The 49,310-nt window shown below is 66.6% G+C and carries 39 protein-coding genes and 1 pseudogene; 23 read left to right on the forward strand and 17 right to left on the reverse strand.

Annotated features, from left to right (window positions below):
• Window positions 1-140: 140 nt before the first annotated feature.
• The 3 genes from recD to recC are packed head-to-tail and all read right to left on the reverse strand — an operon-like array spanning window position 141 to window position 9,045.
• Entirely contained in the window at window positions 141-2,024 is a 1,884-nt protein-coding gene (recD, locus tag ARC63_RS09475) for an exodeoxyribonuclease V subunit alpha (RefSeq protein ID WP_057503103.1), read from the reverse strand.
• Window positions 2,021-5,701 carry an exodeoxyribonuclease V subunit beta gene (recB, locus tag ARC63_RS09480; RefSeq protein ID WP_057503104.1) on the reverse strand — a complete coding sequence of 1,227 codons (3,681 nt, stop codon included), beginning with the start codon at window positions 5,699-5,701 and terminating at the stop codon, window positions 2,021-2,023. Before recB ends, recD begins: the two co-directional genes overlap by 4 nt.
• Window positions 5,698-9,045 (reverse strand): exodeoxyribonuclease V subunit gamma, encoded by a 3,348-nt coding sequence (gene recC / locus ARC63_RS09485; protein ID WP_057503105.1) that lies wholly within the window; start codon window positions 9,043-9,045, stop codon window positions 5,698-5,700. The genes recB and recC overlap by 4 nt, the downstream gene beginning before the upstream one ends.
• Before the next feature lie 189 nt (window positions 9,046-9,234).
• On the opposite strand from recC, the gene ARC63_RS09490 reads away from it, so the two are divergent.
• The 6 genes from ARC63_RS09490 to ARC63_RS09515 are packed head-to-tail and all read left to right on the forward strand — an operon-like array spanning window position 9,235 to window position 13,331.
• Window positions 9,235-10,023: an ABC transporter ATP-binding protein gene (locus tag ARC63_RS09490; protein ID WP_057503106.1), complete on the forward strand. Its 789-nt coding sequence runs from the start codon at window positions 9,235-9,237 to the stop codon at window positions 10,021-10,023.
• Window positions 10,023-10,772, forward strand: coding sequence for an MlaE family lipid ABC transporter permease subunit (locus ARC63_RS09495; RefSeq protein WP_005414955.1), 750 nt, complete (start codon window positions 10,023-10,025; stop codon window positions 10,770-10,772). The genes ARC63_RS09490 and ARC63_RS09495 overlap by 1 nt, the downstream gene beginning before the upstream one ends.
• A gap of 59 nt (window positions 10,773-10,831) precedes the next feature.
• The gene (mlaD, locus tag ARC63_RS09500) at window positions 10,832-11,356 is read left to right on the forward strand and encodes an outer membrane lipid asymmetry maintenance protein MlaD (protein ID WP_010487482.1); all 525 of its coding nucleotides are present in this window, start codon (window positions 10,832-10,834) and stop codon (window positions 11,354-11,356) included.
• Entirely contained in the window at window positions 11,353-12,015 is a 663-nt protein-coding gene (locus ARC63_RS09505) for an MlaC/ttg2D family ABC transporter substrate-binding protein (protein ID WP_010487479.1), read from the forward strand. Before mlaD ends, ARC63_RS09505 begins: the two co-directional genes overlap by 4 nt.
• A complete protein-coding gene (locus tag ARC63_RS09510; RefSeq protein WP_032128488.1) occupies window positions 12,005-12,316 on the forward strand; it encodes an STAS domain-containing protein in 312 nt (103 codons plus the stop codon). The genes ARC63_RS09505 and ARC63_RS09510 overlap by 11 nt, the downstream gene beginning before the upstream one ends.
• A 1-nt stretch (window position 12,317) precedes the next feature.
• Entirely contained in the window at window positions 12,318-13,331 is a 1,014-nt protein-coding gene (locus tag ARC63_RS09515; protein WP_010487475.1) for an MlaA family lipoprotein, read from the forward strand.
• Window positions 13,332-13,416: 85 nt separating this feature from the next.
• On the opposite strand, the gene ARC63_RS09520 is transcribed toward ARC63_RS09515, so the two are convergent.
• The 3 genes from ARC63_RS09520 to ARC63_RS09530 form a co-directional block, all read right to left on the reverse strand.
• Window positions 13,417-13,962, reverse strand: a complete 546-nt coding sequence (locus ARC63_RS09520; protein ID WP_010487473.1) for a glutathione peroxidase — start codon at window positions 13,960-13,962, stop codon at window positions 13,417-13,419.
• A 126-nt stretch (window positions 13,963-14,088) separates the two neighbouring features.
• The gene (locus ARC63_RS09525; RefSeq protein ID WP_057503107.1) at window positions 14,089-14,487 is read right to left on the reverse strand and encodes a hypothetical protein; all 399 of its coding nucleotides are present in this window, start codon (window positions 14,485-14,487) and stop codon (window positions 14,089-14,091) included.
• Between the two features lie 71 nt (window positions 14,488-14,558).
• On the reverse strand, window positions 14,559-16,115 hold the full coding sequence (locus ARC63_RS09530) for a DNA recombination protein RmuC (protein ID WP_029380156.1): 1,557 nt from the start codon (window positions 16,113-16,115) through the stop codon (window positions 14,559-14,561).
• Between the two features lie 45 nt (window positions 16,116-16,160).
• Between ARC63_RS09530 and ARC63_RS09535 the strand changes: the two genes are divergently transcribed.
• Window positions 16,161-16,766, forward strand: coding sequence for a glutathione S-transferase family protein (locus ARC63_RS09535; protein WP_057503108.1), 606 nt, complete (start codon window positions 16,161-16,163; stop codon window positions 16,764-16,766).
• Between the two features lie 161 nt (window positions 16,767-16,927).
• Here ARC63_RS09535 and ARC63_RS09540 read toward each other — a convergent pair whose 3' ends face one another.
• Window positions 16,928-17,935: a zinc-binding alcohol dehydrogenase family protein gene (locus ARC63_RS09540; RefSeq protein ID WP_057503109.1), complete on the reverse strand. Its 1,008-nt coding sequence runs from the start codon at window positions 17,933-17,935 to the stop codon at window positions 16,928-16,930.
• A gap of 91 nt (window positions 17,936-18,026) precedes the next feature.
• Here ARC63_RS09540 and ARC63_RS09545 point away from each other — a divergent pair, with 91 nt between their 5' ends.
• The 3 genes from ARC63_RS09545 to ARC63_RS09555 are packed head-to-tail and all read left to right on the forward strand — an operon-like array spanning window position 18,027 to window position 20,073.
• A complete protein-coding gene (locus tag ARC63_RS09545; protein ID WP_057503110.1) occupies window positions 18,027-18,998 on the forward strand; it encodes a LysR family transcriptional regulator in 972 nt (323 codons plus the stop codon).
• 14 nt (window positions 18,999-19,012) lie between these two features.
• On the forward strand, window positions 19,013-19,642 hold the full coding sequence (gene leuE, locus ARC63_RS09550; RefSeq protein ID WP_010487461.1) for a leucine efflux protein LeuE: 630 nt from the start codon (window positions 19,013-19,015) through the stop codon (window positions 19,640-19,642).
• Complete coding sequence (locus ARC63_RS09555) at window positions 19,639-20,073, forward strand: hypothetical protein (RefSeq protein WP_010487459.1); 435 nt, start codon at window positions 19,639-19,641, stop codon at window positions 20,071-20,073. Before leuE ends, ARC63_RS09555 begins: the two co-directional genes overlap by 4 nt.
• 23 nt (window positions 20,074-20,096) lie before the next feature.
• On the opposite strand, the gene ARC63_RS09560 is transcribed toward ARC63_RS09555, so the two are convergent.
• Window positions 20,097-20,999, reverse strand: coding sequence for a LysR family transcriptional regulator (locus ARC63_RS09560; RefSeq protein WP_057503111.1), 903 nt, complete (start codon window positions 20,997-20,999; stop codon window positions 20,097-20,099).
• A gap of 121 nt (window positions 21,000-21,120) precedes the next feature.
• Between ARC63_RS09560 and ARC63_RS09565 the strand changes: the two genes are divergently transcribed.
• Together ARC63_RS09565 and ARC63_RS09570 are read left to right on the forward strand one after the other, a co-directional pair.
• Window positions 21,121-22,116: an aldo/keto reductase gene (locus ARC63_RS09565; protein WP_010487455.1), complete on the forward strand. Its 996-nt coding sequence runs from the start codon at window positions 21,121-21,123 to the stop codon at window positions 22,114-22,116.
• Between the two features lie 175 nt (window positions 22,117-22,291).
• Window positions 22,292-23,719: an amino acid permease gene (locus ARC63_RS09570; RefSeq protein WP_043397683.1), complete on the forward strand. Its 1,428-nt coding sequence runs from the start codon at window positions 22,292-22,294 to the stop codon at window positions 23,717-23,719.
• Between the two features lie 93 nt (window positions 23,720-23,812).
• Here the strand turns inward: ARC63_RS09570 and ARC63_RS09575 are convergent, their stop codons facing one another.
• Window positions 23,813-25,054: a dipeptidase gene (locus ARC63_RS09575; RefSeq protein ID WP_057503112.1), complete on the reverse strand. Its 1,242-nt coding sequence runs from the start codon at window positions 25,052-25,054 to the stop codon at window positions 23,813-23,815.
• A gap of 138 nt (window positions 25,055-25,192) precedes the next feature.
• Entirely contained in the window at window positions 25,193-26,362 is a 1,170-nt protein-coding gene (locus ARC63_RS09580; RefSeq protein WP_057503113.1) for a class I SAM-dependent rRNA methyltransferase, read from the reverse strand.
• 373 nt (window positions 26,363-26,735) lie between these two features.
• On the opposite strand from ARC63_RS09580, the gene ARC63_RS09585 reads away from it, so the two are divergent.
• Complete coding sequence (locus tag ARC63_RS09585) at window positions 26,736-27,698, forward strand: TerC family protein (RefSeq protein ID WP_010487446.1); 963 nt, start codon at window positions 26,736-26,738, stop codon at window positions 27,696-27,698.
• A gap of 106 nt (window positions 27,699-27,804) precedes the next feature.
• Window positions 27,805-28,575: a rhomboid family intramembrane serine protease gene (locus ARC63_RS09590; RefSeq protein WP_010487444.1), complete on the forward strand. Its 771-nt coding sequence runs from the start codon at window positions 27,805-27,807 to the stop codon at window positions 28,573-28,575.
• Window positions 28,576-28,729: 154 nt separating this feature from the next.
• On the opposite strand, the gene ARC63_RS09595 is transcribed toward ARC63_RS09590, so the two are convergent.
• A complete protein-coding gene (locus ARC63_RS09595) occupies window positions 28,730-29,836 on the reverse strand; it encodes a glycerophosphodiester phosphodiesterase (protein WP_057503114.1) in 1,107 nt (368 codons plus the stop codon).
• 194 nt (window positions 29,837-30,030) lie between these two features.
• Between ARC63_RS09595 and ARC63_RS09600 the strand changes: the two genes are divergently transcribed.
• Window positions 30,031-31,125, forward strand: a complete 1,095-nt coding sequence (locus ARC63_RS09600; protein ID WP_228354965.1) for a beta family protein — start codon at window positions 30,031-30,033, stop codon at window positions 31,123-31,125.
• Here the strand turns inward: ARC63_RS09600 and ARC63_RS22780 are convergent.
• From ARC63_RS22780 to rpmH, 6 genes are all read right to left on the reverse strand, one after another.
• The gene (locus tag ARC63_RS22780; RefSeq protein ID WP_080264262.1) at window positions 31,073-31,660 is read right to left on the reverse strand and encodes a sce7726 family protein; all 588 of its coding nucleotides are present in this window, start codon (window positions 31,658-31,660) and stop codon (window positions 31,073-31,075) included. The genes ARC63_RS09600 and ARC63_RS22780 overlap by 53 nt on opposite strands.
• Before the next feature lie 106 nt (window positions 31,661-31,766).
• On the reverse strand, window positions 31,767-33,116 hold the full coding sequence (gene mnmE, locus ARC63_RS09610; RefSeq protein WP_057503115.1) for a tRNA uridine-5-carboxymethylaminomethyl(34) synthesis GTPase MnmE: 1,350 nt from the start codon (window positions 33,114-33,116) through the stop codon (window positions 31,767-31,769).
• A gap of 3 nt (window positions 33,117-33,119) precedes the next feature.
• Window positions 33,120-35,792 (reverse strand): polysaccharide deacetylase family protein, encoded by a 2,673-nt coding sequence (locus tag ARC63_RS09615; RefSeq protein ID WP_057503116.1) that lies wholly within the window; start codon window positions 35,790-35,792, stop codon window positions 33,120-33,122.
• 115 nt (window positions 35,793-35,907) lie between these two features.
• Window positions 35,908-37,623 (reverse strand): membrane protein insertase YidC, encoded by a 1,716-nt coding sequence (gene yidC, locus ARC63_RS09620; protein WP_057503117.1) that lies wholly within the window; start codon window positions 37,621-37,623, stop codon window positions 35,908-35,910.
• Window positions 37,623-38,117 carry a ribonuclease P protein component gene (gene rnpA / locus ARC63_RS09625; RefSeq protein ID WP_021203275.1) on the reverse strand — a complete coding sequence of 165 codons (495 nt, stop codon included), beginning with the start codon at window positions 38,115-38,117 and terminating at the stop codon, window positions 37,623-37,625. The genes yidC and rnpA overlap by 1 nt, the downstream gene beginning before the upstream one ends.
• Before the next feature lie 5 nt (window positions 38,118-38,122).
• Entirely contained in the window at window positions 38,123-38,263 is a 141-nt protein-coding gene (gene rpmH, locus ARC63_RS09630; RefSeq protein WP_005411729.1) for a 50S ribosomal protein L34, read from the reverse strand.
• Window positions 38,264-38,518: 255 nt separating this feature from the next.
• Between rpmH and dnaA the strand changes: the two genes are divergently transcribed.
• From dnaA to ARC63_RS09670, 8 genes and pseudogenes are all read left to right on the forward strand, one after another.
• A complete protein-coding gene (gene dnaA, locus ARC63_RS09635; protein WP_057503118.1) occupies window positions 38,519-39,850 on the forward strand; it encodes a chromosomal replication initiator protein DnaA in 1,332 nt (443 codons plus the stop codon).
• A gap of 275 nt (window positions 39,851-40,125) precedes the next feature.
• The gene (gene dnaN, locus ARC63_RS09640; protein WP_005411731.1) at window positions 40,126-41,226 is read left to right on the forward strand and encodes a DNA polymerase III subunit beta; all 1,101 of its coding nucleotides are present in this window, start codon (window positions 40,126-40,128) and stop codon (window positions 41,224-41,226) included.
• Window positions 41,227-42,202: 976 nt separating this feature from the next.
• Complete coding sequence (recF, locus tag ARC63_RS09645; protein WP_057503119.1) at window positions 42,203-43,297, forward strand: DNA replication/repair protein RecF; 1,095 nt, start codon at window positions 42,203-42,205, stop codon at window positions 43,295-43,297.
• A gap of 112 nt (window positions 43,298-43,409) precedes the next feature.
• Complete coding sequence (gene gyrB, locus ARC63_RS09650; RefSeq protein WP_057503120.1) at window positions 43,410-45,869, forward strand: DNA topoisomerase (ATP-hydrolyzing) subunit B; 2,460 nt, start codon at window positions 43,410-43,412, stop codon at window positions 45,867-45,869.
• Between the two features lie 67 nt (window positions 45,870-45,936).
• Entirely contained in the window at window positions 45,937-46,782 is an 846-nt protein-coding gene (locus tag ARC63_RS09655; RefSeq protein WP_010487423.1) for a CPBP family intramembrane glutamic endopeptidase, read from the forward strand.
• A gap of 71 nt (window positions 46,783-46,853) precedes the next feature.
• Window positions 46,854-47,660: a M48 family metallopeptidase gene (locus ARC63_RS09660; protein WP_010487422.1), complete on the forward strand. Its 807-nt coding sequence runs from the start codon at window positions 46,854-46,856 to the stop codon at window positions 47,658-47,660.
• Between the two features lie 132 nt (window positions 47,661-47,792).
• Window positions 47,793-48,980 carry a tetratricopeptide repeat protein gene (locus tag ARC63_RS09665; RefSeq protein WP_010487420.1) on the forward strand — a complete coding sequence of 396 codons (1,188 nt, stop codon included), beginning with the start codon at window positions 47,793-47,795 and terminating at the stop codon, window positions 48,978-48,980.
• Window positions 48,981-49,123: 143 nt separating this feature from the next.
• A pseudogene (locus ARC63_RS09670) lies at window positions 49,124-49,310 on the forward strand (energy transducer TonB); the annotation flags it as partial.

Raw genomic sequence — 49,310 nt, forward strand, 5'->3', positions numbered from 1 at the left:
CCGCCTTCGACAGTTTCCCGCGATCTGTCGGAATGGCATGGCTTGCTTCTGGTGGGTGTCGACCTTGGTCGACACGGTAGATCCACGCCATGCGTGGATGAAGGTGCGCGTTGTGATTGGAGGAATTGGAAGGACTGAGGTCAGAACAGCTGGCCCTGCACCGTCGGTTCTTCGATCAGTGTCGATGGTGCTTCGATCACGTCTTCCGCACCCAAGCGCCAGGCCAGGCCACCCAATCGACTGGCGTGGCGTTTCAATGCGGCCTGCAGCACCTCTGCGCTGCCTGCTACGTGCAGGCGTTGGCGGGCACGGGTCAGGCCGGTGTAGACCAGCTCGCGCGACAGCACGCGGCTATCCTGGCGTGGCAGCTGCAACCACACTTCGTCGAACTCCGAGCCCTGTGCCTTGTGTACGGTCATCGCGAACGCGCTTTCGTGCGTGGGCAACGCGGCCGGGTGGAAGGCGCGTGGCTGCTCGACGGTATCGCCGGGGAACCAGGCCACCATCGCGCCACTGTCATCGCGCAGGCAGATGCCGATATCGCCATTGAACAGGCGGTGCCGGTAGCTGTTCTCGGTGACCAGCAGCAGGCGGCCCTGGAAGTAGCCCGGGGTGTTGCCGGCCAGCAGCTGTTCGATGCGGCTGTTGAGCCCGCGCGCGCCCTGCGGGCCTTCGCGCAATGCGGTCAGCACGCGCAAGCGCCCGGCCTGCTGCAGGGCACTTATCGGATCAGCGGCCTCGGCCAGCGCACGCCAGTGCCCCAGCAAATGCTCGCGCTGGCCACGCAATGGATCGGCTTCGCCTTCATGGAAATGCACGCCAGCCAGTGAACCGCCACGCAGCAGCTGCAATGCGGTGCTGCTGTCGCCTTCGCGCACGGCATGCGCCAGCGGCGCCAGGTCCAGTGCATCACTCTGACGGTAACCGCGCTGCAGCTGCACGCGGCGGCCAGCAAAGGCGCGTGGTGCCGCCTGCGGCTGCAAGGTGGCCGGCGCCAGCAGTCCATGCAGTGCCTGCGCGTCGTCGGCGCGGGTGCCGATGCCATCGCCGCTGGCGCGCAGGATCGCGCTGAGTACGTCGCCGGCTTCCACCGACGGCAGCTGGTCCGGGTCGCCGAGCAGGATCAGCCGGGTGCCACTGGCGATCGCATCGACCAGCTTGGCCATCATCGGCAGATCGATCATCGACGCTTCGTCGACCACCACCACATCCACCGGCAGTGGATTATCAGCGTGGTGGCGGAAGCGCGGTGAATCGGGAATCACGCCGAGCAGGCGATGCAGGGTGGTGCCGGTACTGGGCAATGCCGCGCACAACGTCGCATCCACTCCTTGTTCCTGCAGACGTTGCACGGCTACGCGAAGGCTCTCGGCCATGCGCTCGGCAGCGCGACCGGTCGGCGCGGCCAACGCCACCTCGGGCAGCGGCTGGCCGGCATGCCGGGCCTGCGCCGCCAGCAGCAGCAACAGGCGCGCGATGGTGGTGGTCTTGCCGGTGCCGGGGCCGCCGGTGACCAGTGCCAGCGGATGGCGCAGGGTCACGCCGGCTGCGCGTGCCTGGTGATCTTCACTGTTCAATGCCTGCGGGAACAGCTGCGCGAACAGCGGCGCCAACGCCGTCATGTCCGGCGCCGGCAGCGGATGCCGGCCGATGCGCTGCAGCCCGGCCGCCAACTGACGCTCGTACTCGCGATAACGGCGCAGGTAGAGCAGGCCGTTCTCCAGCACCAGTGGCGCATCCTCGGCGATGGCGTCGGACTGCTCGGGTGTCGCCACCCACGGCGACGCACGCAGCTGTGCCAGCCAGTCCTGCGCGGCAGGCCACTCGGGCACGCCTTCCAGCAACCGCTGCGGTTGTGCCGGATCGAACGCGGCGTGGCCCTGCGATACCGCCAGCGAGGCCAGCGCCGCCGCCAGCGCCACACTCTCGGGCGTGTCGTCGCGCAGCCGCTGCAGGCTGGTCGCCAACGCGTGATCAAGGGTGCGCAGCTGGCCCTTCTGGTGCAGTTCCTTCAGCAGGCTCATGCGCTGGCTCCACGTGCACGTGCGGCCAGTTCGGCCTGGGCCTGCTCGCCACCGGCGAACAACGCATCCAGGGCATCCACCAACGCCAGCGGGAAACGGTCCACATGCACGCCATTGCCGGTGCCATCCAGGCCGCGGCAGAACAGGTAGCGGATGCCGCCCATGTCACGTTCGTAGTCGTAGGCCGCGCCCAGGCGGAAGCGCAACCAGCGATGCAGGGCCACGGTGTAGATCAGCGCCTGCAGGTCGTACTCGCTGTGCCGCATGGCAATGGCCAGCAGGTCCGGGCTGTAGCCGGGCAGGCGGTTGGACTTGTAGTCGAGCACGTACCAGCGCCCGTCGCGCACGTAGGTCAGGTCGATCATGCCGGTCATCAGCCCTTCCAGGCGGCGACGCTGGCCGAAGCCTCGACGACCACTGGAAACGCCGTGCGCATGAAGGACCTGCAGCAGCGCCGGCACCGTGGTCGGTTCGATGGCGAAATGGAAGTCGATTTCTGCGCGGCGCTCGCCTTCACCCAGGCTGTGCAGCGCACCGCCTTCGGGTAGCGGCACGGTCAGCGTGTGGCCAACCAGCGGCACCAGCACGGCCACGCCGTCGTCCAGATCGACATCGGCATAGCCTTCGTCGTGCAGCGCCTTGCGCAGCACCTCGGCCTGCCCCTCAGGGGCTTCCAGGCCCGGCTGCCAGTCAGCCCATGCAGCAAAGTCGACGTTCTCCATCGCCTCATGCAGCACGTTGCCGAAGCGACTGCCCATGAAGCGCGGATCGAGCGGGGCGTTGTCCTCGGCGGCCGCGGTGGGTTCAGGCAGCGCCGGTTCCAATGGCAGTTCCGGGCCGGCCGGTTCGTCGGCGGCCGGTGCCGGCAGCTCGGTGGCGGCCGCTTCGATATCGCTGCCAACGCCTGCATCTGCGTGGGCCAGCTGGGTAAAGCTGTACACCCACCAGTCGTGCGGCACGCGCCGGGTCAGTGCACGCACGGCTGGAAGCTCACCTTCCACTTCGGCCGCCAGCTGCGGCAGCGTGGCCGGCGCCTCGCTGTCATCGATGTGCACATCGGCGAGCGCGCGCAGCGCCTGCAGGTCACCCAGCAGCGGCGCCAGCCGCGTCTTGCCGAACCCGGCCAGATCACCCACGGCGATCCACAGCGCATGCTCGGCACGGGTCAGTCCCACATACAGAAGGCGCGCATCCTCGGCGCGCTGCTCGCGTTCGCGCTGCGTGGTGGCCGCTTCCCAGGCCTCGTCCTTGTCCAGCTTCCAGTGCAACTGGCGCTGGCCGCCGACGTGCACGGTGCAGTGCGAGGCCGTGTTCGGTGCGCCGCCGTCGATGCCGACGAAGGGCAGGAACACCAGCGGATACTCCAGGCCCTTGCTCTTGTGCAGGGTGATGATCTGCACGCGGCGCGCATCCGATTCCAGGCGCAGCAGCTGCTGCTCGTCATCCTGGTCGGCGCTGGCCATCTGCCCCTGCAACCAGTCCAGCAGCCCGTGCATGCCCAGCGCCTGCGCGGAGGCTTCCTGCAGCAGTTCACCCAGCTGCAGGTAATTGGTGAGGCGGCGCTCGCCATCGATCAGCGCCAGCAGACGCTCGCCCTGCGCGGCACAGACATCGGCGATCACCGCGAACGGCCCGCCGCGCTGCCAGCGCTCTCGCCAGTGCAGCAGCTGCGCCTGGAACCCACGTTGCAGGTCGCCGTCGCGTTCCATCGCCGCAATCGCACTTGCGCGCTGGCCGAGCAGTACCGTGGCCAGCGCTGCGCGCAGGCGGCCCTCGTCGGCCGGTTGCAGCAGTGCCAGCAGCAGCGCACGCAGATCACGCGCTTCAGGCGTGGAAAACAGGCTCTGCTTGCCGGCTGCCACTGCCGGAATGCCGACCGCGGCCAGTGCGCGCTGCACCAGGGTGGCCTCGCGATGCGAGCGCACCAGCACCGCGATGTCACCGGGCTGCACCGGGCGCCCACGCAACACGGCATTGCCCGCACGCGCCTCGACCAGGATCTGGTGAATCGCGGCCACGCAGGCCTGGGTCGCCGCATCGCGCGAGGCATCGGCGCTCATCGCCTTGTCACCGCCACTGCGCAGCACGCGCAGGGTGAGCGCCGCGGCGGCATGGCCGTCGCGCTGGTAGTCCGCATCGCTGCGCACGCCACCGGGCCGCACCGGCTCGAACTGGATGCCGCGTTCGAGGAAGACGTCTTCGCCGGCGTTGTCGTACAGCGCCTGCAGCGCGCGCAGCACAGCGGGTCGCGAGCGGAAGTTCTGGTCCAGCACCGGCGCCTGCTGCGCCACCTGCTTGGCCTTCAGGTAAGTGTGGATATCACCGCCGCGGAAACCGTAGATCGCCTGCTTGGGGTCGCCGATCAGGAACAACGCCGGTGCCAGGCCCAGCTCGCGCACCTCCGGCGAATCACCGAACACGGTGTGGAAGATGCCCCACTGGCGATCGTCGGTATCCTGGAACTCATCAACCAGCGCGATGCGGTACTGCGCGCGCAGCTGCCTGACCAGCGTCAGTCGCTGCGGGCCTTCCAGGGCGAGCGCTACGCCATCGATCAGATCGTCGTAGGTCTGCACCCGGCGGATGCGCTTCAGTGCCTGCAGCCGCTGCGTGGCGTCGGCGCGAAGCGCGTGCAGGAAATTCAATGCGGTGGCACGCAACCAGGCATCGCGTTCGGCCAGCAGCACGACATAGCGCGCCAACGGTGCCTGCAATGGCGACGACGGCGTGCGCTCGGCGAATTTCTTGTTGGTCTTGGCGGCCAACGCCTCCGGCAGCAGCGCCGGCAGGCGTTCGCTGATCAGCAGCTCGCGCGGGTCGGCGCGCTCGGCCCAGGCCAGCAGCTGCCGGCCCAGCGGATGCAGCCAGCCCAGCTTGTAGGACACGCCGTTGAGCCACTTGTTGTCGACCGCATCGCAGAGGTCGATGAAGAACTGCTCGCCGTGTTCGCGCACGCGTGCAGACAGCTCTTCCGCCGCGCCCTGCAGGGCCATATGCGGATCGGGCAACGCCACCGGCTGCGGCAACGGATGCAGTGGCGGCGCGGCCAGCAGCGCGCGCAGATCGGCGGCCAGCGCGTCCGGGTTGGACCACAGCCAGGTCAGCGGCTCCAGCGTGGCCGGGTCATTGGCATGCACGCGCCATAGATCCGCTGCCAGTTCCTCCAGCAGCTCGCGGTCACTGGCCAGCAGTTCCGGCGGGTCGAAGGTATGGCCGCTTTCCAGCGCATGCTCGCGCAGCACGCGGGTGCAGAAGCCGTGGATGGTGAAGATGGACGCCAGATCGATCTCGTCTGCGGCCACCTGCAGGCGGCGTTTCAATGCGGCGGCGCTTTCGCTGCCCTCGTGCAGATGACGCTGCAGCACCGCGCGGGTGAGGCGCACGTCCGGCGCTTCGCCCTCGTCCCGTTCCAGATCGACCAGGCGTGCGGCCAGCGCCAGGCGCTCGCGTATGCGCTTGCGTAGTTCCTGGGTGGCGGCGTCGGTGAAGGTCACTGCCAGTATCTGGCCGATGCGCAGGCCCTGCTCCACCACCAGGCGGGTGAACAGCGTGGCCAGGGTGAAGGTCTTACCGGTGCCGGCGCTGGCTTCGATGAGGCGGATGCCGTCCAGCGGCAGGGCCAGGTAGGGATCACGGCTGAGGGATTCGATGCCGTCTTCGGCGATGGCGGTGCTCATGCGCTGTCCTCCTGGCGTGCTTCGGCGCCGAGAGTGCGGCCTTCGCGCACCGCGCTGAAGACCACCTGGCTGTTGCGCAGCAGGTCGGCATAACTGGCATCGGTGGCGAACGGGTCTGCGCCGCGCAGCAGCAGCTGCCAGGCGTCGCTGCTGGATTCACCCCAGGTGCGGTCGCTGCCGTGCCATTGCTTCCAGCCTTCGCTGCGCTGTTTTTCTGTCGGCGCGTTGTACAGCACCCAGCCGGTATACGGGGCAAAGCGCAGCGGCTCGCGCAGGCCACGCTGGCGCAGCTGCAGCAGCGCACGCAGCGCCGCGCGCGCCGCCGGAACGCTCAATGCCGGCAGCACATGCGGGCCGGGGCCGGCATCGCCGCCATCGTGGAACTGCACGAGGGGCAGCGCGTCGCCAGCGGCGTTGGCCAGCAGCCAGTCCAGGCCCTGGCGGATCACTGCATTGCCATTGAGCGTGCCGGCACGCAGGCGCACCAGCCCTTCGGGATGCCGATCGGCCACGCGGCCATGCAGGCGCACGCCATCGATGTCCACTTCGTAGCGGCGGCTTTCCAGTGGATCGCCCTGCATCCAGCCCAGCAGCGCACTGGCATACGGGCGTGTCTTCAACTGCTCCACCTCGAACTGGCGCTGGCCCAATGGACCCGACGGCAGCAGGCCACGCGCGCGCAGCCGCGGGTACAAGGGCTCGGTATCGCCGCTGAGCGTGGCGCGTACCACCGCCGCCTGCACGCTGCGCTTTTCCGGCCCGCGCGACGACAGCACCAGCGGTTCCAGGTCATCGACCTCCTCGACATCGTCGGCCAGGCGCAGGCCCAGCGACTGTGCGAGGAACTGCCCGGCCGGGTCGCACAGGAAGCGGCGCAGGGTATCGAGCGCGACCTCCTCTTCCACCGCATCGTCGAGCGGCGGCGGCAACGGTGCATCGAACCATGGCTGCAGGCCACCGCGCTGGCCGGTCAGGCGACCGGCGGCCGGATGCCACTGGCGGCGATAGCTGAAGCGGCGTGGATCGCCATCACCGAACGCGGCTGGCGAGAACGGCTGCAAGGCGTGACGCACGGTGAAGTCGCGGACCGCTGCGGTCGGATCGAGGTGATATGCGGCGGCGGCATCGATCAGTTCGCTGACCAGTACCGACGGCTCACGCACGCTGCCATCGCGCGGATCGGCGCCGAGATAGCTGAGATAGAACACCTCCTGCGCGGCCGCGAACAGCTGCAGGAACAGGAAGCGGTCATCCTCGCGGGTGGAGCGGTCGCCCGGACGGCGGCGCGGCGTATCCAGCTCGGCGGTGAGCTGGTTGAGACCGGCGGCAGGGTCACGGCGGGGGAAATCGCCATCATTGAGACCGAGCACGCAGATCACCCGGAACGGCAGCAGCCGCATCGGCACCATGCGGCCGAAACTGATGCCACCGGTCAGCAGCGGTGCGCGCGTATCGGCCTCCCCCAGTACGCCGGCGAAGTGCGAACGCACCACCTCCGGCGGCACGCCGTCTTCGAAACCGGCCTTGGCGGCATCGTCGGCGAACTGGTTGAGCAGCTTGCGCAGGCGCTCCAGCGCGCGCTGGCTGTTGGGCGAGCTGGGCGCGATGGGCAGCAGTGCATCCAGCAGCGACAGCAGGCGCTGCCGCCACTGCGCCGGGGTCAGCAGCTCGCCGAGGCGACGCTGATAGATCGCCAGCACGCGCAACAGGCGCAGCAGCCGGTCCAGCGCGTCCAGCGCGCCGCCTTCCAGTTCGATCCACGGCGCCACACCGGCCAGGTCAGCCTCACTGCCGGTGGCATGGCCGAGTACCAGGCGATCCAGCGCGAACTGCCAAGTGTAGGCGTCGTCGGCCGGTGCCTGGTGCTGGTTGCGGTGCTTCGCATCCAGGCCCCAGCGTGTACCGGCCTGCTTCAGCCAGCCATGCAGGCGATCGAAGTCCACCGCTTCCAGCCCGGCCGCTTCGGCCAGCGGCGCGCTGGCCAGCAGGTCCAGCACTTCGTTCAAGCCAAAGCGCGAGACCGGCAGGCCCAGCAGATGCACGAACACATCGGCCAGCGGCTCGCCCGCCAGTGGACTGCTGTCGGCCAGCGCATACGGAATGTGCTCCTCCTCGCCGCCGCGACCGCCGAACACGGCTTCCAGGTACGGCACATAGGGATCGATGTCCGGCGCCAGCACCGCGATCTCGCGCGCCTGCAGCGGCGGGTCGAAGCGCGGATCCTGCAGCAGGCTGCGCAGCTGGTCGTGCAGCACCTGCAGCTCGCGCAGCCGGGTATGGCAGGCGTGCACCTGCAGGCTGGGGTCGTCACTGCGCAGGCCTTCGCGCAGCTCGCCCGAGGGCAGTGCGCGGCGGTGGAACAGATCGCGCTGCAGGCGATGCAGCAGGCTGTCGGACAGGCCGCCTTCGTCCAGGGTCGGCCGGGTGTCCTCCTCCGGATCGGAATAGGCGGCGATCTCGCCGGCCGGATGCACCACCTCGTAACTGCCCAGCACCGCCATGAAGTCGCGGCCGGCCGCACCCCAGGCTTCCAGCAGGCGGTTCTCGCCGGCCGCTTCACCGAAGGGATCGGGCGCGCCGCTGCGCAGGCGCTCGGCCAGCGTCTGCAGGTCGCCCCAGTACGACTGAACCGGGGTGGGCATGTAGAAGTGCAGCTCGCCCACCCGGGCCTGGGTGGCCATCACCCGCAGCACGTCGGGCGAGATGTTGAGCGTCGCGAACGCAGACATGCGCGGCGGCAAGCCTTGCGGCAGCGGCTGGCCGGCGCCTTCGAAGCGGTCCAGGTACTCCTGGATGCGGCGGGCGCGATAGTCGTGGCCCCGGGTGATGGTGCGCCACAGGATTGCCTGCGGATCGGCCGGATCGGCCCCCGCCGCCCAGCGCAGCAGCCAGTCACGCCGCCAGGCCTGGTACCTCTCGAACACCGAGGCCAGCTCGCCGGCCAGCGCCCACGGCTTCAGAGCATCATCGCCGGCAAGATACGACTGCAGCGCGCGCATCGGTGGCTGCGCCAGCAGCGACGGATCGCGCAGCGCCTGGTACAGCTTCCAGTGCAGGCCGGCGGCGTCCAGATCGTCCTGCTCACCGCTGACGTTGGCCTTCAGCGCGCGCGCCACGAACTCGCCCGGGGTCAGGAACTCGAGGTTGGCAGCCACGCCGAACTCGGCCGCCAGTGTCGCCTGCAGCCAACGCCGCATCGCCACCTGCGGGATCAGCACCACTTCCGGCGCCAGCAGCGGCTGGCCCGGTACCGGCGCACGCACGTTGCGCGCCAGCAGCGCGGCCAGCACGTCCAGGGAGTTGGAATGGTAGAGGCGGAAATCGCTGCCTGGGTCACTCATCATGCACAGTGTGCAGGACGGCAGGCAGTATTCAATGGTCAGCCCATCGCCGGTACGGATTGTTCCGGGCTGCCGGGCGATTGTCCCGGCCTGCGCGAGGCCTTGCCGTGCAACAATACTGGACCGTCCAGTCTGCTTATGTTCAGCCGACGGGCCAGATCCTTCGATGTCTAAAAAACGTTAATGGTGCCCATGTCGGCTTCCACCTCCAGTCTGGTGCAGTTATCCAACGTCCGCATCGACCGGAGCGGACGCACGATCCTGCGCGACGTGTCGCTGCAGGTGCCCAAGGGCAGCATCACTGCGGTGCTCGGTCCGTCCGGCAGCGGCAAGTCGACCCTGCTGGCGGCGCTGACCGGCGAACTGCGCCCGGTCGCCGGCGAGGCCACCCTGTTCGGCAAGCCGATCCCGCATGACAGCGGCGCGCTGCTGGAAATGCGCAAGAGCGTGGGCGTGCTGTTGCAGGGCAACGGCCTGCTGACCGACCTCACCGTGGCCGAGAACGTCGCCCTGCCGCTGCGTACGCACACCCGCCTGCCGACCGCCGTGCTGCGCCGGCTGGTGCAGATGAAGCTGCATGCGGTGGGCCTGCTGGCCGCCGCCGATGCCTGGCCGCGCGAGCTGTCCGGTGGCATGGCGCGCCGTGTGGCGCTGGCCCGTGCACTGGCGCTGGACCCGCCGCTGATGATCTACGACGAGCCGCTGACCGGGCTGGACCCGATCGCCTCGGGGGTGATCATGAGCCTGATCCAGCGCCTCAACCACAGCCTGGGCCTGACCAGCATCATCGTCAGCCACCACGTGCACGAGACCCTGCCGATCTGCGACCAGGTGATCGCGATCGCCAATGGCGGCATCGTGTTCCAGGGCACGCCCGAGGCACTGCAGTCCAGCCAGGACCCGCTGCTGCGGCAGTTCCTGCACGGCCAGCCCGATGGCCCGATTCCGTTCGATGCCGCGCCACGCGCGAGGGTTGCCTGATGCCGTTCGTCCAAGCCACCCGCTCGCTTGGCCGCGCCGGCCTGTTCTCGCTGACCGTGCTGCGCGGTTCGCTGCCCACGCGTGATTTCCTGGCCGAGCTGACCCGCGAGATCTACAAGATCGGCGCGCGCTCGCTGCCGATCATCGCCGTCGGCGGTGCCTTCGTCGGCCTGGTGCTGACCCTGCAGGGCTACCGCACGCTGACCACCTTCGGCGCGGCCGACGCGCTGTCGACCCTGCTCGGCCTGTCGCTGTACCGCGAGCTGGCGCCGGTGCTGACCGCGCTGCTGTTCATCGGCCGCGCCGGCAGCTCGATCGCCGCCGAACTGGGCCTGATGCGTGCCACCGACCAGATCAAGGCGCTGGAGCTGATGGCGATCGATCCGGTAGCCAAGGCGGTGGCGCCGCGCTTCTGGGCGGCGGTGCTGACTGTGCCGTTGCTGACCGGCATCTTCTGTTCGCTGGCGATCAGCGCCAGCTACTTCGAAGCCGTGCACGTGCTGGGCCTGGACAACGGCGTGTTCTGGTCGGCGCTGCGCAACAGCGTGGACTTCTGGGACGACTTCGGCGTGGCAATGCTGAAGTCGGCGATCTTTGGCGGCACTGCCGCGCTGGTCGCCGCCTACGTTGGTTTCCATGCCGAGCCGACCATTGAAGGCACTTCGGTGGCGACCACCCGTGCGGTGGTCAACGCCTCGCTGCTGGTACTGATGTTCAACTTCGTGCTGTCGGCAATGTTGTTCACCTAACCCCTCCACCGGCGGTGCGCAGGCGCGCGCGGCCACCACGACTCGATCAGGTAATCCACATGGCCATCCGCGGTCCCAGACTCGAATTCTCCGTCGGCGCTTTCCTGCTGCTGGCCCTGGCCTCGCTGATGGTGCTGGCCGTGGCCTCGACCAACCAGCGCTGGAGCTGGGGCAGTGAAGGCTATGACCTGAAGGCGCGCTTCTCCCAGGTCGGCCAGCTGCGCAAGCAGGCGCCAGTGAAGATCGGCGGCGTCACCGTCGGCCAGGTCGCGTCGATCGACCTGGACCCGGTGAAGTTCGAATCGATCGTGACCCTGCGCATGGACAGCAAGGTCAAGGACCTGCCGGCGGACACCTCGGCCGGCATCTTCACCAGTGGTTTGCTCGGCGAGAGCTATATCGGTCTGCAGCCGGGCGGTGATCCGGACGTGCTGAAGGCCGGCGACGAGATCGTCTTCACCCAGCCGGCAGTGGACCTGATCCAGCTGGTCGGCAAGTACATGTTCAGTGGCGGCGCCGGTGGCGGCGCTGCTCAGAAGCCCAACGATGGCGCGCAGGCGCCTGCAACGGAACCGCAACCATGAAGATGAAACTGATTCCGGCCCTGCTCGCCTCGGCGCTGCTGGCGGCCACCCCGTTCCTGGCCCAGGCCCAGGCCGCCGCGCCTGCCGCTGCCGCAACGCAGAGCCAGGCCGGCAAGGTGGTGATCGATGCCAGCAGCCGCATCCTGTCCACGCTGCAGCAGCGCAAGAGCGAGTTCACCAGCAACCCGGCCAGCCTGCGCAGCTACATTGACAGCGAGCTGACCCGCACCTTCGACCGCGACTACGCCGCGCGCCTGGTGCTGGGCCCGCACGCCCGCGGCGCCTCCGACGCCGACATCAAGCTGTTTGCCGATGCCATGGCCGACAGCCTGATGCAGCGCTACGGCTCGACCCTGCTCAACATCCAGGGCAAGCCGAGCTTCCGCCTGAAGGGTGAAAGCCCGCTGCCGGGCAATCGTGGCGTGCGCGTGAGCACCGAACTGGTGCGTGCCGGCAACGAGCCGACCCCGGTCGAGTACTGGATGCGCAACGTGAATGGCCAGTGGAAGATCTTCGACGTCAACATCGAAGGCATTTCCTACGTGCAGACCTTCCGCAACCAGTTCGATACCCCGCTGCGCCAGAAGGGCATCAAGCAGGTGGCCAACGAACTGCACAGCGGCAGCATGCAGGCCGGGCCCGCGGGCAATGGCAAGTAACGCACTGGCGCTGCTGGAAGGCGACACCCTGCGCCTGCGCGGGGTGCTCGACCGTGCCGCGGTGATCGCGCTGTGGCCGCAGCTGCAGGCCCTGCCGGCGAAGCTGTCACGGCTGGAGCTGGGTGAGGTCGAACGCGTGGACAGCGCCGGCCTGGCGCTGCTGGCCGAGCTGGCCGCACGCGCGCGCAAGAGCGGTCACCCGCTGGCCGTCTCCGGCGCGCCGGCCGGCTACAACGAGCTGAGCGCAGCCTACCGGCTGTCGCCCGACCTGGATTTCAACGCTACTTCTGCTGCGAGCTGACATGAACGTCGTACGCACTTTCCCCCTGATCGTCCTGGCCACCGCCCTGACCGCCTGCGCCGGCAAGCCCGCACGCAGCGATGCACCGGCAGCCAGTACCGTGGTCCCGGCCAGCACCATCGCCGAGGCCTCCGCCCCCACCGCCGATGCCGCTACGGTCGATGCCGCGCCGGCCGCAGCCGTGGTTGCCGCACCTGCACCGGCCACGCCACCATCCGCACCGGCCCGCAGCGCCGACACCGATGCGGCCAGGGCCGCAGCGGCGACCGCCCCCGGTGGTGATGACGACTTCGATGCCCTCTATGGTGGTGCCGGCAACACCGGCAGCGCGGCGGCCTACGATCCGTGGGAACCGTTCAACCGCAAGGTGCACACCTTCAACAACGCGGTTGACCGCGGCATCGCGCGCCCGCTGGCCACGGCCTACACCCACGTGGTGCCACGCTTCGCCCGCACCGGCGTCAGCAACTTCTTCAGCAACCTGCGCGCACCGGTGACCATCACCAACCAGCTGCTGCAGGGCCGCGGCGCCGATGCGTGGGACAGCCTCGGCCGCTTCCTGATGAACAGCACGCTGGGTATCGGCGGCCTGTTCGATCCGGCCAGCAAGGCGATGGTACCGCGTCGCAATGAGGACTTCGGCCAGACCCTGGGTGCCTGGGGCTGGCGTCGTTCGCGCTACGTGGAACTGCCGTTCTTCGGCCCGCGTACCGTGCGTGATGTGTTCGGCCTGGCCGGTGACATTCCGCTGTCGCCGATCCGCCGTATCGAAGAGGACAAGATCCGCATCGGCCTGCAGGGCCTGCAGCTGGTCGATACCCGCGCGCAGCTGCTGGCGATCGACAACCTGCGTGACACCGCCGTGGACGAGTACTCGCTGGTACGCGATGCGTGGATGCAGCGCCGCAACTACCAGATCGAGAACGATCTGCGCAGCAAGCGCGACCGTGGCCACGACGATGCCAATTCGCCGATCCCGGTCGATGCCATGCCGATGCCGAACTGGAGCAACTGATCGCTGCAGCCCGTGCATGAAAAAACCCCGCCTCGGCGGGGTTTTTCTTTTCCGGTAGGTGCCAACCCTGGTTGGAACGCTTCCCTCAGGCCGCCAGCGCGGCCTCGATGGCTTCGCGCAGGCGCGCGTCATCGGCAGCCACGTCCGGGGCGAAGCGCGCGATGACCTTGCCGTCGCGGCCAACCAGGAACTTCTCGAAGTTCCACAGCACCGCCGGTGCTGCGTGGATCGGAATCTCCTTGCTCGCCAGGCGCTCACGCAGCGGGCCTTCGCCGATCGACTGCGGCTGGGCGGCGGTCAGCTGCTGGTACAGCGGGTGGGTGTCATCACCGGCCACGCTGATCTTGGAGAACATCGGGAAACTGACGTCGTAGGTGAGCTGGCAGAACTGCTGGATCTCCGCCTCGCTGCCCGGCTCCTGGCCGAGGAAGTTGTTGGCGGGGAAGCCCAGCACTTCCAGGCCCTGCGCGTGCTTTTCCGCATACAGCGCCTGCAGGCCTTCGTACTGCGGAGTGAGGCCGCACTTGGAGGCGACGTTGACCAGCAGCAGCACCTTGCCCTGGTAGTCGGCAAGCGAGGACGGCTGGCCGTCGATGGTGGTGAGGGAAATGTCCTGGATCGGGGTGCTCACGCGGGGGCTCCGGCAACAGCGGGGAATGGCCCACCAGCATAGCGCCGCGCGCGCTCTTGTAGAGCCGAACCCACGCTCGGCTGATGCCACAGCAGCCGAGCGTGGGCTCGGCGCTACAGGCAGGATTCAATCCACGCAGATCGTGCCCTGCGCCTTGCCCTCATCAATGCGCTGGCGGCATCCGAAGTTCTGGCGCACATCACGCTGGCAGGTCCCGGTGGCGACGCTGCCGACAGTCACCTCGCCGCCGGCCAGGCACTGGTCCATGCAGTCGCTCTTGCGGCTGCAGGCCTTGCCGGCGTCGGCGTAAGGAATCACGCACTGTTCGCGCTGCAGCCGGCCCAGCCGCTGCAGGGTGCCGCCAGCGGCCTGGCAGTCGACGTCGCGCGCTTCGCGGTACGCCTCGGCCGCTTCGGGGCTGGTGGCTGCGGCGGATGCCGCCGCCGTATCGGCAGCCGGTGGTGTGCTGCTGCAGGCGGCAAGCAGCGCGGTCAGGACTAGGCTGGTGAAGCGGCGCAGGCGCATGACGATACCTGATCGAAGCGGACAGGCCGCCAGCATACGCATCGGCGATGCAGGCGGCGTGTCAGCGTGGCTCAGGCCTCGTCGCCGTCGCCTTCACTGCCCTCGTCCTCGGCGGCCGCATCACCCTCGGCCAGATCGCCGAGCAACGACTGTGCCTGTTCGGACGCCAGCGACTCCACGCCACGCAGGCGCCGTTCGATGGTGCGGGTCTTGCGGCTGGCCTCGCCGATGCTGCGACCCACCGTGGTGATCTGCTTCTCGGCCTTTTCGAGGATGCCGGCGAACTTGCCGAACTCGCTCTTCACCGCACCCAGCAGGCTCCACACCTCGCTGGAACGCTGCTCGATGGCCAGCGTGCGGAAGCCCATCTGCAGGCTGTTGAGCAGCGCGGTGACCGTGGTCGGGCCGGCCACCACCACGCGGTGCTCGCGCTGCAGCAGGTCGACCAGGCCCGGGCGCCGGATCACTTCGGCATACAGGCCCTCGGTGGGCAGGAACATCACCGCGAAGTCGGTGGTGTGCGGCGGCGCGATGTACTTGTCGCAGATCGACTTGGCCTGCACGCGCACCGCGCGTTCAAGCTGGATGCCCTGCAGGCGCACACCCTCGGCGTCTCCCTGTTCCTGCGCGTCCAGCAGGCGCTCGTAGTCCTCGCGCGGGAACTTGGAGTCGATCGGCAGCCACACCGGCGTGTCGTCGCTGCTGCGGCCCGGCAGGCGCACCGCGATATCGACCATCTCGCCACTATCCGGGCGCACCTTCACCGCACGCGCGTACTGCTCCTGGGTGAGCGTCTGCTCGAGGATGTTCTCCAGCTGTACTTCACCCCAGCTGCCACGGTTCTTGACGTTGGTCAGCACGCGCTTGAGGTCGCCGACGCCGGTGGCCAGCTGCTGCATTTCGCCGAGGCCACGCTGCACCTGTTCCAGGCGCTCGGAGACCAGCTTGAAGGAATTGCCCAGCCGCGTTTCCAGCGTGGACTGCAGCTTCTCGTCCACGGTGTGGCGCATCTGCTCCAGCTTCTGCGCGTTGTCGTTCTGCAGCGCGCGCAGCTGTTCTTCCAGCGTCGTGCGCATCTCGGCGATGCGCTGCTCGTTGCGCTGGGTCAGTTCCTGCAGGCGCAGGCCAAGGCTTTCGGTCAGGCGCTGCTGCGACTGCGCGCCCTCCTCGCGGCCCTTGCGTGCATCGTCCACCAGGGTCTGGCGCAGCGCGCCGAGCTGGGTATCGGTACGCCCGGTGAGCTCCTGCAGCTGCTGGCCAAACGCATGGATGCGCGCTTCCTGCTGCTGGCCGAAGGTCTCCAGCTGGCCCCGCAGTTCCTGCAGCCGCTGTCCCATCAACGCCGCGCCCCTCTGCTGGCTCTCGGCCGCTTCGGCGCGCGCCTTGCGGGCATCTTCGCCCAGCGCTTCGCGCAGCAGGTCCAGGCGCTGGTCGGTGCGGGTGGACAGATCGGTCAGCGCGCGGGCGAAGCCATCGAGCTGTTCGCGCAGTTCGCTGCGCCCGGCGCGCGCCTCCTCCCGCACCGCCTGCTCCAGGCGGTCGTGCGGCGGGCGGCGCAGCAGGGCGACCAGCTGCAGGATGAGCACGGCCAATAGAAGACCGCCAATGAGCAGATATTCGGTTTGCATGGGACAAGTGTAGGCTGGCCGAGTCTCAGCTGCTGCGTCAGGACCATGCTCGCTCTGTACGGAAAGCCCACCTCCATCAATGTGCGCAAGGTGCTGTGGCTGTGCGCCGGTCTGGACTTGCCCCTGCACCACGAACCGGCCCCCCCGCCGGACCTGCTGGCCGCGCTGAACCCCAACCGGCAGGTGCCGGTGCTGCGCGATGGCAACTTCGTGCTGTGGGAATCCAACAGCATCTGCCGCTACCTGGCCGCACGCGCCGGTCGCGAGGATCTGCTGCCACCTGCAGCGAAGAACCGGGCCCGGGTGGAGCAGTGGATGGACTGGCAGGCCAGCGACCTCAACAGCGCCTGGCGCCACGTGTTCATGGCGCGCGTACGCCAGCATCCGGACTACCCGGACGATGCCCGCGCCGAGGCCAGCCTGGCGCAGTGGAACCGGCTGATGGGTGTGCTTGAAGCCCAGCTGGCCGCCACCGATGCCTACGTGGCGGGCAGCACCTTCACCCTTGCAGATATCGTGCTGGGGCTGTCGACCCAACGCTGGCGCAGCACGCCGGGCAGCAAGCCCGCGCTGCCCCACCTCGTCGCATGGTTCGAGCGCCTGCGAGAGCAGCCCGGTTTCGCCAAACACGTCGACAACGGCGTGGCGTGAGCCGTGGTTCCCGCAGCTGTTGGTAGGTGTCGACCCTGGTCGACACGGCTGATCCACGCCATGCGTGGATGAAGCTCCGTAGAGCCGAGCCTATGCTCGGCTGACGCCCACGCGCGAACGGCAGCCGAGCGTGGGCCCGGCTCTACAGACAGCGTCTGCTCCTACCAGCCTTCCAGCACGATCTTGCCCTTGGCGCGATGGCTCTCCAGCAGCGCATGGGCACGGCGCAGGTTGGCTGCGTCGATGCGTCCGAAATGCTCGCCCAGGGTGGTCCGCAGCACGCCCGTGTCGATCAGCTCGGCCACCCGGTTCAACAGATCGTGCTGGCGCTGCATGTCGGCGGTGCGGTACAGCGGCCGGGTGAACATCGATTCCCAGTGCAGTGACAGCGCCTTGCGCTTGAGCGCCATTACATCCACCTGGCCCGGGTCATCGATCAGGCCGAGCTGGCCCTGCGGCGCCAGCAGCTCCACGATCTGCGCGTAGTGCTGGTCGGAGTGGGTCAGGCTGGCCACGTGCTGCACCTCGCTGATGCCGAGCCGTGCCAGGCCCTCGGCCAGCGGCAGGCTGTGGTCGATCACGTGGTGCGCGCCCATCGCGTAGACCCAGTCCTGGGTATCCGGACGCGAAGCGGTGCCGATCACGGTCAGCTTGGTCAGCTTCCGCGCCAGCTGCACCAGGATCGAACCGACACCACCGGCAGCACCGATCACCAGCAGGGCCTGGCCCTCGCCACCGCCCTCGGGAATACGCAGACGGTCGAACAGCAGCTCCCAGGCGGTGATCGCGGTCAGCGGCAACGCTGCGGCGGCCGCATCGTCGAGACTGGCCGGCTTGCGGCCGACGCTGCGCTCGTCCACCAGCTGGTATTCGGCATTGCTGCCCGGGCGGTCGATCACGCCGGCGTAGTAGACCGCATCGCCAGGCTGGAACAGGGTCACCTCGCTGCCTACCGCATCGACGATGCCGACCGCATCCCAGCCCAGCACGCGCGGGCCGTCGGTGGCCACGCCGCGGCGGACCTTGGTGTCGACCGGGTTCACCGCCACGGCACGCACCGCCACCCGCAGGTCGCGCGGGCCGGGCTGCGGCAGTTCCAGTTCGATGTCGATCAGGGCCCGGGCGTCGTCGATCGGCAGGCCGGCGTGGGTGTAGGCAATGGCGCGCATGGCAGCGGTCCAGTGGGGAAGGAGTGGACAGGGTGCGCCGCACACGGTCCCTCGGAAAGGCGCAGAATCGGTTAGCACTTTCACTCCGGCGATGAAGATGATCCGCTTCGACGATCTGCAGTTGTTCGTCCGCACGGCCGCGCTGGGCAGCTTCTCGCAGGCCGCCCGCGAGGCTGATCTGTTACCCGGCCAGGTCGCTGCTGCCGTGGCGCGGCTGGAACGCGAGCTGGATCTGCGCCTGTTCGTGCGCACCACCCGCAGCCTGCGCCTGACCGGCGAGGGCGCGCTGTACCTGCCGTACGCGCAGGAGGTGCTGGCCACCCTGCGCGAGGGCCAGGCGCGCGTGCAGGGCGAGGACACCGAGCTGCACGGCACCCTGCAGCTGTCGGCGCCCTCGGACCTCGGCCGCAACCTGCTGCTGCCCTGGCTGAGCGCCTTCCGCGCCGCGCACCCGCGGCTGCGCCTGCACCTGCGCCTGTCCGACGAAGTGGCTGATGTGTTCCGCGACCCGGTCGACGTGGCCATCCGCATCGGCCACTTCGACGACGCCAACTACGTCGCCCTGCCCCTGCTGGAAGGCAACCGGCGCGTACTCGCGGCCTCGCCCGGCTACCTGCAGCGGCGCGGTACGCCCACCCGCCTGGACGAGCTGCGTGAGCACGATTGCCTGGTCTACCAGCTCAGTGGCCGCGCCTACGATCGCTGGTCGTTCGAGGTCGACGGGCGCCGCAGCGTGATTCCGGTGCGCGGTCCGCTGGTCTGCGACGACGCCGATGTAGTGCGACGCTGGGCGGTGGCCGGCGAAGGCATCACCTACAAGTCCTGGCTGGACCTGCGCGAGGACGTGCTGGCCGGGCGCCTGCAGCTGCTGCTGGACGGTGTTGGCAGCAGCATCCCGCTGCAGCTGGTATGCCCGCACCGCAAGCAGTTCTCGCCAGCGGTACGGCAACTGCATGCGCAGCTGCGCCAGCACCTGCAACCGCTGCTGTCTGGCATGCCCGATGGCCTCGCCAGCCCCCTGTCGCCAAGTGCAGCACTGGCCGACAATGGCGGCCCCCCGTAAGAGAGAACGCCGCCATGCCGTGGATGGGCATCCAGGACCTGTGGACGTTTCTGGTCGCTGTGCTGGTGTTTCTCGCCCTGCCCGGCCCCGGCACCTTCACCCTGCTGACCGCCACCGGCCGGGGCGGCGTGCGTGGCGGCTACACCGCGCTGGCCGGCCTGCTGGTCGGCGACCAGATCCTGATGTGGCTGGCGCTGGCCGGTGTGGCCGCACTGCTGAAGGCCAACCCACTGGTGTTCCACGCCGTGCAGTACCTGGGTGCGGCCTACCTGGTGTGGGTGGGCATCAGCCTGCTGCGCACGCCGAAACACGAGGGGGGTGACGCCGGGCCGATCCGCATGCAGCCGGGCCGCTACTTCCAGCAGGCGATCCTGGTCAGCCTGCTCAACCCGAAGGCGATCCTGTTCTACATGGCCTTCCTGCCGTTGTTCATCGATCCGAAGGCACACCAGGGCATCGCCACCTTCGCGGCACTGGCCGGCATCATCCTGGTGGTCAGCATCGGCTACTGCTCGATGCTGATCGGTGTGGGCAACCTGGCCCGTCGCCGGTTGATCCAGCACCCGCGGATCAGCGATGCGCTGCGCCGCGTGGCCGGCCTGTTCCTGGTTGGGTTCGGCATCCGGTTGGGGCTGAACGGATGATCCGGCGGCTGCTGGTGCTGGTGTTCATCGGGCTTCTGGCCGACACCGCAGCGGCCAGCGTGCAGGACCATCGCTGCCTCACCGGGGGCCGCAACGACGGCATCCACCTGCTGTGGCGCTGGCTGGACGATGGCAGCGCCGACGTGCAGTACGCCGGGCAGCGAGGCCGCCTGCAACTGCAACAGGTGTCGCAGGAAACGACGGTGCTGGCCGAAGACCGCCCGTACCAGTTCGACAGCGTCTGGGAAGAACGCATCGGTGGCCGCCTCAATGGGCGCTACTACCTGAGCACCCAGGGCGCGCACGTCTACGGTTTCAGCTACGAGCGCGCCCGCGACGGGCGACGTATCGAGTTCAACGAGGACGTCGAGGCGTGGCACGAGGATGGCTGCCATTGGCCGGGAGGCGTAGCGGCGCGCGTGGTCGATTGAAGCATGCCAACCAAGGTTGGCATCTACCGGTCGTGCATCTCCGCGCGCAGGTGGTCGATGAACACCCGCAGCTTGGGCGCCATCTGCTCACGCGCGGGGTAGTACAGGTGGAAGCCGGGGAACGGCGGCTGCCAGTCCTGCAGCACGCTCTGCAGTCGCCCAGCGGCGATGTCGTCGGCCATCAGCGAAGCGAACCCCTGGGCCATGCCCAGCCCCGCCAGCACAGCGTGATGGGCGACGCCGGCATCGTTGAACACCAGCCGCCCGCTCACTTCCACGTCCAGGTCGTGGCCTTCGCGGCTGAACTCCCAGGGCATCAGCCGGCCATTGGCCAGGCGGTGCACGATGCAGGCGTGGCGCTGCAGGTCATGCGGGGTCTGCGGCACGCCATGGCGTTCGAAATAGGCCGGCGTGGCCACCACCACCTGGCGCTCAGGTGGCCCGACCGGCACCGCGATCATGCCCTGTGCGAGTGATTCGCCGAGGCGGATGCCGGCGTCGAAGCCCTCGGCCACCAGATCGGTCAGCGCCGGGTCGACGCACAGTTCCACCTGCACCTGCGGGTAGCGCGCAAGGAAATCGGGCAGCCGCGGCAGGACCATGCGATCGGCGACGATGCGCGGCAGGGTCACACGCAGCCGCCCGGCAGGCACCGAGCGCGCGCTGTCCAGTTCGGCAAAGGCTTGGTCGATCTGGTCCAGGCCGCCGCGCACGCGCTGCAGGAAGCGCGCGCCGTGTTCGGTCAGGCTGACCCGCCGTGTGGTCCGCTGCAGCAGGCGCACGCCCATCCGCGCTTCCAGCGCGCGCACGCTCTGCGACAGCGCCGAGGTCGACACGCCCAGGGCATCGGCGGCGCGGGTAAAGCTGGCGTGCTCGGCCACGTGGACGAAGGCGACCACAGCGGTGAGGGGGACGGAGGCATCCATTGTGAAGCCAGTCTTCAAGGTAAGTCCGGTGGCACGCAGTTTATCCACATGATGACGTGGAGGATGCTGTGCCCCTCGCCGCTGCCCCTCCAGGCGTGGCGCCTTCCCCAAGGAGATCCGCATGAAGACCCGTACTCTCGGCCGCGCCGGCCCCACCGTGTCCACCCTCGGCCTGGGCTGCATGGGCATGAGCGCCTACTACGGCGGCCGCGGCAGTGACGATGACGGCATTGCCGTCATCCGGCACGCGCTGGACCGGGGCGTGACCCTGCTCGACACCGCCGATGTGTATGGCCCGCACACCAACGAGGTGCTGGTCGGCCGCGCGATTGCCGGCCGCCGCAACCAGGTGTTCCTGGCCAGCAAGTTCGGTATCGGCCTGGACCCGACCGACCCGAAGGGGCGGCCGGTCAACGGCCACCCGGACTATGTGCAGGCCGCCTGCGAGGCCAGCCTGCGCCGCCTGGGCGTGGACCACATCGACCTGTACTATCAGCACCGCGTCGACCCGACCGTGCCGATCGAGGACACCGTAGGTGCGATGGCACGCCTGGTGGAACAGGGCAAGGTGCGCTGGCTGGGCCTGTCCGAGGCCTCGGCGGCCACCCTCCGCCGTGCCCATGCGGTCCACCCGATCACGGCGGTGCAGAGCGAGTACTCGCTGTGGTCGCGCGATCCGGAGCAGAACGGAGTGCTGGCCACCACGGCGGAACTGGGCATCGGCTTCGTGCCGTATTCGCCGCTGGGCCGTGGCTTCCTGACCGGCGCCATCCGCAGCCCGGACGACTTCGACGCCGACGATTACCGGCGCACCTCGCCCCGCTTCGAAGGCGAAAACTTCCAGCGCAACCTTGCACTGGTGGACACCGTACAGACGCTGGCCGCCGAGCGCGGCATCGCCGCCTCGCAGCTGGCGCTGGCCTGGGTGCTGTCGCGCGGCGAGCACATCGTGCCGATTCCGGGCACGACGCGGCGGGTACGGCTGGACGAGAACCTCGGTGCGCTGCAGGTGGAACTGGATGCGGCCACGCTGGACGCACTGGATGCGGCCTTCCCGCCGCATGCCGCGGCCGGTGAGCGCTATTCGGTCAGCGGCATGGCCAACATACAGTCGTAGCAGCGGCCGGGACCAATGCACACCGGTGGCTGCCGCCGGATTGTGCCGATTCCGGCAGCCTGGCCGGGGCGCAGCGCGCGCCCCGCCCTGCATGACCCCCGTCAGTGGTAATGCTGCGCTGCGTTCGGTCACACTCGGGAACTTGTCGTTCTTAGTCACCCCTTCCGAGGCCTGCATGTCCCTGTTCCGGCGCAAGTCCCTAGATTCCGTCACCGTCCACGAAGCCGGCAGGCGCCTGATCCCGACGCTCAGCTGGCCGCACCTGATCGCGTTGGGCATCGGCGCCATCGTCGGTACCGGCATCTATACGCTGATCGGCGTGGGTGCCAACCTGGCCGGCCCGGCCGTGCTGATCTCCTTCGCCATCGCCGGTGCGGTCTGCGCCTGTGCGGCGCTGTCCTACGCCGAGCTGTCGACGATGATGCCGGCCGCCGGCAGTGCCTACACCTACAGCTACAGCGCGCTGGGCGAAGTGTTCGCCTGGGTGGTGGGCTGGAGCCTGATCCTGGAGTACTCGCTGGTGGTGAGTACGGTGGCGGTGGGCTGGTCCGGCTACTTCGTCGGCTTCCTCGAATGGGTCCATACCCAGTTCGGCTGGAACGTGCACCTGCCGGCCTGGCTGGCGGCCGGCCCGCATGTGGAAGGCGGCATGATCAATCTGCCGGCGATCATCATCACCTGGCTGGTGGCCGGCATGCTGATGGCCGGCACCAAGGAGAGCGCGACGCTCAACGCCATCCTGGTGGTGTTCAAGCTGATCGCGCTGGCCATCTTCGTGGCCGTGGCCCTGCCTGCGTTCGACGGCGCCAACCTGCAGCCGTTCATGCCCTACGGTTTCGCCAAGTCGATGGGCCCTGATGGCGTCGAGCACGGCGTGATGGCGGCAGCGGCCATCATCTTCTTCGCCTTCTACGGCTTCGATGCGATCTCCACCGCCGCCGAGGAAACCAAGAACCCGGGCCGCGACCTGTCGATCGGCATCATCGGTTCGATGATCGGCTGCACCATCGTCTACGTGCTGGTGGCGCTGGCCGCCGTGGGTGCGATGAGCTACGCGGTGTTCGGCCACAGCGCCGAGCCGCTGGCCCTGATCATGCGCCAGCTGGGCCATCCGACCGCGGCGATGGTGATCGGCGTGATTGCGATCATCGCCCTGCCGACCGTGCTGTTGGCCTTCCTGTACGGCCAGAGCCGCATCTTCTTCGTGATGAGCCGCGATGGCCTGCTGCCGCGTCGCCTGTCCAAGGTGAATGCACGTACCGGCACGCCGGTGGCGACCACGCTGTTCACTGCGGTGGTGGTGTCGGCGCTGGCCGGTGTCGCCCGCCTGGACGAGATCGCCGCACTGGCCAACGCCGGTACCCTGGCCGCGTTCACTGCGGTAGGCATCTGCCTGGTGGTGCTGCGCCTGCGCGAGCCCAACCGCGAACGCACGTTCCGTACGCCGCTGGCCTTCGTGGTCGGCCCGCTGGCCGCGCTGGGCTGCATCTACCTGTTCATCAGCCTGCCGCATACCACCCAGCTGTACTTCCTGCTGTGGAACGTGGCCGGCCTGGTGCTGTACTTCCTGTACAGCCGTCGCCACGCGCTGATCGCGAAATAGACGGATCACCGGTAGTACCGGCCGCTGGCCGGCAACCCGCATCCTGTTGATAGGGGCAATGCCGGCCAGCGGCCGGCACTACCGCAGGGCGTTTCAACCGCCCTGCTTTGCGGCGTACTCCTGCGCCTGGCGCATCACCCGCAGCAGGTTGCCGCCCCAGATGCCGGCGATCTGCTTCTCGGTATAGCCCTTGCGCAGCAGCCACGCGGTGATCTTCGGCAGCTGGCTGACATCGGGCAGGTCACTCAGGCCACCGCCGCCATCCCAGTCCAGGCCAATGCCCACGTGCTCGGGGCCGACCACCTTGAGGATGTGCTCGAAGTGGGCGAAGAAATCGTCCAGGCTGGCATGGCGCACTGGATGCTCGTGGTCCAGCACCTGCTCGGCCTTCAGCAGGGCAACGCCCTGTTCGATGCCCATGCCTTCCCAGCCACCCAGCTGTTTGCTCAGCGCTTCCTCGGCCTGCTTGCGCTCGGGCGTCTTTGCGGTGTCGATCAGGTAACCGCCATAGGCATTCACCTGGATCACGCCGCCGGCCTTGGCCAGCTTGCGCAGGCGCGCGTCGTCGAGATTGCGCGGGTGGTCGTAGACCGCCTTGGCCGAGCTGTGCGACAGCACGAACGGTACCGGCATCATTGCCAGCAGATCGTCGAACACCGCATCCGATGCATGTGACTGGTCGATTACGATGCCCAGCTTCACCGCCTGCCGCACCAGCTCCTTGCCGGCCGGGCTCAGGCCTTTCCATTCCGCGCCCTTGGGATCGGTGGCCGAATCGGCGAACTCGTTGTTGGCGAAGTGCACGGTACTGAGCAGGCGCAGGCCGGCGCGGTGATAGAACGAGAGCAGGCTAGGGTCTTCCACCAGCGGGCTGGCGTTTTCCATGCTGATGTAGACCACGCGCTTGCCGGCAGCCTTGATCCGCGCCGCGTCATCGGCGGTCAATGCCAGCGCGAAACGCTCGGGATTGGCGGCCAGCATTTCGCGGATCTCCAGCAGCCGCTGCAGGCCGTGGTCACGCTCGGCCAGATGGGCGGCGGCGGTGCGGTCGCCCTGGTCGGTGTAGATCGCCCAGAAACCGCCGTCCAGCGCGCCTTCGACCATGCGCGGGTAGTCCACCTGCGAGAGCGCGTTGCGGTCGTGGCGCTGCTCGATGTCGAAGCCGCTGCGGCCGAAATTGGCCGGCGTATCCAGATGGCTGTCGAGGGTGACCAGGCGCTGCTGCAGGGCCTTGGCGTGGGCCAGTTCCTGTGCGCTGAACTCGATGGCATGAGCCGACAGCGGCGCGCACAGCGCCAGGGCAAGCACGACGGACAGGTGGCGCAACGATGGCATGGGCTCTCACCGGCAATGGGAAGAGCCCGACCATAGCGCTGCGGCCGCGCATTGGGTAGCGCCGGGCCACGCCCGGCGGATCTTGAGGCTGTCAGGCAGATCAGCCGAGCATGGGCTCGGCTCTACAGCGTCCCGCGGTCAATCCACTACGCGGCAGAACACGGCCTTGAGGTAACGCGATTCCTGCACGTGCGCCATGAACGGATGGTCCGGACCGGCGCCGGCCACCTTCAGGATCTGGATCGTGCGGCCGGAGAAGTACGCCGCGCGGCGCAGCATGTCGAGGAACTGATCCTCGGCCACCAGGCCGGTGCACGAGAAGGTGGCGAACAGACCGCCCGGCTTGACCACGCCCAGCGCCAGCTTGTTCATGTCCAGGTACTTCTTCAGCGCGGTGATGACCTGGTCGCGGTCGCGGGTCATCTTCGCCGGGTCCAGGATCACCACGTCGTACTGCTCACCGCGGTTGGCGGCGTCGCGCAGCCACGGGAAGATGTCGGACTGGACGAACTTCGGGCGCACGTTGTTCAGGCGCGAATTGCCCTTGGCGATCTGGATCACATCCTCGTCGATGTCGATGCCGATCACTTCCGAAGCACCACGCGCCGCCGCGTACACGGCAAAACCGCCGGTGTTGCAGCACAGGTCGAGTACGCTCTTGCCTTCCACCTGCTGGCTCAGCCATTCGCGGTTCTCGCGCTGGTCGGCAAAGAAACCGGTCTTGTGCGCACCGGCCGGGTCGGCGCGGAACTTGATGCCGTACTCGGTGATCACCGACGCTTCGGTGGTGGTGTTGCCGTGGAAGTCGAAACTTTCCTGCTTCTGCACGTGCTCGTCGGCGAAGCTGTGGAAGCGACAGCCCGGGAACTGCTCGCGCAGGGCGTCGTAGATCCACTCGCGATGGCGGAACATGCCGGCGGCGAAGAACTCGACCACCACCAGATCACCGTAGCGGTCGACCACCAGGCCGGACAGGCCGTCGCCTTCGCTGTGCACCACGCGCCAGGCATCGGAGACCGCATCGAGCTTGAGCACCTCACGGCGCAGCGACACCGCCTGGGCGATCTTGCGCGAGAACCAGCCGGCATCCACCGGCACGTTCTGATCGGTTTCGAGGATGCGCACGGCGATGCGCGAGTGCCCGTTGTAGAACCCGCGGCCAATGAACTCACCATCGATGCCGACGACGTCGACGATGGAACCGGGCTTGGGCCGGACGGTCGGCTTCTCGACCAGTTTCTGGAAGATCCACGGGTGGCTGGAACGCCACGCATTCTTGAGGCGGACAATCGGAAGGGGGGTATTCATCCACCTATTGTAAACCGGGCGCCGGGGTCGGATTCCCGCAGCGGCTCTGACCCGGGCCGGCATCCCAACAAAGGTGGGCATCTACCAGAGCGGGGGCGCGGAGCCCGCTTGGGGATCCGACCCCAGTGCAGGGGCATTTGACGGCGGCCCGGCCAGGCCGCAGAATCGGCGTCAGAAGGGGAGTAGCTCCCAGACGTTGTCGCCGTCATTTCGAGCCCGCAGGCTCCGGTGCAACGGCAGTTCCAGCCGACTGGGACTGCGAGCGAGACCTTCGCCGTACTGGCGAAGCTCTGTCCCTGGATCCCCCTCCCGATCCTCCGTTGCAGATCCTCGCCGTCCGGCCTGGCATTCATCTTTCCAACGGACATTCCCAATGCAGACGATCGGTAACGTGTGGTTGTGGGGCGGCTTCGCAGCGGTGGTGGTCATCGCCCTGCTGGTCGACCTCGTGTTGATGCGCCATGGTGGACCGCACAAGGTCACCTTCAAGGAGGCCCTGTGGTGGTCCATCGGCTGGGTCGCGCTGGCCCTGCTGTTCAATGCGGGCCTCTGGTACTACCTGAATGAGACCGCCGGCCAGGTGGTGGCCAACAAGGTCGGCCTCGAGTTCCTGACCGGCTACCTGGTCGAAAAGGCGCTGGCGGTCGACAACATCTTTGTCTTCCTGATGATCATGAGCTACTTCGCGGTGCCGGAGGAACAGCGCCAGAAGGTGCTGATCATCGGCATCCTGGGTGCGATCGTGCTGCGTACGATCATGATCTTCGCCGGCAGCGTGCTGATCAGCCAGTTCCATTGGCTGCTCTACGTGTTCGGTGCCTTCCTGCTGTTCACCGGCTGGAAGATGTGGTTCGCCGCCGGCCAGGAGCCGGACCTGGAGACCAACCCGGCCCTGCGCTGGATGCGCAAGCACCTGCGCCTGCTGCCGGACTACGCGGGCAACGCGCTGAGCGTGAAGCGCGATGGCGTGCGCTGGTTCACCCCGCTGTTCGCGGTGCTGATCCTGATCGCAGTCACCGACGTGATCTTCGCGGTGGACAGCATCCCGGCGATCTTCGCGATCACCACCGACCCGTTCATCGTGCTCACCTCCAACGTGTTCGCGGTGCTGGGCCTGCGTGCGATGTTCTTCCTGCTGGCCGGCATGGCCGACCGCTTCCACCTGCTGCCGTATGGCCTGGCACTGGTGCTGGGCTTCATCGGCATCAAGATGATGATCATCGACCTGTTCAAGATCCCGACCCCGGTGTCGCTGGGCGTGGTGGCGGTGATCATCGCCGCCACCGTGGTGCTGAGCCTGAAGTACCCGCCGAAGGAAGGCGAAGGCCAGGCCTGAGCCCGACCCGCTGGATGGCGCGGCCGGTGGGATTGTCCCGCCGGCCGTTTCCACTCTCCCGCCGCGGTGGCCTTGGTTTCACGCCAACCACCGCCATTGCTGAGGTATGAACAACAACGCGCCCCTGCCCGCTGGCGACGTGCCGGCCCCCCGCAATGACCGCTCGCGCATCCTGCGGGCGTTCAATGCCAGCCTGGCTGCCGTGCTGGTGCTGGTGGCCGTGTTCGCGCTGCAGGGCACGTTCGACTGGCGACCGTGGGCGGTCGCGCCGCTGGAAGCCAAGGGCCTGCTTGGCCTGATCGGCGGCCCGATGCTGCATGCCTCGGTCGAGCACATCGTCGCCAACAGCATTGCGATCCTGATCCTCGGCACGCTGGCCGGCAGCGTCTACCCGAAAGCCACCGTTCGCGCGCTGCCCCTGCTGTGGCTGGGCTCGGGCATCGGCGCGTGGATGCTTGGCAATCCGGGCAGCGTGCACCTGGGCGCCAGTGGCGTGACCCATGGCCTGATGTTCCTGCTGGCCAGCCTGGGCCTGCTGCGCCGCGATCGCGCGGCGATTGCCACCGGCCTGATCGGCATGCTGTTCTACGGCGGCATGCTGATGACCATCCTGCCGCACGCCGACGGCGTGTCCTGGCAGTCGCACATGGGCGGCGCCTTCGCCGGCATCATCGCCGCGCTGCTGTTCCGCAACGCCGACCCGCTGCCGCCGCGTCCGCGCTACAGCTGGGAAGACGAGGAAGAAGACATCGAACCGCTGCCCGACGACGAGCTGGAGCCGCCGTCACCGCAGCGCGTGCCGGTGCTGTGGCAACCGCGCGAAGGACAGGATTACGTGGTGATCCCGTTCCGCCGGCCGGACGAGCCGCGCAGCTAGGTGACGGTAGTGCCGGCCGCTGGCCGGCAACCTCATGACCCAGTAGTGGCCGACCTTGGTCGGCGCGGTTGTTGTGTGCCAACCAAGGTTGGCATCTACCAGAGCACACCGGCACCCCGGGTAGCGCCGGCCCATGTCCGGCCGCGTTGATCGCTCAGTTCCCTGCCGCGCCCGTGCCATCCACCGCCTGCCTGCCCAGTGCCGGGTCGTCGGTGAAGAAGGCATCGATGCCGGTGGCCAGGTAGGCACGCATTTCGGCGATCGATCCCTCTGCATTGCGCGCGTTGTCGGCCCCCTTGCGCAGGTTGCTGGCCTGGAAGTGGTTCTCCGGGCGGAAGGTGTACGGAATCACCATCAGGCCCACCGCATGCGCATCGCGCACCAGCGTGGTCGGCGTGCCCAGTGCGCCCTTGTCATCCAGCGGAATGATCGAGCGCAGCTCCGGGCCGATGCTGTCGGCGTAGCTGGCGATATCCTTCAATCCGGCCGGCGTCATCATCTGCGCGTAGGTCAGCGTGCCACCGGCCTTGGCGATGTCGGCCGGCTGGGTGTCGCCCTTCCACAGCAGCTGCAGCAGGCGGATGTTGCTGCCACGCGGGATCTTGCCGCGCAGGTAACGCAGGTTGGCGGTCTCGAACGACTGGATGGTGACCGGGCCGACGTTGGTATAGGCGTTGCCGCGCAGCGCGGCCAGCAGCTTGTCTTCCATCGGCAGGCCGATCGACTGGAAGTAGGTCGGGTGCTTGATCTCCGGCACCAGGCCGATGCCGCGGTTGGCGCGGCCGGCCTGCTGGACCAGGAAGGCCAGAATCTCGTCCAGGCTGGCGATGCGGAACTGGCCGTCGTAGGCGGTGCTGCGCAGCTCCGGCAGGCGCTCGCGCGCGTACAGGGTCTTCAGCTCGGCCAGGGTGAAGTCCTCGGTGAACCAGCCGTCGACCTTCTGCCCGTCGATGACCTTGCTGGTGCGGCGGCTGGCGAACTCCGGATGCGAGGCGACGTCAGTGGTGCCACCGATCTCGTTCTCGTGGCGGGCCACCATCACCCCGTCCTTCGTCATCACCAGGTCCGGTTCGATGTAGTCGGCGCCATCGGCGATCGCCTGGGCGTAGGCCGCCAGGGTGTGCTCCGGCAACAGCGCGCTTGCGCCGCGATGGCCGTAGACCGACACCTTGTGCGCGGCCGGGGTGGAGGATTCAGCACTCATGGCCACCGATGGTGCCACGGCCAGCGACAACAGCAACGCACAACCCCACGACTTCACTGCGACTTCCCCAAGCGGTATGTGATGGGCGTCAGTATGCGGCGGCAATGTGACAGGTGGGGGACCTGGGATCGGATCCCCGCAGGGGCTCCGACCTGAGCGCTCCCCCCATTCTTCAAACAATTCTGATTGAAGCGCCGCACGACCCGCGACTAGCCTCGGATGACCAACAGCGAAGTTGTCAGGGGCAGATCATGAAACAACCGATGTACATGCCGATTCTCAAATGGCGACAGGGAGAGTATCTCGCGGTGGGTCGTACCAGCGAAGGAGTCAAGGATGGGATCTATCCCCTGTTCGAGATCCCGATCGAGCAGTGGGACTTCGAGAACGATGCACCGGCCAAGTCACTCGATGACCACCTGAAGAACGTAGGCAGGCGTCTGAGCAGTAACTGGAAGGCGCGGCGCTGCCTGTTCGATTCGCCCTATCTTGCCGGTGACGACACCATGGCGGACGGCCAGCACCATCTGGAGCGGATTTTCGACCTCACTCGCACCGCAGGATGCCAGGCCATTCCCGTGACCGGCATTGACCGGCATGTCGACTACCAGCAGGCGGTGGCACGCATTGTCGCCCGCGATGATCGTGGCTGCGGATTACGGCTGGTGCCGGATGATCTTGAAGGAGGGCGCCTGGCCCGGATCTCAGGGTTGCTGAAACTGTTGGGCGTGGTATCAGGTCAGGTGGACCTGATCCTCGACAGCTCGACCGATGTCGCCGACTCGCCCACGCTGCAGGCATCGACCTGGCAGGCATGGATTGCGGCCGTTCCGGATCTGGCCGACTGGAGATCGATCACCCTCGTGGGGGGTAGTTTCCCTGCCAGCCTGAGCCCCTCTTCAAGCTATCGCCCACATGGCGATGTGAACCGCCGGGAATGGCGCGCGTACACGCGGCTAGCCCGCATGCACTCTGAACGAATGCCGTGGTTTGGTGACTATGGCTGCGCTTCTCCACAGACGGAATTGATGGATCCTCGCCTGTTCGACCCCAACGCCAAGATCAAGTACACGATCGATGATCAGTGGCGGATCGTTGTAGGTACCCAGATCAAGCGCAACGGCCGCGACCAGTACCGTGATCTGTGCCGGCACCTGGTCTCCGATCTGCCGGTGGTCTTCATGGGGCGCGGCTACAGCTGGGGCGATGCGTACATCGAAGACTGCGCAAACAGTGTCACCAGTACCGGGGGAAGCTCGACCTGGCCAACGGTGGCGACCAACCACCATATGACTAAGGTTGTTCGCGACCTCGCCAGTCTGACCGGCGCTTCAACTGTTCCCTGACCAGCGCACGGATTTCCGCAAGACTGTAGAGCTCCGACAGACGTTCACATAGCGCTGCGCGGTTGCCGCGCAGCGCTGATTTTTCAGGCGTCCGCCTGCCGATCAGAGCAGAAATTTCATCGCGCCAGAGCAGTGCTGCGACGGCCGTCGCGCTCACTGATGGATTGAGTTTTGCAGGCCTCACTAGTTCCAGCCTCACTGCGTTGCGCGCTCCACGTGATGCCAGCCTGACCCCCCACCAAGCAGGCAACGTATCCAGGGCATGGTCCAAATGGCGCTTGCCCACCACGATCGTCGCCTTGTCGAGGACATCGGAGTAGAACTGCTGCTGCAATGGAAGTCTCCGCAGGGTGTCTACATCACTCTTGATCTCGTAGCCGTGCAGATGGCCATTGATGACACAGACATCGACCCGGCAGGCGCCGCGCGCAAGCCCCATTTCCTCCACCACAAGCGTGTTCGGATTTGCGACATGCTCAGCAATGACCTTGCCCAGCAGAGCTGATCGCACGTCACTGTCGGTTATCGGGTTCATGGCGGGAATGATATCAAGGAGGTGTCGCGTACAGGATTGAAACCCCCAGCCGTCAGTCATGAGTAAGCGAGGCGGTCAGAGCCCCTTCGGGAATCTGACCTCGGCCCTACTTCCCGATGCAGAAACTGGAGAAGATCCTTCCAAGCAGGTCATCGGCACTCATCTGCCCGGTGATCTCGCCCAGCGCGTCATGCGCCAGCCGTAGTTCCTCAGCAGCCAGTTCCAGGTGCTCATGCGCCAGCTCGCCATCGGCGCGCTGCACGTGTTCCTGCGCACGCTCGATTGCATCCACATGCCGCGTGCGCGCCGAGAACTCGCCATCCACCTGCTCCCCTGCCCCGGCCGATGCGATCGAACGCAGGCGCGCGTGCAGATCCTCCAGGCCGGCACCGGTCGCAGCGGAGACGAACACGCGGTCCGGATCGTCCAGCGCCGGCAGCACATCGAGCAGATCCGATTTGTTGTGGATGTAGACCTTGTGCGGCACCGCTGCCACGGCCTCGCCCAGCGCGGCTTCACCCGCCGCCGGATCGCGCGCATCCAGCACGATCAGGGCCAGGTCGGTGCGCGCGATCTCCACATGGGCGCGGCGCATGCCTTCGCGTTCGATGGCGTCACCGCCGTCGCGCAGGCCGGCGGTGTCGACCAGGGTCAGCTCCAGGCCATCCAGGCGGATGGTCTCGCGCAGGGTGTCGCGGGTGGTGCCGGCGATGTCGGTAACGATGGCGCGCTCGCTGCCGGCCAGCGCATTGAGCAGTGAACTCTTGCCGGCATTCGGCGGACCGATCAGCACGGCATGCAGGCCATCGCGCAGGCGACGGCCACGTTCGGCGTCGCGGCGCAGCAGGGCCAGGTCGCTGCGCGCCTGTTCCAGGCCACGCCGCACCTGCGCGCCACCGAGGGTATCCAGCGGTTCGTCGGCGAAGTCGATGGCCGCTTCCACATGGATGCGCAGCAACACCAGCTGTTCGACCACGGCGTCGATGCGGCGCGAGAACACGCCGTCCAGCGAGCGACGTGCCGCGCGCGCCGCGCGGTTGTCGCCGGCCGCGATCAGGTCGGCGATGGCTTCGGCCTGGGCCAGGTCGAGCTTGCCGTTGAGGAACGCGCGTTCGCTGAACTCGCCCGGCCGCGCCTGGCGCGCACCGAGCGCGATGCAGCGCGCGACCAGTTGCTGCAGCAGGACCGGACTGCCGTGGCCCTGCAGTTCCACCACCTCTTCGCCGGTGAAGCTGTTCGGTGCCGGGAACCACAGCACGATGCCATCGTCGATGACCTCGCCATCGGCGTCGCGCAGGCGTGCGTAGTGCGCATGGCGCGGGCGCAGTGCAGGCGCACCCAACGCGTTGGCGATGGCCGCTGCGCGCGGACCGGACAGGCGCAGCAGGCCGACACCGCCCGCGCCGGGGGCACTGGCGATGGCCACGATGGTATCGGCGCGGATTGCATCATTCATGGCTCAGAGTTTCTCCAGCTGCGCCCGTGCCTGCGCGGCACCACTGCCCTGCGGCTGCAGCGCCAGGTAGGTGGTGTAGGCCTGCTTCGCCTTCGCCTTGTCGCCTGCGTTGAAGTAGGCATCGCCCAGGTTGAGATAGGCCACGGCGCGCGAGGGGTCGATCTTCAGTGTGTTCTCCAGCCAGCGCGCCGCTTCGGCATAGCGCTGCTGGCGGTAGTACACGAAGCCGAAGTTGTTGGCCGCCTGGGCGAAGTCCGGGCGCAGCTTCAGTGCCTCGGTGAACTGGGCTACCGCTTCGTCGTACTGCTTCTCGCGGTACAGCTGCAGGCCGCGGTCATTGGCCTGCTGCGCGCGCTGGCGGTCGGAGGCCGGGCCGGCGGTGGGCACCACCAGCTTGGCCTTGCCGCCCTGCAGGTCGGCCACCGTCACCGGCGCCTGGCTGCCCTTGGCTTCGCTGGCGGCTTCAACCTTGTTGTTCAGTGCGATTGCATCGGCGGTCAGCTGGCGCGTATCGGCGTTGAGGAATTCCTGGCTGTCGGGCACCTGGAACACGAACTCGCCGCCCTGCGAACCCGGCAGGCTGCCGAAGGCCGGGGTCTGGTGCGAAACGGCTGAGACGGCCGGCGCCACGTAGGCGGCCAGTTCGGTACCGGTGATCAGGCCATCGCCGTTGAGATCGCCCTTGCCAGCCAGCGCCTGCAGCAGCACCCAGGTGAACACCGAGTGGCCGTTCGGGCCGGCATCGGCCACCTGCTGGTCGGCGCCGCCGGCGGTCAGCATCTGCCGTGCGCTGCGACGTGCGTTCTCGCGCAGGAACGACGACGAAGAAGGGCCACCACGGGTCAGGCCCAGGCCGCTGTAGCAGGCATCCATCACGAACATCACGTGCTTGGCCTGCATGCTCTCGGCAATGTTCTGGATGTCGGTCATTGCGATGGCGTCGGTGGCGAACTCCTTCGGGTCCGAATCCACCGGAATGATGTAGCCCAGGTCACGCCCGGAGGCGAGTTGGCGGGTGGCGCCGTGGCCGGCAAAGAACACGAACACGCGGTCGTTCTTTCCGGTGCGATCATCGGCCAGGCGGTCGTGGAAGGCGGCCAGGATGTTGTTGCGCGTGGCCTGCTCGTTCTTCAGCACGATCACCTGCGAAGACGGGAAGCCGAACTGCCCGGTCAGGGTATCGGCCACCGCCTGCGCATCGTGGCTGGCGTATTCCAGCTTTGGCCACTTGGCGTAGTTGTCGATGCCGACCACGATCGCCCACGACTTCTCGTAGCCGGTGGTGACGGTGGCGGCGCTGGTGTCACCCTTGCGCGCGCGGGCGACGGTGAAGTCGCGGCCATTCCACCCGGCGAACTGGTAGCCATCAGCGATCAGCCGGTCGAGGATCTGCGGCAATGCCTTCACCGCACGGTCGTGGATGTCATGGAACAGGATGATGCCGCGCTGTTCCTTGTTCACCTGGTCGAGCACGCGCTGCACGATCGATTCCGGCACCGGGTCGGCCCAGTCCATCGAATCGATGTTCCACATGATCGACTTCAACCCGGCTTCGTTGAGCAGCTGCAGGCCTTCGGCATTACGCGCGCCATAGGGGAAGCGGAACAGCGGCGCGCGCTTGCTGTCGACATCCTTCAGCAGCGTGTCGGTGTCCAGCACCTGCTGGCGCAGCGCATCGCCGGTGGTACGCGACAGCTGCGCATGGGTCAGGCTGTGGTTGCCGACGGCGTAGCCCTCTTCCATCAGGTTGCGGCTGATCTTCGCCATCGGCCCGAGGCTGACCTTGCCGTCGGTCTCGACCTTGCCGAGGTTGCGGCCGACCTCGAAGAACACGGCCGGTACGTCGTAGCGCTTGAGGATGGCCACCACTTCATCGGTATAGGCCTTGTGCGGGCCATCGTCGAAGGTCAGCACCACCGTCTTCGGCGGCAGGTCGCGGCCGAAGATCTCGCGGTCGCTGTCCTTCATCGACATCGGGTACGGCTCGATCACGCCGTAGTCGCGCAGGATCGCTTCGCGGCTGTAGTCCTTGTGCAGGTGCGCGATGTAGTCGTCCCACTTCTCGCGCTTCAGTTCGATGGCACGGGTGCGCTCGAAGCGGCTGAAGATGCGGGTCAGTTCCTGGTTGTAGTTGCGCTCGATCTCGTCCAGCGCCTCCAGGTCTTCGCCAATGCGCTGGTGCAGCTTCACTGCCGGCAGCGACGAATCGGTGCCGACGCGCTCATGCAGATCGCGCAGCACTTCTCGGAAGGCCAAGCGGTCGGCGTCGAACAGCTCCGGCGCCGATTCGATGTAGTCCAGCACGGTGCCGAGGGTGGCGAAGCGCTGCGGGCTGCTACCACGCAGCAGCGTGTCGAACTGCGCGGCAATGGCGCTGCGCTGTTCCAGGCCGTCGTGGAACAGCTGCTGGCCGATGCGGGTGGAGGTGCTGCGATCGGCCGCCGACTGCTGTTCCTCATCGGCCAGCAGCACGACGATCCGGCGATAGCCATCGAGCTGCTTCTGCAGCGCGGCCAGCAACGGCGCCGCGGCCGGATCGGCGGCGGCCGCGGCCTGCGCGCTGGGCTGGGTGACGGTGGTCGCCGGCGCCTTCGCATCCTTGTCGCCACAACCGGCAACGACCAGGGTCAACAACAGCGAGGGCAGGAACAGGCGGAACGACGACGCACGCGGCATGGCGGACTCGATGGATGCAGGATCGGTGTGCCGGCGATTCTAACGCCGGATGCGAAAAGCCCGCCTTGCGGCGGGCTTCTGCTGGGGTCAGCCGGCCAGCGGCCGGCTCTACCGATTACTTCTTTTTGACCGGGGCCGGCGCGGTGGTGGCCGGGACCGGCTCGCCGCCATGGCGCTTGGTCATCCACCACTGCTGCAGCAGGCCCAGGCCGCCGTTGACCACCCAGTACAGGACCAGGCCGGACGGCATGAAGGCCATCATGACGCCGAACACCAGCGGCATGAACTGCATCATCTTCTGCTGCATCGGGTCCATGCCCGGTGCCGGGGTCAGCTTCTGGGTGAACCACATCACCGCTACGTTGATCACCGGCAGGATGAAGTACGGGTCGCGTGCGGTCAGGTCCTGGATCCAGCCGAACCAGGGCGCCTGGCGCAGTTCGACCGATTCCACCAGCACCCAGTACAGGGCGAAGAAGATCGGCATCTGGATGAGGATCGGCAGGCAGCCGCCCATCGGATTGATCTTTTCCTTCTTGTACAGCTCCATCATCGCGGTCTGGAACTTCTGGCGGTCGTCGCCATAGCGTTCCTTCAGCTGCGCGATGCGCGGCTGGAAGCGACGCATCTTCGCACCGCTCTTGTACTGGGTCGCCGACAGCGGGTACAGCACCAGCTTCAGCAGCACCACCAGGCCGACGATCGCCCAGCCCCAGTTGCCCACCAGCTTGTGCACCTGGTTCAACACCCAGAACAGGCCCTGGCCGATCACCGCCATCATCGAGAAGCGGCTGTAGTCGACCACGCGGTCCAGGCCCGGCACATCTTCCTTGGCGATCAGGTTGACCAGCTTCGGGCCGACCCACAGGCGGGCTTCGGTGCTCGTGGACTGGCCCGGCGCCACGGTGAAGGCCGGGCCACGCGCTTCGATCAGGTCACGACCGGCCACCTGCGACAGCACGTAGTGTGCGGTCTGGTCCTTCTGCGGGATCCAGGCAGTGAAGAAGTGGTGCTGCAGCATCGCCAGCCAGCCGCCGGTGATGTTCTGGTTCAGCGTGCCGTCTTCCAGGTAGTCCTTGAACGCACGACGCTGGTACTTCTTGTCGTTGTCGTACCAGGTGGCACCGTTGAAGCTGAAGGAATCCGGGTTGGTCATGCTCCGCGACAGGATGGTCGGGGTGCGGTCCAGGGTGCGATAGACGTAGCCGTTCCAGGGAGCGGCACCAGTGTTGCTGACTTCGTCCTTGAAGCGCACGGCGTACTCGTTGCGCGAGACGGTCAGGGTGCGCTTGATGGTCACGCCGTTGTCGGCGGCCCACACAAACGGGATCTGCAGCTCGTTCTGGCCCTTGGCCAGCACGAAGTCCTTGGTGTCACCCACCAGCTTGAAGCCGTCAGCGCCGGGGACCGGGGTGTTCTTGTCTTCGCTGGCCCAGCCACTGATCGCGCTGTACGGATGCGCGGGGTCTTCGGTCAGCAGGCGGACCGGCGGGCTGCCTTCGTCCTTGGTCTGCGGGAACTGCAGCAGCTCGGCGTCGAGCACGCGGCCGCCATCGAGCACCAGGCGCAGGACGTCGGTGGTGACGGTCACGCGCTGGCTGGCGGGGGTGGCGCTGGCCTGCGCCTGCACGGCGGCCTGGCCGGGCGCACCCGGAACCTGGGCGCTGGGGATGGCGCCCGGGGTTGCGCCCGGAACGCTCTGTGCAGCGGCCGGGGCCGACGTGGTCGTCGGTGCCGGGGTCGGAGCAGCCTTTTCACGGCTCCACTCCATCCACAGCAGCACGGCCACCATCAGCCAGGCAAAAATGAGGAATACGCGGGTCTGGTTCATCAGCGGACAGGCTCGGCGGGGCCGGGACGCGATGCCGGCTCGGTCAAAGAAGGAGTTGCGATGCCATCAGGCGGCGGCATTGTGCCGTCCACGCCCGGCGTGGGCAATGCACGCAGGCGACGCAGCAGGCGCAGGAAGGCCTGGCGGATCTCGTCGTTGCTGGCGGAACGCGCAGCACTACGAGCCACGACGACGAAGTCGCCTGGCTGGATGTCGGTACGTGTCTGACGCAGGATGTCGCGCAGGACGCGCTTGATCCGGTTACGCCCGACGGCGTTCGGATCAACCTTGCGGGAAACCGCCAGACCCAGCCTGGCCGGCCGGTCAGCCGGCAGCCAGTGCAGGGTCATCAGCGGATCGGACACACGGCGGGCGCCGTTGAAGACCGTTGAGTATTCGGCACGCGTGCGAACCCGCGCAGAGCGAGGGAATCGCTTGCGCGGGTCTGCAGTATTCACTGTCGAAGGGATTGCGTCTGCCGCGATGTGCGGCATGGCAATCAGGCGCTCAGGACTTTGCGGCCCTTGGCGCGGCGACGCGACAGGATCTTGCGGCCGTCAGCGGTCTTCATACGGGCACGGAAGCCGTGGTCGCGCTTACGCTTGAGGTTGCTGGGCTGGTAGGTGCGCTTCGTGGCCATTGGGGGCCTCTCGTATGAATGGGACGGAAAGAACCGGAAATTCTAGAGAGGTACCCCGCCCCAAGTCAACCCCTGGCAACTACGCGAATTCACTGGGCTGTGCAATAGCTGTGGATGTTTTTGTGAATAAGTAGGGGACAAGCATTCCGAAGGCGGGCGCTCGGTGGTAGTCTGAGCCATCCATTTCCCCCCTTTCCGGCCTGTGTTTGGGCGCCTTGTCGCGTCCATGCCCCGGCCACCGGACGATTATTGCTGATGGATGCTTGGTCCCGTAGTCTCGAGCGCCTCGAAGCGGAGTTCCCGCCGGAAGACGTTCATACCTGGTTGAAGCCGCTGCAGGCCGATCTGCGCGTGGACAGCCTGGTGCTGTATGCACCGAATGCCTTCATCGTCGACCAGGTCCGCGAGCTGTATCTGGCCCGGATCCGCGAACTGCTGGCGCATTTCGCCGGCTTCAGCGACGTTTTTCTTGAAATCGGCTCGCGCCCGCGCCCTGTGGAGGCGCAGAACGCGCCGGTTTCCACGTCATCGGCGCATGTGTCCAGCGAACCGCAGGTGCCCTTCGCCGGCAACCTGGACAATCACTACACGTTCGCCAACTTCGTGGAAGGCCGCAGCAACCAGCTGGGCCTGGCCGCCGCCTTCCAGGCAGCGCAGAAGCCGGGCGACCGCGCGCACAATCCGCTGCTGCTGTACGGAGGCACCGGCCTGGGCAAGACCCACCTGATGTTCGCTGCCGGCAACGCCATGCGCCAGGCCAATCCGGGCGCGAAGGTGCTGTACCTGCGTTCTGAACAGTTCTTCAGCGCGATGATCCGGGCCCTGCAGGAAAAGACCATGGATCAGTTCAAGCGCCAGTTCCAGCAGGTCGACGCGCTGCTGATCGATGACATCCAGTTCTTCGCCGGCAAGGACCGCACCCAGGAAGAGTTCTTCCACACCTTCAACGCGTTGTTCGATGGCAAGCAGCAGATCATCCTGACCTGTGACCGCTATCCGCGCGAAGTCGAGGGCCTGGAAGCGCGCCTGAAGTCGCGGCTTGCCTGGGGCCTGTCGGTCGCGATCGAACCGCCGGACTTCGAGACCCGCGCCGCGATCGTGCTGGCCAAGGCACGCGAACGCGGTGCCGAGATTCCCGATGATGTTGCGTTCCTGATCGCCAAGAAGATGCGCTCCAACGTGCGCGACCTCGAGGGTGCGCTGAATACCCTGACCGCCCGCGCCAATTTCACCGGCCGCGCGATCACCACCGAATTCGCCCAGGAAACCCTGCGCGACCTGCTGCGCGCCCAGCAGCAGGCGATCAGCATTCCCAACATCCAGAAAACCGTGGCCGACTACTACGGGCTGCAGATCAAGGATCTGCTGTCCAAGCGTCGGACCCGCTCACTGGCACGTCCGCGCCAGGTCGCCATGGCCCTGACCAAGGAACTGACCGAGCACAGCCTGCCCGAGATCGGCGACGCCTTTGCCGGTCGCGATCACACCACGGTGCTGCATGCCTGCCGCCAGATCCGGACCCTGATGGAAACCGACGGCAAGCTCCGCGAGGACTGGGACAAGCTGATCCGGAAGCTGAGCGAATGATGCACGGATGCCGATGAGGCGTCATCGCACAAAACGGTGCAGAATCCGGTAGCAAGCGCGGGACACGTTGTGGATAACAATGGCGTTTGAAATCGCTCCGAATTTATCCACAGCTTTCCCCACCCCCTGGGGGTCGGTAATACAGAGGGTTTCGAGGTCTGAAATTCTTTTATTTACAAAGACTTAGCGTTATTTTCCAGCGATTCTGTCTCTACCAGCACCACCAAGCTTTTGATTTATTCCACATTTTTTAAAGCATAGGGGCACGGAACCACATGCGTTTCACACTGCAGCGCGAAGCCTTTCTCAAGCCGTTGGCACAGGTCGTCAACGTGGTCGAACGCCGCCAGACCCTTCCGGTTCTGGCCAATTTCCTGGTCCAGGTGCAGAACGGCCAGCTGTCGCTGACCGGTACCGACCTGGAAGTGGAGATGGTGTCGCGGATCGCGGTTGAAGACGCCCAGGACGGCGAAACCACCATTCCCGCCCGCAAGCTGTTCGAGATCATCCGCGCCCTGCCCGACGGCAGCCGGATTACCGTCTCGCAGACCGGTGACAAGATCACCGTGCAGGCCGGTCGCAGCCGCTTCACCCTGGCTACCCTGCCGTCCAATGACTTCCCGTCGGTGGACGAAGTGGAAGCCACCGAGCGCGTGGCCATCGGCGAAGCGACCCTGAAGGAGCTGATCGAGCGCACCGCGTTCGCGATGGCCCAGCAGGACGTGCGCTACTACCTCAACGGTCTGCTGTTCGACCTGCGTGGCGATGCACTGCGCACCGTTGCCACCGACGGCCACCGTCTGGCCCTTTGCGAAACCGACCTGGCCAAGCCCAGCGGTTCGAAGCGCCAGATCATCGTGCCGCGCAAGGGCGTGACCGAGCTGCAGCGCCTGCTGGAAAGCGGCGATCGCGAAATCGAGCTGGAAGTCGGCCGCAGCCACGTCCGCGTCAAGCGCGACGATGTCACCTTCACTTCGAAGCTGATCGATGGCCGTTTCCCGGACTACGAAGCGGTGATCCCGATCGGTGCCGACCGTGAAGTGAAGGTGGATCGTGAAGCACTGCGTGCCTCGCTGCAGCGCGCCGCGATCCTGTCCAACGAGAAGTACCGCGGCATTCGCGTGGAAGTCTCGCCGGGCAACCTGAAGATCAGCGCGCACAACCCGGAACAGGAAGAAGCTCAGGAAGAGATCGAGGCCGACACCACGGTCAGCGATCTGGCCATCGGCTTCAACGTGAACTACCTGTTGGATGCCCTCTCCGCCCTGCGCGACGAGGAAGTGATCATCCAGCTACGCGACTCCAACTCCTCGGCGCTGGTGCGTGAATCCAGCAGCGAGAAGTCGCGCCACGTGGTGATGCCGCTGCGTCTCTGACGGAAACGCTGTTTCACGTGGAACCCAGAAGCGCCCGGGACCTCCCGGGCGTTTTTTTATGTTCCACGTGGAGCATTGTCGAAACGGATCGTAGAAATCCTGGACGTGCCCTGCTCGGCCCCACACCAACTCGATCTCGCTTGCTCGAAGCAACTCGGAATCCAGAACGTTGGGAATTCGTCTTGCAGTGCTCGTCGGGCTCCATGCGATCTGGGTTCTGGCAGCGAGCGCTTCGCATGTCCCACTTCGTTGTCCTGATCTTCAATGGTGGAAGCAGCAGATCATCTTCCCCGGGAGGAGGTCCTTCGCTTCTGCAAACGGCACTGACCACTGGCCGGCTCGGGGGCACACTTGGGCAATCCTAGCTTCTAAATCTGGGTATAAATCTAAAGCATGGTGGTGATGGTAGAGCCATATTTCGTGGAGAAATGCATTATCTGTTTGTTTTTAAAGGGATTTATGAGCCTGAAACCCCCTGTATAGAGGGCCCTCTGGCTGGGGGGGAACCTGTGGATAGTTTTCAGCGCTTAGCAAAAGGACTTTTTTATCCACAGATTGCCCATACCTTGTGTATAAGTCATACATGCCTCCTGTGGACAGTGTGGAACTAGCGTCCTGGATTTCTTGAAATCTGTGGAACCCTCCAAGGCATCGGATCGCAGATTTGAAGGAATCGGCGGGGTCATCCGTCGGAACCACCCGCGAGGTGTCCCGCGATGGCCCTGCAGTGCTCATGAAATCGGCGAAATCTGAGGGCCTGGACTCTGGAACCCCGCGCAGATTTGAAGAAATTTCGGGCCGTTCCTGCCCGGAACGGGCGCGTCACCCGCATTCCACGTGGAACGCGTCCATCGATGGGTGCAGAAGCTGCACCTTCGGCTCGACCGGCCTGCCGGCGCGCCCGGCTTGACCGATGCAGTAAGCTGATGGATTCCCTGCCCCTCTACCGCCTCGTGCGGATGGTCTTTCGCGCCCCATGCAGATCCGCCGCCTCGCCTTGCATCAACTGCGTCGCTTCAGTGCGGTGGACCTGTCGCCCCAGCCAGGATTGAACCTGCTGACCGGCGACAACGGTGCCGGCAAGACCAGCGTGCTCGAAGCCCTGCACCTGATGGCCTATGGGCGCAGCTTCCGTGGTCGAGTGCGCGACGGTCTGGTGCGTCAGGGCCAGGAAGCGCTGGAAATCTTCGTGGAATGGGACGAACAGCGTGCCAATCACCCGCCGCACCGCCGAAAAGCCGGGCTGCGCCACAGTGGCCAGGACTGGAAGGGGCGATTGGACGGCGAAGATGTCGCGCAGCTGGGTAATCTCTGCGCAGCACTGGCCGTGGTGACGTTCGAGCCCGGGAGCCATGCACTGGTCAGTGGTGGTGGCGAACCCCGCCGCCGCTTCCTCGATTGGGGCTTGTTCCACGTGGAACCGGATTTTCTGTCCTTGTGGCGCCGCTACTCCCGGGCGCTGAAGCAGCGCAACGCCCTGCTCAAGCAGGGCGGGCCGTCGCGGATGCTCGATACCTGGGATCACGAGCTGGCCGAGGCCGGAGAACCGCTGACCAGCCGCCGCCAGCACTACCTGGAGCGTCTGCAGCAGCGCACTGCGGCTTTGGCCGCCAGCCTGGCGCCGCAACTGGGCATCCACGGACTGGACCTGAGTCCTGGATGGCGGCGGCATGAGCTTCCCTTGGCCGATGCCCTGCTTCTGGCCCGGGAACGTGACCGGCAGGCCGGGTATACCTCGGTCGGCCCGCACCGGGCGGACTGGAGTGTGGATTTCCACAGCATTCCGGGGCGTGATGCACTGTCCCGCGGCCAGGCCAAGCTGACGGCATTGGCGTGCCTGCTGGCACAGGCCGAGGACTATGCGGAACAGCGCGGCGAATGGCCGGTGATCGCGCTGGATGATCTGGCTTCGGAACTGGATCGCACCCACCAGGCGCGGGTATTGGAGCGCCTGCTCAATGGCCCGGCACAGATCTTCATCACCGCCACCGAAACCCCGGCGGCGCTGCAGGAACTGACCCACATCGCCCGGTTCCACGTGGAACATGCACAGATCGTGGCTGTGCCATAGTGGGCACACCAGGGCCGCTCGACCCCGGCTGGTATAATTCGGGTTGGAATCCTTTCATTCTCGGCGCATCGCCCCAAGCGGTGGCCGACCTGCGGAGCCTACGGCAAGCGCAATGAGCGACGAACAGAACACCCCGGCAAACAACGGCAATTACGACGCCAACAGCATTACCGCCCTGGAAGGCCTGGAGGCTGTCCGCAAGCGTCCAGGCATGTACATCGGCGACGTGCATGACGGTACCGGTCTGCACCACATGGTGTTCGAGGTCGTCGACAACTCGATCGACGAAGCGCTGGCCGGCCACGCCGACCATGTTGCAGTGACGATCCACGCCGACGGCTCGGTCTCGGTGTCCGACAACGGCCGCGGCATTCCGACCGGCAAGCACGAGCAGATGAGCGCCAAGCTCGGCCGCGAAGTGTCTGCGGCCGAAGTGGTCATGACCGTCCTGCACGCGGGCGGCAAGTTCGACGACAACAGCTACAAGGTTTCGGGCGGCCTGCACGGCGTCGGCGTCAGCGTGGTCAACGCGCTGTCGCAGAAGCTGCTGGTGGACGTGTTCCAGAACGGCTCCCATTACCAGCAGGAATTCAGCAACGGCGCAGCCGTGACCGCGCTGGCCAAGCTGGAAGCCACCACCAAGCGTGGCACCACCGTGCGTTTCTGGCCGTCCACCGTCGCCTTCCACGACAACGTGGAGTTCCACTACGACATCCTGGCCCGCCGCCTGCGCGAGCTGTCGTTCCTGAACTCCGGCGTCAAGATCGTCCTTGCCGACGAGCGTGGTGATGGCCGTCGCGATGATTTCCACTACGAGGGCGGCATCCGCAGCTTCGTGGAGCATCTGGCCCAGCTGAAGACTCCGCTGCACCCGAACGTCATCTCGGTCACCGGCGAGCACAACGGCATCGTGGTGGACGTGGCGCTGCAGTGGACCGACTCCTATCAGGAGACGATGTACTGCTTCACCAACAACATTCCGCAGAAGGACGGCGGTACCCACCTGGCCGGTTTCCGCGGTGCGTTGACCCGGGTGCTCAACAACTACATCGAGCAGAACGGCATCGCCAAGCAGGCCAAGATCAACCTGACCGGCGACGACATGCGCGAAGGCATGATCGCGGTGCTGTCGGTGAAGGTGCCGGACCCGAGCTTCTCCAGCCAGACCAAGGAAAAGCTGGTCAGCTCCGACGTGCGTCCGGCGGTGGAAAATGCCTTCGGTGCGCGCCTGGAAGAGTTCCTGCAGGAAAACCCGAACGAAGCCAAGGCGATCGCCGGCAAGATCGTCGATGCCGCCCGTGCACGTGAAGCTGCGCGCAAGGCCCGCGACCTGACCCGCCGCAAGGGTGCGCTGGATATCGCTGGCCTGCCGGGCAAGCTGGCCGACTGCCAGGAAAAGGATCCGGCACTGTCCGAACTGTTCATCGTCGAGGGTGACTCGGCAGGTGGCTCGGCCAAGCAGGGCCGCAACCGCAAGAACCAGGCGGTGCTGCCGCTGCGCGGCAAGATCCTCAACGTGGAACGCGCGCGCTTCGACCGCATGCTGTCCTCCGACCAGGTCGGTACGCTGATCACCGCGCTGGGCACCGGCATCGGCCGTGACGAGTACAACCCGGACAAGCTGCGGTACCACAAGATCATCATCATGACCGACGCCGACGTCGACGGCGCCCACATCCGCACCCTGCTGCTGACGTTCTTCTACCGTCAGATGCCGGAGCTGATCGAGCGCGGTTACGTCTACATCGGCCTGCCGCCGCTGTACAAGATCAAGCAGGGCAAGCAGGAGCTGTACCTGAAGGACGACCCGGCGCTGGACAGCTACCTGGCCAGCAGCGCAGTGGAAAACGCTGCACTGGTGCCGGCCACCGGCGAGCCCGGCATCGAAGGCCTTGCGCTGGAGAAGCTGCTGCTGGCCTACGCGGCCGCGCTGGATTCGATCGAGCGCAACGCACATCGCTACGACCGCAACCTGCTTGAAGCGCTGGTCGATTTCGTACCGATGGACCTGGAAAGCCTGCGCGCTGCCGGTGAAGGCGAGAGCCTGGATGCACTGGCCAAGCGCCTCAACCAGGGCAGCCTGGGCAGCCCGCGCTTCACGCTGGAACTGCAGGAAGCCAACGACGAGCGCCCGGCCGCTGTGCTGGTGACCCGTCGCCACATGGGTGAACAGCACATCCAGGTGCTGCCGATGTCGGCCTTCGAAAGCGGCGAACTGCGCGCAATCCACCAGGCATCGAAGCTGCTGCACGGTCTGGTCCGCGAAGGCGCGACCATTTCCCGCGGTGCCAAGTCGATCGAAGTCAACAGCTTTGCCAAGGCACAGAACTGGCTGCTCGAGGAGGCCAAGCGCGGCCGCCAGATCCAGCGATTCAAGGGCCTGGGTGAAATGAATCCGGAGCAGCTGTGGGACACCACGGTGAATCCGGAAACCCGTCGACTGCTGCAGGTGCGCATCGAAGACGCTGTCGCTGCTGACCAGATCTTCAGCACGCTGATGGGCGATGTCGTCGAACCGCGTCGCGACTTCATCGAAGACAACGCGCTGAAGGTCGCAAACCTGGATATCTGACACAATCGGGACACGGCCGGTGCGCGGGGAGGCGCGCCGGCCTTCGACTCTTGAACACAGGTACCTGATGTCCGCATCCGCCCCGGTTTCCGCTCCGCCCCCGGTTCCGCCGGCTTCTGCCGCGCCGCGTGCCGTTTCGCCGTTGGCGGGGTTCTTCATCGACCTGGGCATCGCCGCCGTCACCCTGTTCGGCCTGAGCCTGATCAGCGGCCTGCTGTGGGGCCTGTACCGTGGCGTGGTGGTCGGTTACGCGAACGCACAGGCCGGCGCTGGCGCACCCGAGGCCAGTTCGGTAGCGGCGTCACTGGGCCAGCCCGGCGCGCTTGCGCAGATTCTCATGGCGCTGTTTGCCACCGGCGGCGCCGCGCTGCTGCTGTACTTCTGGCGACGTCCGGCCAACACGGCCGAGCGCCACGCGTCGCGCCAGGCGCTGCGCCGTCCCTCCACCTGGGGCTGGACCCTGCTGGTGGCGACCCTGATCGTGCTCGGCAGCAATGGCATCGCCTTCCTGGCCAAGCAGTTCGGTATCGAGCCGGTTCCCACCAACCTGGCGCTGATGCAGAGCGCGATCGCGCGCTTCCCCTTGTTCCTGGTGCTGTTCGCGGTGGTACTGGCACCGGCCTACGAGGAGCTGCTGTTCCGCCGCGTGCTGTTTGGCCGCCTGTGGAAGGCCGGGCGTCCGTGGCTGGGCGTGGTACTGAGCAGCCTTGCTTTTGCCCTCATCCATGAAATCCCTGGCACCAGCGCCAACGGCCCGGCCGAGATCGCGCAGCTGTGGCTGGTCTATGGCGGCATGGGTGCTGCGTTCTGCTGGTTGTACCAGCGCACCGGTACGCTCTGGGCCGCGATCGCCGCGCACGCGCTGAACAACGGTGTGGCGCTTGCCGCACTTGTGTTCTTCGGGGCAACGTAACGCCGTGTCCGCTTGACGAAAGATTAAGCCGCTACGCTACACACTGCGCATATGAACACGGGGGTGGATCCATGAAACAACTGCTGCTGGCCCTTGTCATCACCACTCTGGTCAGCGCCTGCGCGACCACGACCTCCCCTACCGGCCGCCGGCAGATGGTGGGCGGGGTGTCGCAGGCGCAGCTGGATCAGCTCGGCGCTCAGGCGTTCGCCGAAACCAAGCAGAAGGAAAAGATCAGCACCGACGGCCGCCAGAACGGTTACGTGCAGTGCGTGGTCAATGCCCTGGTCGCGCAGTTGCCGCCTCAATACCGTGGCGTACGGTGGGAGACGGCGGTGTTCGTCGACAAGGAGCCCAACGCCTTCGCCCTGCCCGGCGGCAAGGTCGGCGTGAACACTGGCATCTTCACCGTCGCCAAGAACCAGGATCAGCTGGCTGCCGTAATCGGCCATGAAATCGGCCACGTCATCGCCCGCCACCACGAGGAGCGCATCACCCGGCAGATGGGCGCGCAGACCGGGCTGGCCGTGCTCGGTGCGCTGGCCGGCGCGGCCTACGGCGAAGGCGCTGCCAGCACCGTCAACCAGCTTGGTGGCATGGGCGCGCAGACCGCCTTCCTGCTGCCCGGTTCACGCACCCAGGAAAGCGAGGCCGACGTGATCGGCCAGCGACTGATGGCCCAGGCCGGCTTCAACCCGGCGCAGGCGGTCGACCTGTGGCAGAACATGATGGCTGCCAGTGGCGGTCGCAGCCCACAATGGCTGTCCACCCACCCCGACCCAGCCAACCGGATCCAGGAACTGCGACGCGATGCACCGGCTCTGACGCCGGTCTATCAGCAGGCGCAGGCGGCCGGGCTGCGGCCAAAGTGCGGATGAGTGCGCATTTCTATGCTGTATTGCAGCACATAAAACGATTTCTCACGCCATCTGTTTCTGATACGTTTGGCGGCTCAGATTTTTCTGACAGTCCGACTTTGCCGCTAACCGGCGGTTCGATCGAGGTGAACGATGATTTTCCGTAACCACAAAGCTGTGCTTTCCGTCCTCGTCGCGACCGCCCTGACCGGCGCCGTGGTCACCGATGCCTTCGCGCAGTCCTCGCGTTCCTCCGAGCGTGGCAACCGCGGCGGCAAGCAGGCCAAGGCCGAAGCGCTGTACCCGAACGCGACCCGCGAGGAGCCGACCGTCAAGGCATCGGCCAAGCTGGGCAGCAAGCTGCAGAAGATGATCGACAGCTACAACAAGGAAAAGTTCCCGGAGACGCGCACGCAGGCCGACGCGATCCTCGCTGACAGCGCCGCGAACGAGTACGACAAGTCGCTGGCCGCGCAGCTGGCCTCGCAGGCCGCCTACCAGACCGACGACACGCCGGCTGCCGTTGCCTACCTGAAGCAGGTCCTGCAGTTCAACGGCCTGGACAACAACGGCCACTTCCAGTCGATGCTGATGCTGGGCCAGCTGCAGCTGCAGGAAGACCAGACCGCCGAAGGCCTGGCAACCCTGGACAAGTACTTCGCCGAGAGCAAGTCGACCAAGCCGGAAGAACTGATCGCCAAGGGCCAGGCGCTGTACCAGCTGGAGCGCTACCAGGAAGCGATCCCGGTGCTCAAGCAGGCCATCGCCGGTGCCACCGAACCGAAGGACAACTGGAACCAGCTGCTGATGGCGGCCCTCGCCGAAGCCGGCCAGTCCGGCGAAGCGGTGAAGGAAGCCGAGGCCCTGGCCGCCAAGAACCCGAACGACAAGAAGGCCCAGCTGAACCTGGCCAGCATGTACATGCAGGCCGACCAGATGGAAAAGGCTGCCGCGGTGATGGACAAGCTGCGCAGCAGCGGCCAGCTCACCGAAGAGCGCGAGTACAAGCAGCTGTACTCGATCTATGCCAACACCGAACACAAGGAAAAGGACGTCATCGCGGTCATCAACGAAGGGTTGCAGAAGGGCATCCTGAAGCCGGATTACCAGGTCTACCTGGCGCTGGCCCAGTCCTACTACTACTCCGACCAGGTGCCGCAGGCGATCGATGCGTGGCAGAAGGCTGCCCCGCTGTCCAAGGACGGTGAGACCTACCTGAACCTGGCACGCGTCCTGCATGCCGAAGGTCGCATCCCGGAGGCCAAGCAGGCCGCCCAGCAGGCGCTGGCGAAGGGTGTGAAGAACCAGGCTGATGCCAAAAAAATCATCAACCTGAAGTAAGTAGGAATAACGCCTGAATGCCTGCACAGTTGATGCGCAGGCGCTCAGGATTGGTATAAGCTTGGAGGTTCCTGCGGTGTCATGCACCGCTGATCAGGGATTCCGCCCCCGGCATCCCGGCCCCACTATTGAGCTCTTGGCGCATGACGGAACAACTAGTCGTTCACCGGTACGAACAACCCGATGACAAGGGGCTGAGCTGGCCTCGCATCGTCGGCATCGCGTTTGTAATTGCCCTGCATCTGGCCGCGTTCATGATGCTCCTGATCCCCGCCGTGGCTCCCAAGGCCGTGGCTGAGAAGGAGCGCAACGTCATGGTGACGATCGTCG

The sequence above is a fragment of the Stenotrophomonas geniculata ATCC 19374 = JCM 13324 genome (assembly GCF_001431625.1).
GTDB classification, from domain to species: Bacteria; Pseudomonadota; Gammaproteobacteria; order Xanthomonadales; family Xanthomonadaceae; genus Stenotrophomonas; species Stenotrophomonas geniculata.

Excerpts from the sequence above, each read along its gene's own strand:
- dnaA (WP_057503118.1), top strand. The coding sequence starts at position 38,519 with ATGGATGCTTGGTCCCGTAGTCTCGAGCGCCTCGAAGCGGAGTTCCCG.
- ARC63_RS22780 (WP_080264262.1), bottom strand. The coding sequence starts at position 31,660 with ATGAACCCGATAACCGACAGTGACGTGCGATCAGCTCTGCTGGGCAAG.
- recC (WP_057503105.1), bottom strand. The coding sequence starts at position 9,045 with ATGATGAGTGACCCAGGCAGCGATTTCCGCCTCTACCATTCCAACTCC.
- rpmH (WP_005411729.1), bottom strand. The coding sequence starts at position 38,263 with ATGGCCACGAAGCGCACCTACCAGCCCAGCAACCTCAAGCGTAAGCGC.
- yidC (WP_057503117.1), bottom strand. The coding sequence starts at position 37,623 with ATGAACCAGACCCGCGTATTCCTCATTTTTGCCTGGCTGATGGTGGCC.
- ARC63_RS09495 (WP_005414955.1), top strand. The coding sequence starts at position 10,023 with ATGCCGTTCGTCCAAGCCACCCGCTCGCTTGGCCGCGCCGGCCTGTTC.
- gyrB (WP_057503120.1), top strand. The coding sequence starts at position 43,410 with ATGAGCGACGAACAGAACACCCCGGCAAACAACGGCAATTACGACGCC.
- recB (WP_057503104.1), bottom strand. The coding sequence starts at position 5,701 with ATGAGCACCGCCATCGCCGAAGACGGCATCGAATCCCTCAGCCGTGAT.
- ARC63_RS09555 (WP_010487459.1), top strand. The coding sequence starts at position 19,639 with ATGATCCGGCGGCTGCTGGTGCTGGTGTTCATCGGGCTTCTGGCCGAC.
- ARC63_RS09575 (WP_057503112.1), bottom strand. The coding sequence starts at position 25,054 with ATGCCATCGTTGCGCCACCTGTCCGTCGTGCTTGCCCTGGCGCTGTGC.
- ARC63_RS09545 (WP_057503110.1), top strand. The coding sequence starts at position 18,027 with ATGAAGATGATCCGCTTCGACGATCTGCAGTTGTTCGTCCGCACGGCC.
- mlaD (WP_010487482.1), top strand. The coding sequence starts at position 10,832 with ATGGCCATCCGCGGTCCCAGACTCGAATTCTCCGTCGGCGCTTTCCTG.
- ARC63_RS09515 (WP_010487475.1), top strand. The coding sequence starts at position 12,318 with ATGAACGTCGTACGCACTTTCCCCCTGATCGTCCTGGCCACCGCCCTG.
- leuE (WP_010487461.1), top strand. The coding sequence starts at position 19,013 with ATGCCGTGGATGGGCATCCAGGACCTGTGGACGTTTCTGGTCGCTGTG.
- mnmE (WP_057503115.1), bottom strand. The coding sequence starts at position 33,116 with ATGAATGATGCAATCCGCGCCGATACCATCGTGGCCATCGCCAGTGCC.
- ARC63_RS09655 (WP_010487423.1), top strand. The coding sequence starts at position 45,937 with ATGTCCGCATCCGCCCCGGTTTCCGCTCCGCCCCCGGTTCCGCCGGCT.
- ARC63_RS09505 (WP_010487479.1), top strand. The coding sequence starts at position 11,353 with ATGAAGATGAAACTGATTCCGGCCCTGCTCGCCTCGGCGCTGCTGGCG.
- ARC63_RS09540 (WP_057503109.1), bottom strand. The coding sequence starts at position 17,935 with ATGCGCGCCATTGCCTACACCCACGCCGGCCTGCCGATCGACGACGCC.
- ARC63_RS09615 (WP_057503116.1), bottom strand. The coding sequence starts at position 35,792 with ATGCCGCGTGCGTCGTCGTTCCGCCTGTTCCTGCCCTCGCTGTTGTTG.
- ARC63_RS09570 (WP_043397683.1), top strand. The coding sequence starts at position 22,292 with ATGTCCCTGTTCCGGCGCAAGTCCCTAGATTCCGTCACCGTCCACGAA.
- ARC63_RS09660 (WP_010487422.1), top strand. The coding sequence starts at position 46,854 with ATGAAACAACTGCTGCTGGCCCTTGTCATCACCACTCTGGTCAGCGCC.
- ARC63_RS09535 (WP_057503108.1), top strand. The coding sequence starts at position 16,161 with ATGCTCGCTCTGTACGGAAAGCCCACCTCCATCAATGTGCGCAAGGTG.
- ARC63_RS09580 (WP_057503113.1), bottom strand. The coding sequence starts at position 26,362 with ATGAATACCCCCCTTCCGATTGTCCGCCTCAAGAATGCGTGGCGTTCC.
- ARC63_RS09590 (WP_010487444.1), top strand. The coding sequence starts at position 27,805 with ATGAACAACAACGCGCCCCTGCCCGCTGGCGACGTGCCGGCCCCCCGC.
- ARC63_RS09525 (WP_057503107.1), bottom strand. The coding sequence starts at position 14,487 with ATGCGCCTGCGCCGCTTCACCAGCCTAGTCCTGACCGCGCTGCTTGCC.
- rnpA (WP_021203275.1), bottom strand. The coding sequence starts at position 38,117 with ATGCCGCACATCGCGGCAGACGCAATCCCTTCGACAGTGAATACTGCA.
- ARC63_RS09490 (WP_057503106.1), top strand. The coding sequence starts at position 9,235 with ATGTCGGCTTCCACCTCCAGTCTGGTGCAGTTATCCAACGTCCGCATC.
- dnaN (WP_005411731.1), top strand. The coding sequence starts at position 40,126 with ATGCGTTTCACACTGCAGCGCGAAGCCTTTCTCAAGCCGTTGGCACAG.
- ARC63_RS09585 (WP_010487446.1), top strand. The coding sequence starts at position 26,736 with ATGCAGACGATCGGTAACGTGTGGTTGTGGGGCGGCTTCGCAGCGGTG.
- recD (WP_057503103.1), bottom strand. The coding sequence starts at position 2,024 with ATGAGCCTGCTGAAGGAACTGCACCAGAAGGGCCAGCTGCGCACCCTT.
- ARC63_RS09565 (WP_010487455.1), top strand. The coding sequence starts at position 21,121 with ATGAAGACCCGTACTCTCGGCCGCGCCGGCCCCACCGTGTCCACCCTC.
- recF (WP_057503119.1), top strand. The coding sequence starts at position 42,203 with ATGCAGATCCGCCGCCTCGCCTTGCATCAACTGCGTCGCTTCAGTGCG.
- ARC63_RS09600 (WP_228354965.1), top strand. The coding sequence starts at position 30,031 with ATGAAACAACCGATGTACATGCCGATTCTCAAATGGCGACAGGGAGAG.
- ARC63_RS09530 (WP_029380156.1), bottom strand. The coding sequence starts at position 16,115 with ATGCAAACCGAATATCTGCTCATTGGCGGTCTTCTATTGGCCGTGCTC.
- ARC63_RS09665 (WP_010487420.1), top strand. The coding sequence starts at position 47,793 with ATGATTTTCCGTAACCACAAAGCTGTGCTTTCCGTCCTCGTCGCGACC.
- ARC63_RS09560 (WP_057503111.1), bottom strand. The coding sequence starts at position 20,999 with ATGGATGCCTCCGTCCCCCTCACCGCTGTGGTCGCCTTCGTCCACGTG.
- ARC63_RS09510 (WP_032128488.1), top strand. The coding sequence starts at position 12,005 with ATGGCAAGTAACGCACTGGCGCTGCTGGAAGGCGACACCCTGCGCCTG.